The sequence below is a fragment of the Citrobacter sp. CK180 genome (assembly GCF_030333655.1).
Lineage (GTDB): Bacteria > Pseudomonadota > Gammaproteobacteria > Enterobacterales > Enterobacteriaceae > Citrobacter_B > Citrobacter_B koseri.
The window spans coordinates 153,235-210,905 of sequence record NZ_JAOWFM010000057.1 but is presented as its reverse complement, the minus strand read 5'-3'; the positions used below and the strand labels follow the sequence as shown (position 1 = coordinate 210,905).

Genomic DNA, 57,671 nt, shown 5'->3' with positions numbered 1-57,671 from the left:
TTTTTGCGCCCGCTCATAAAACGCATAGCGGTCGATGCGGACAATCTCCGGGCACGGCGTCTGCAATGAGAGCGCATCGCGATAACGCGCTTCAACCGTCGGGTCGAGCGAATCGCCCTCTACGGCGGCCATCATCACCAGCGGCGGCGCGTAGCTGTCCAGTTCAAACAGCGGGATAATCGCCCGGAGCAGATCGCTGACTTTCAGACCATCTGCGCGAATAACCTGCGGTCCCATGCTGTGCGCGGGGAAGTGGGCATCGGAAAAAATAATCTCATCCCCGTGCCCCATTTCAGCCAGCACTTTCAGTAACTCAGGGGATATCAATGGCGAAATAGTTTTTAGCATCTCACACTCCCTCAATAAATTCGGGTTCAGTTTGCGGCCAGAAATAGCGGTACTGATAGCGCACCAGGGCTCGGGCCTGTTCCGGGCTGGCAAATTCGCCTACGCCATACCAGCCGAACATGGCGGCCCCGGCGACAGTGGTTTCCGCGTCATCCAGCACCTTAATCGGTATATCAAGCAGATTGGCTTTGATTTGATTCCACAGCGCGTTGCGGCTTCCGCCGCCAACCAGCAGAAGCTCAGTTGCCTGGAAGTGACCAATCTTTTCCAGCGTTTGCAGATTACGTTGCAGTTGCGCCGTGAGCCCTTCCAGCGCGGCGCGGTAAAAATGACCACGCTTTGTGTTCAGCGTCACCCCCTGCCAGCCCGCGTTTTGACAGGTGAGGAGATCGCACTGCATCTTCACGCCTTCAGCACCCGGCGGAATGGCGTGCGCCTCGTCAATCAGCGTCTGCCACGGCGTTTCTGGCGTCCAGAGCAGTTTGCGCACCCATTCGAGTACGCCGGAAGCCAGCCACTGCATGCCTGGGTTATAAAGTCCGGCCTGGCTGTCCAGTTCACAGGTGGAACCGGCGTAATGGCTGAGCAGCGGCGTGTTCACCTGCGCGCTGCGTACCATCAGGATTTCCCACGTACCGGACGAGAGTACCGGTTCATCCTGTTCTGCGCCGGCGCCAAAAAGGGCAAACTGCGTGTCATGCCCGGCGGAGATCACCGGAATACCCGCCTCAAGCCCAAGCAGGTTTGCGGCGTCGTTTTGCAGCGTGCCAATCCGTTCGCCCGCTTCAACTAACCGTGGAAACAGACGGCGGGGTAAACCCGTGGCCTGTAAAATCTCCGGGCTGAAATCCCGCTGGTGGATATCCAGCATCTGGCTGGTGCCCGCCATGGTGATATCCGTGGTGAATTCACCGGTTAAACGGTGGTTGATCAGTGATGAAATAAACAGCCAGGCGTGCGCCTGTTCGAGCAACTGCGGGTGGTTCTCTTTCAGCCACACCAGTTTATGCAGCGTATTAAAGGCGAATGCGCCGACGCCGGAGATCGCCTGCAACTGCTGCGGCGGCATAAAGCGGCCGATGTTTTCCATGACGGCAAGGGTGCGGGGGCATTTCCAGCTGATCACCGGATAGAGCAACTGACCGTGTTCATCGACCAGCGCACCGTCCACGCCAAAGGTGGTGACCGTAATACCGCGAACCCGGCAGGCCGCCAGTTCCGTCTTCAGTTGCTGACAGCAGTCCGCGAAGCGTTGCAGAATGGCCGCCAGCGACCACTGATGCCAGGCGCTATTTTCCGTGGCGATGTCGCTGGCATTCGCTGTTGATGCGCGGGCGACAATGTTTCCCTGACGGTCAACGGCCATTGCCCGTACGTTGGTGGCGCCGCAGTCGAGAACCAGAATGACGTCTTGTTTCATAGTAGCTCCGAAACGTTGCCGGATGGCGCTTCGCTGATCCGGCCTACAAAATGCGAAATTGTAGGCCCGGTAAGCTTACGCCACCGGGCAAAGAAGTGACGCATTAACGTTTGTACAGCGGCCCGTAGTTCTGGCAGGCGCGATAATCCTGGCCTTCAATATCCATACCGTGCGCAGCCCAGGCGGAAGGACGGTAGATTTTCGCATCGTCCACGTTGTGCATGCAGACCGGAATACGCAGCATGGCGGCGAGCGTGATGAAGTCAGCGCCGACGTGGCCGATGGTCAGTACGCCGTGGTTAGCGCCCCAGTTCGCCATCACCGAGTAAACGTCGGTGAACGGGCCTTTACCGGTAAGACGCGGCGCAAACCAGGTGGTCGGCCAGGTCGAGTTGGTGCGGGCGTCGAGCTGATCGTGCATCTCCTTCGGCAGTTCCACGCTCCAGCCTTCAGCGATTTGCAGTACCGGCCCCAGACCCTTGATGATGTTCACGCGGGTCATGGTGAACGGCACGCCGCCTTCGGTCAGGAAGCGAGAGGAGTAGCCGCCGCCACGGAAGTATTCGTGGATCGCCGGGCACCATTCGGTGGCGGCCAGGCAGGCGTCCGCTTCCTGTTGGCTGATTTCCCAGTGCGGCTTCATGGTTGGTTTGCCTTCGCTATCGCGCTGTTTGCAGGAGCCGTCCAGCGCCGCAGAGCCGGAGTTGATCAGGTGAATGATGCCGTGCTCCGCAAGGCCGGTGAGCGGCTGGCCTGTGACGCGCTCTACCGCTTCCGGCGACCAGTAGGTTCGCACGTCGGCAAAGACCTGCGCGGTTCCGGTGAGTTGGTGGCCCAGCAGCATCGCTACGCCGTTGAGGCTGTCGTTTTCGGTAGCGACGACAAACGGTTCGCGCACGCCGTTCCAGTCAAAGGAGCTGTTCAGCAGCGCTTCGGCGGTGTCGCCGTTCGGGTATTGATCGGTCCAGTGGCGCTGGCCCTGGAAGCCTGCCGCAATAGCGTTATAACCCAGCGACTCTTCGACCAGCCCTTTTTCCGCCAGCTTGTTGTTGCCCTGCATCATGTCGCGAATGCACATCGCCATCAGCAGGCTCTCTTTCAGCACCGCGCGGCTTTGTTCTTCATTACGTTTGTACTGCTGCGCGTTCTGATCCTCGCCATAGCGGAAGTTTTTATCCGCCCACGCCAGCGCCATCTCCAGTTCGGCTTCGTCATAGATTTTCTGGTCGATGCGACGGCGCAGCTCGGTCATGTCCACCGCCTGCACTTTCATTCCCAGCCAGGACTCAAAGAAGTTGTGATCGACGATGGAACCGGCAATCCCCATTGAGACGCCGCCCACAGAGAGGTAGCTTTTGCCTTTCATGCTGGCGACCGCCAGACCAGCGCGCGCAAAGCGCAGCAGTTTTTCTTCAACGTCGGCAGGGATCGAGGTGTCGTCGGCATCCTGTACGTCATGACCATAAATAGAGAATGCCGGAATGCCTTTCTGGCTGTGCGCGGCCAACGCGGCGGCCAGATAAACGGCGCCGGGACGTTCCGTACCGTTGAAGCCCCAGATGGCTTTCGGGCGCATTGGGTCCATATCGATGGTTTCGCTGCCGTAGCACCAGCACGGCGTCACGGTAATGGTTACGCCAACATTCTGGCTGCTGAATTTCTCTTCACAGGCGGCGGATTCCGCCATTCCGGCAATGCAGGTATCCGCAATCACACATTCAATCTGCGCGCCGCAGGCATGGCGAAGTTTTTCGGTGATAAGCGCAGCGGTGGCTTTCGCCATATTCATGGTCTGTTCTTCCAGCGACTCGCGTACCCCCATGCGACGTCCATCAATAACCGGGCGAATGCCAATTTTCGGTAAGCTGATTTTTTTCATTACAGGTTCCTCACGTTATTCGGAAAAATGTTCAGTTAGTTGCCGCTTGTGAACGGAAACGGGCAAAGATGAAGATGACGGCAAAGCAGAGCGCCGGGACCAGCTCAGCCGTTGGGATGTTGCCAGCCGCATCGCTGACAAAACCCATGACCGGCGTGACGATGCCGCCGCCAATGATGGTCATGACGATGAACGACGAGCCGTATTTGGTGTCCTGTCCCAGATTTTTAATACCCAGCGAGAAGATAGTGGGGTACTGAATCGACATAAATGCGCTGCACAGCGTCAGGGCCAGCAGGCCGATATGGCCGCCGCTAAAGGCTGAAACCAGACACAGGATCATGGAGAGCAGGGCATAGGCCGCCAGCACTTTATGCGGCGCAAAGCGGCTGATAAGCCAGGTGCCGGAGAAGCGGCCGATAAAGAAGCACACCATCGTGCCGGTCAGGTAGTTGGCGGCAAAGCCAGGCGTCATGCCGGGGATCTCTTCGATAGCGTAACGGATCAGGTAGCTCCAGCAGGCGGTTTGCGCGCCAACGTAGCAGAACTGCGCCAGCACCGCCCAGCGCCAGTGGCGAATACGCACCAGGCGGGCAAGTGAAGCGGTGAATGAACTTTGTTGGGCGTCACTGTGATCGTCGCTCTGTAGCGCCGGGAATTTGGTCAGCATGATCAGCAGGGCAACCAGTAAAACGATAGCCACGATGATCATATAAGGCGTCTGTACCGACAAAACCAGGCTGTGTTTATATGTACTCAATTGCTCAGGCGTCATTTTATCGAGCACGTCCTGAGATTGATGTGGGACGTTAGACAAAATAAGACTTTGCCCGAACACCACGGCGATAATAGCGCCGAAAGAGTTAAATGTTTGCGCCAGATTGAGACGGAAATGGCCACCGCTTTCTGGCCCTAATACCGTAACAAAAGGGTTCGCGGCGGTTTCAAGACAACCAAGTCCTGCGGCAATAATAAAAAGACCAATCAAAAACAAGGTGTAATTCATCACTTCAGCAGCCGGCCAGAATAATGCCGCGCCAAAAGCATATAAGAATAGTCCGGTAATTATCCCCGCTTTATAACTCAGCTTTTTCATCAAAATACCCGCGGGGATGGGAATAACAAAATAGCCGAAATAAAAAGCAGACTGAATCAAACCTGCCTGAAAATTAGTTAACGTAAAGGCTTGCTGAAATTGTGGTAATAAAATGTCATTCAGGTTATTGGCAACCGCCCAAAGGAAAAACAGTGAGCAGAGTAAAGCAAACGGAATGATATAGCGTTTGCTTTGCCCTGTATCCACCGCACGAAAACTCTGCGTCTGTATTGTTGTGTTTCCCATAGCATCCTCATTGGCTCAGAAGCGTGTTCAACATTTTAGAAGTACGACTGGTGTTTCTCACCAGATCGACAAACCAGGCGAGTTCCTGTTATCTGCCAGAGAAAATTGGCTGTTGATAGTGAACTCATGAATTCATTTTCAAATAAAAAACGCTGTTTAATATGATGGTGGTCACATTTAGCACCTGGAGGGTGGCTTTATGTGATTATCATCACTTTAATTTCTGAAAAATGATGCCCGTTTGAGTAAATAAAATTAAAAACCCACAGCGTTGATGACCGATTTAATTTATTACTGCGAAAACGGGCATTTGTTACAAATATTATGAAAATGCCCGTTTGGATAAATAATATTAAGAGCGGTCATTTTGGAGAGAGTGAATCCAGAGAAAACGGTATTTAACTGACGTGATTAATTGATGCGTATCACAAAATAAAGTCATGTAAATTCCTTTATCGCTATTCAATATGATGATGGTTACCAAATGTTCAATTAATTCAGCAGAGCAACGTGCTGTTCTGTTGTCGCGTTTTGAATGACTGAGAGAGGTAACTAATGGAACGAAACACACTGGCCCGCCAGATTATCGACACCTGCCTGGAGATGACCCGGCTGGGGCTGAACCAGGGGACCGCAGGCAATGTGAGCGTGCGTTATCAGGGCGGGATGCTGATCACGCCAACGGGCATTCCGTATGACAAACTCACCGAATCACATATCGTCTTTATTGATGCAGAGGGCCAGCATGAGCAGGGAAAATTGCCTTCCAGCGAGTGGCGTTTTCATATGGCGGCCTACCAGACGCGCCCGGATGCTAATGCTGTCGTCCATAACCATGCCGTTCACTGCACGGCGGTGTCGATCCTCAATCGTCCTATCCCAGCCATTCATTACATGATTGCGGCGGCGGGGGGGAACTCCATTCCGTGTGCGCCTTACGCCACGTTCGGCACGCGTGAACTTTCTGAATACGTTGCCGTTGCGCTCAAAAATCGCAAAGCGACCCTGCTACAGCATCATGGGTTGATCGCCTGCGAAGAGAACCTGGAAAAAGCGCTGTGGCTGGCGCATGAAGTGGAAGTGCTGGCGCAGCTGTACCTCAGTACGCTGGCGATTACCGATCCGGTGCCTGTACTGGATGATGAGGCTATCGCCATTGTGCTGGAAAAATTCAAAACCTACGGATTACGTATCGAAGAGTAATTTCGCACAGCGAAGGAGACGGGCTATGGCGAACAGAATGATCCTGAACGAAACGGCATGGTTTGGCCGGGGGGCGGTGGCGGCGTTAACCGATGAGGTTCAACGCCGGGGCTATCGCAAGGCGCTAATTGTCAGTGACAAAACGCTGGTGCAGTGCGGTGTGGTCAGAAACGTCACGGATAAGATGGATGCCGCAGGGCTGGCATGGGCGATCTACGATGGCGTGATCCCAAATCCAACCATCGGCGTGGTGAAAGAGGGGCTGAACGTATTTCAACAAAGCGGGGCAGACTACCTGATTGCCATCGGCGGCGGCTCCCCGCAGGATACCTGTAAGGCGATCGGTATTATCAGCAATAACCCTGAGTTTGCTGACGTGCGCAGTCTGGAGGGGCTGTCGCCGACCCGTTATCCGAGCGTGCCGGTGATGGCGATCCCGACCACTGCGGGAACCGCAGCGGAAGTGACCATTAACTATGTGATCACCGATGAAGAAAAGCGGCGTAAATTTGTTTGTGTCGATCCGCATGATATCCCGCAGGTCGCGTTTATTGATGCCGACATGATGGATGGCATGCCGCCCGCGCTGAAGGCGGCAACCGGGGTGGATGCGTTAACCCACGCGATCGAAGGATACATCACCCGTGCCGCGTGGGCGTTGACGGATGCGCTGCATATTAAGGCCATTGAGATCATCGCCGGGGCATTGCGTGGTTCGGTTGCGGGCGAGCGTGAAGCGGGCGAAGCGATGGCGCTGGGGCAGTACGTTGCCGGGATGGGCTTTTCCAATGTGGGGCTTGGGCTGGTGCACGGGATGGCGCATCCGCTGGGCGCGTTTTATAACACTCCGCACGGCGTTGCTAATGCGATTCTTCTGCCGCATATCATGCGCTACAACGCGGAATATACCGGTGAGAAGTTCCGTGATATCGCGCGTGCGATGGGCGAGAAGGTCGAAGGGATAAGTTTGAGCGAGGCGCGTAATGCCGCCGTGGAAGCGGTATTTACCCTCAACCGGGACGTCGGTATTCCGTTGCATTTACGCGATGTCGGCGTGCGTAAAGAGGATGTTCCGGCGCTGGCGCAGGCGGCATTTGACGATGTTTGCACCGGTGGTAATCCGCGTGAAGCGAGTATTGCCGATATCGTCGAGTTGTATCATACCGCCTGGTAATTTTGCCGGATGGCTTTATCCGGCCTACAGGATTGCACGAAATGTAGGCCGGATAAGCGTAGCGCCACCCGGCAACACAGCTACCGCGTCAGCCGTAGCTGCTGCAAGTTTCCGTCGATATGGAGATCCGTTTGCAGGCGCGCGATATCGCGGCACAAAAATGCCATCTCTTTATGCGCTTCAAGCTTCTTGCGCCACTTTTCCGCCACCTCGTCGAGGTGTACATAAATCCCTTCCAGAGTCTGAAACTGAACCAACAATTGGGTCGCGCTTTTGGGGCCGATGCCCGCCACGCCGGGGACTTTTGAACTGCTGATCCCCGCCAGCCCCCAGTAGTCCGGCAACTGTTGGGGAAGGACGCCGAACTCTTTCTCAATGAATGGCGCATCCAGCCAGCGTTTCTGGAAATAATCGCGGATACGCAGCGTCGGGGAGAGCAACTGACAGTAGCCTTTGTCGGTAGAAACGATAGTGGCCTGATGCCCGGCCTGTGTGACTTTGACCGCCAGCGTGGCGGCTAAATCATCCGCCTCATTGCCGCTGGAAACCCAGCATTGCACGCCGCGCTGTTCGAAGGCGGCGCGTATTGCGGGCATTTCATTGTGCAACTCGTCAGGCATGGGAGGACGACCGGCTTTGTAGTCCGGGAGACGCTGATGACGCCAGCCGCTGTTGCGCGCTTCATCGTCGAATACGGCGACGGCGTGCGTCGGCTGACTGTGCACAATCAACTGCTCAAGCGCATGCAGGCAGGTCTCCGCGCAGGGCGAGCCTTGAACCGCATGAATACGGCGAATTAAATTCAGTGCATCGACGATAAGCAGATGGACGGCCACGGTGTTCTCCCTGACAAATTTGGGGACAGGGTAACATCCAGGGCGACAGGAGGCGAGTGTTGCGAAATAGCGCGATCCGTAGGCCTGATAAGCGAAGCGCCCTCAGGCAATAAATGCCGGATGGCGGCGAGCGCCTTATCCGGCCTACAGATCCTGAAACGTGGTAGGACTTAATCGCAGGCGACAATCTTCATCGCCAGGCCGCCGCGAGAGGTTTCACGGTACTTGGCGTTCATGTCTTTACCGGTTTCGTACATGGTCTCAATAACTTTATCAAGGCACACGCGCGGCTCGCTGGTACGACGCAGCGCCATACGCGCGGCGTTGACCGCTTTCACGGAGGCAATCGCGTTACGCTCAATGCACGGTACCTGTACCTGGCCCGCAACCGGGTCGCAGGTCAGACCCAGGTTGTGCTCCATGCCGATTTCAGCAGCGATGCACACCTGTGTCGGACTGCCGCCCAGCAGCTCTGCCAGACCCGCCGCCGCCATAGAGCAGGCCACGCCGACCTCACCCTGACAGCCCACTTCCGCACCGGAAATGGAGGCGTTCATCTTGTACAGAGAGCCGATCGCGCTGGCCACCAGCATGTAGCGAGCCAGTGAGTTGGCGTTAACTTCGCGGATAAACTTGTCGTAGTACGCCAGTACCGCCGGAACGATGCCGCATGCGCCGTTGGTTGGCGCAGTCACGACACGCCCGCCCGCCGCGTTCTCTTCGTTGACCGCCAGCGCGAACATGTTGATCCAGTCGACAACCGCCATCGGATCGGTCGTGGTTTTATCCTGGCTGACCAGCATACGACGCAGCGCTGCGGCACGACGTGGAACGCGCAGTTTCCCCGGCAGTACGCCTTCCGTCGTGATGCCGCGTTCAATACCGCCGCGCATCACTTCCCAGACGTTGGCAAAGTGCTGTTCCAGCTCTTCTTTGCTGTGCAGCGCCAGCTCGTTTTGCATCATCAGGCCGGAAAGCGACAGACCGGTTTCCTGGCAGTGTTTTTGCAGATCGGCTGCGGATTTGTACGGATACGGCACGTTGACCGGCGCACTGTTCGACAAACCGAAATGTTCTTCATCAACGATGAAACCACCGCCAATGGAGTAGTAAGTTTGGCTGTAGAGGACCTTATCGCCCGCCAGCGCGCTAATACGCATCCCGTTCTCATGCAGAGACAGGTTGTCGGCATGGAAATTCATGCACTTATCGACCGGAAACTCCACTTCATGCTGACCATTCGCCAGCAGTAAACGTCCGTGGGTGTTCACGTCCTGAATAAAGAACGGAATGGCGTCGATGTCGACGGTATCCGGCAGATTTCCCGCCAGACCCATAATAATGGCAATGTCAGTGTGGTGACCTTTACCGGTCAGCGACAGTGAACCATAGACATCCACCACGACGCGGGTGACATCGGTCAGGATATTGCGGGCAATCAGATCATCCGTGAATTGTTTGCCTGCTTTCATTGGCCCGACGGTGTGAGAGCTGGAAGGGCCAATGCCGATTTTGAAAATATCGAATACGCTAATCATAGGGCATCCATTGCTTAAATCTCAGGGAGGAAGCGCCGCCCGAAAGCGGCGCTACAAAACTTAGCTGAACAGGGAGTAGAAAATAGCGGAGATAGCGATCAGACCCATAACAACAACGAACACGTTGCTGATGTGGCCGCTGTACTTACGCATTGCCGGGACTTTCTGGATGGCATACATCGGCATCAGGAACAGAATCATCGCGATGATTGGGCCGCCCAGGGTTTCAATCATTCCCAGGATGCTTGGGTTCAGCGTGGCGACAATCCAGGTCGTAACCAGCATGAACAGCGCAGTGATTTTGTTCAGTTTGTTGATTTCGATGGATTTGCCTTTGCCGCGCAGAGACTTGATAACCATTCCGTTGAAACCTTCACGAGCGCCCAGGTAGTGGCCGAGGAAGGATTTCGTGATGGCGATAATCGCGATGATCGGCGCCATCCAGGCGATAACTGGCGCGTTAAAGTGGTTCGCCAGGTAAGACAGAATAGAGATGTTCTGCTCTTTCGCTGCCGCCAGGTCTGCTGGCGTCAGGCTCAGTACGCAACTGAAGACGAAGAACATAACGGTCAGCACCATCATGATGTGAGCGAATGCCAGGATCTTAGAGCATTTCTTCTCAGCCGCATCGCCGTACTCTTCACGCTTCGCGACCGCGAAGGAGGAGATGATCGGAGAGTGGTTGAAAGAGAACACCATTACCGGAATTGCCAGCCACAGCGTCATCCACAGACCATTGCCGGTAGAGGCAGCGGAATCAAAGGAGAGCGTTTCCAGCGCTGCGCCGCTCCACTGAGGGATCAGGTACAGGGCCAGCAGCATCAGGGCCGCAACAAACGGGAATACCAGAATACTCATCGCTTTAACGATCATCTGCTCACCGAAGCGCACGATGGTCATCATGCCGACAATCAGGATCAGAGACAGAATCGCGCGCGGCGGCGGAGTGATGGCCAACTGGTGGGTCATGAAGCTTTCCACGGTGTTGGTAATCGCCACACTGTAAACCAGCAGAATCGGGTAAATCGCGAAGAAGTAGAGCAGGGTGATCAGTTTACCCGCGCCAATACCGAAGTGCTCTTCAACCACTTCAGTGATGTCTTCGCCAGGGTTTTTACCGGACAGCACGAAGCGAGTCAGGCCACGGTGTGCGAAGAAGGTCATCGGGAAAGCGATAATCGCCATGATGATCAGCGGGATCATACCGCCGACGCCTGCGTTAATTGGCAGGAACAGTACGCCCGCGCCGATTGCCGTGCCGTAAAGGCCCAGCATCCACATGGTGTCCGTCTTGCGCCATCCGCTTCGAGAATCAATCGAAGCAATAGTGCTGGTTTGAGTGGTTTCCATCTGTTTCTCCTGGAGGAAGCTAAAAGTCAGGTTTGTGGTCTAATCCAATGAAAAAAGACCTGACCGTAAAATGAAATTCGTTTAATGACGATTTTTATATAATTTTTCGCCGTAATAATTTGCGGGCGGAAAGATACATTTAACTTATGAATGTATCAGTGATCGCGATCCCAAATGCAATAATCCACCTGTTATGTGGATAAATTTGGACCATTAATCTGTTAAAAAAACGTCAAAGCGAATTTACGGGCGCGAAGGCTACCATTAACGACATATGCCCTAAAAGATCGGGGCGCAATATACGGAGGTTTGGCTATAAAAAACAATGTTTTTGGAGGATTGTCGCGACTAATAAGAATTACGGCTGATAAATTACTATTGGTATTGTAAGGTAAACGTTTGCGCATTAATGCTTTTATTTTGAAATATAAGCGGCATTTATAAACTTAGCTTCACTATGTGACTGGTATCAATGAAAAAACCGGGCGGTGAAAACACCAGACCCGGTCTGAGAAAGCGGACGATCGTCTGACCCGGCGGATGTGCTCCACCGGGCGCTGCGCGTTATGCGCAGATTTCGTAGCAGGGAATGTAAGCCGAGCCGGGCAGTTTCATACGATGCTGCGCGACAAAGCCCTGGAGCAGGTCGTCCATGCGACGCATCATCTCGTGGTCGCCGTGGATTTTATAAGGCCCGAACTCCTCAATCGCACGGATGCCGACCTCCTTGACGTTACCCGCAACGATGCCGGAGAAGGCGCGCCGCAGATCCGCCGCCAGAATTTCAACCGGCTGATCGGGGTAAAGTTGCAGATTCGCCATATTCTCATGCGACGGTTCGAACGGAATTTGCAGGTCCGGCGCGATGCGAATCGACCAGTTGAAGCTGTAAGCGTCGCCAGTGTCGCGGCGATTCTCTTTCACCAGCGGCATCGCTTTTTTCATCAGCCGCGCCACTTCCGTGGCGTCATCAATGATGACGCGGTAGTAACGGCGGGCGTCTTCTCCCAGCGTATGCACGATAAATTCGTCCAGCACGCGGAAGTAATCCGCACTCTCTTTCGGCCCGGTGAGGATCAGCGGCAGCACCTGATCTTTATTCGCCGGGTTCATCAGAATCCCCAGCAGATAGAGAAGTTCTTCCGCCGTACCGACGCCGCCTGGGAAGATGATGATGCCGTGGGCGATACGCACGAAGGCTTCGAGGCGTTTTTCGATATCCGGCATGATGATCAATTCATTGACCAGCGGGTTAGGCGGTTCTGCCGCGATGATGGAAGGTTCCGTCATACCGATAAAGCGGCTGTCTTTGTAACGCTGCTGCGCGTGGCCTACCGCTGCGCCTTTCATTGGCGCTTCCATTGCGCCTGGCCCGCAGCCGGTGCAAATGTTCAGCTCACGCAGACCCAGCTGGGTGCCGACGCGGCGGGCATAGAGATATTCATTTTCGTTAATGGAGTGACCGCCCCAGCAGACGACCATGTTTGGCGCTTCGCCGACGTGCAGCGCCCGGGCGTTGCGCAGGATCGAGAACACCAGGTTGGTAATATGCACCGAGCTTTCGAGATCCAGATGCTGGAAACGGCCTGCATTGTGAATCTGACCGTTGACGAACAGGATGTCGCGCAACACGGCGAACAGGTTAGCCTGCAAGGCGCGGATGATGCGTCCGTCCACAAAGGCGTCTTCAGGCGGGTTAATCAGTTCGAGCTTCACGCCGCGTTCACGACGCAGCACGTTGATGTCGAAACTTTCAAAACGAGACAGCAATTCTTTGCTGTTATCAGTCAGACTGCCGGAGTTCAGTACGGCAAGCGAACAGTTACGAAACAGTTGATACAAGTCGCTGCTGGCCGTGCGTTTAAGCATATCGACTTCCAGCTGCGACAACATGTCCATTGAGCCAAGCGGGCTAATATGTGTAATCAAGTAAACTCCTTATGGGACGCAAGACGTCATTCCCTGTTGATTACAATAGCGCTGGCTTATGACCTTTCACAACCTTGCGCGCGGAATCCGGCGCGCAAAATTGAGAAAAAAGATTACTGACGCACCAGTCTGCCCGTCGCAGGCACAAAATCGGTGTTGCTGCGCCACGGGTTGATATCCAGACCGCCACGACGCGTATAGCGTGCGTACACGCTCAGTTTTTCCGGCTGGCAGAAACGCAGAATGTCGTTAAAAATGCGCTCTACGCACTGCTCGTGGAACTCGTTGTGATGACGGAACGAGATCAGATAACGCAGCAGCTTCTCGCGGTCGATTTTGCGCCCGCGATAACGAATTTGTATGGAGCCCCAGTCCGGCTGGTGGGTGATCAGGCAGTTTGACTTCAGCAAATGGCTGACCAGCGTCTCTTCCACGACTTTTTCGCCGCTGGCGGCATTCTCCAGGTAGTCGGTGCTGAACTGATAGTTATCGATGGTGATATCCTGGTCATCAATGCAGGTGCCGTGAAAATGGGCGACAGGTTGCCCTTCCAGCTCATCAAGACGGTACAGCGCGACGCTGACTTCGCCTTGCGCACAGGCGCGCAGGTCGTTTTCCAGCGTCTGGCGCACGGCGTCCCAGGAGTCAAAACGGGTCTGGTTAAAGCTGTTCAGGTACAGCTTAAAACTTTTCGACTCAATCAAATTGACGCTGGTGTAGTCCAGTTCCACATGACCAACGGCGACCTGCGGCACGCCTTTCGCGTTCAGCCATGACAGTTCATACAGCGTCCAGATATCGGCGCCGTGAAAAGGCAGATTGTCCGCTTTTAAATCCAGCGGATCGCGATTCAGGCTGCGCGGAACGCCCTGTAACAGGCTGGCGTCATAATTATCCCGGTAATCCGTTGATTTTCCGAGAGTCAGGCCATCAAGCGCCTGATGGTTTTCATAAGAAGACATGTTTCACCGTCATAAACCAGATACACTATGCGTCAAGTGTATCCTGGCTTTTATGAAGAGAGAAATCGGTGGACGAACTGACATCGCAAGCCCTGACGGCATTTACGACGCGTTATTGCGACGCATGGCATGAGAAACACAACAGCTGGCCGCTCAGCGAAGAGCTGTATGGCGTGCCTTCCCCGTGCATTATCTCTTCGACCAGCGATGCTGTTTACTGGCAGCCGCAGCCGTTTGAAGGCGAGGCGAATGTAAACGCGGTTGAACGCGCATTTGATATTGTGATACAACCTGCGGTTCATGCTTTTTACACCACGCAATTTGCCGGGGATATGTACGCGCAGTTCGCGGATGAAAAGCTGACGCTGCTGCAAACATGGGGCGCAGATGACTTCAGACGCGTTCAGGAAAACCTGATCGGCCATCTGGTCACGCAGAAGCGTCTCAAGTTACCGCCTACGCTTTTTATCGCCACGCTGGAAAATGAACTTGAGGTCATTTCGGTGTGTAATCTCTCTGGTGAAGTTTGCAAAGAGACGCTGGGAACGCGCAATCGTACCGTTCTGGCCGCCTCTCTTGCGGAATTCCTGACTCAGCTTAAGCCGCTTCTGTAATCCACTTTGCCAGACACTGTGTGAGAGATCTCTTACATACCCTGTGAGAGATCGCCAGATAATAAGCGAATACTTATCTCATAGTGTTAACTATAATTCCTTTAATATTAATGAGTTGAGTTAACAATCCTGCCTTTCATATGAAAATATCCTTAAGGCATTGTCTGTAAGTGTCTTGTAAGACAAGGCGAAACAGGCGATTCTATACCTGTCGACAAGGAGTCGCACAACGAAGCGAACGTCAGGATGATGGCGCTTCAGCAGGACACGCCAGGATGGTGTTACAAGGACAGGCTTCAGGATGAAGCAAAGTGGAAAACGCCGGATGCGTTAAGGGACACCTCCAGGACGGAGAACGAGAGCCGGGCAGGATGTTCGGTGGGTCAGGATGGCCAGGATACTTCAGGATGAAGTCGATTCACATCGGGGTGATGTGAGCAGGATGCAAATTGTTCAGGATGAGCAGGTCGCAAGACCACAGGAAAAGTTGTCACGGATGAGCAGGGAGCACCAAAAGTAGCCGGAATGCTGCGAAACGAACCGGGAGCACTGTTTTTACAGTGCTCCCTTTTTTTATTTCGTCTTCACTGATGCTATTCTTCGCGCCAGTTTTTCATCACTGAGGTTAATTTCATGACGACTCATGACCGTGTGCGCCAGCAACTCCACGCGCTGGAAGCCCTGCTGCGTGAACATCATCACTGGCGGATGGACGAGCCGCAGGCCCACCTGTTTACCAGCACGCAACCTTTTTGTATGGATACGATGGAACCGCTTGAATGGCTGCAATGGGTGCTGATCCCCCGTATGCACGCGTTGCTCGATAACGCGCAGCCGCTTCCGCAAGCCTTTGCTGTCGCGCCGTATTATGAAATGGCGCTGACGGCCGATCATCCTCAACGCGAGGTGATCCTGACGACATTGCAGGGTCTGGACGCGCTGTTTACGAGCGATAACGTCTGATGCTGGAAATCCTCTATCAGGATGAATGGCTGGTGGCGGTGAATAAACCGTCTGGCTGGCTGGTTCACCGCAGCTGGTTGGATCGCGACGAAAAAGTCGTGGTGATGCAAACCGTACGCGATCAGATTGGTCAGCACGTCTTTACCGCCCACCGGCTCGACAGGCCGACTTCCGGTGTCCTGTTGATGGGGCTTTCCAGCGAAGCGGGGCGCCTGCTGGCGCAGCAGTTTGAGCAGCATCAGATTCAGAAACGCTACCATGCGATTGTGCGCGGCTGGTTGATGGATGAGGCCGTTCTGGATTATCCGCTGGTGGAAGAACTGGATAAGATTGCCGATAAATTTGCCCGCGAGGATAAAGGCCCGCAGCCTGCCGTGACCCATTACCGGGGGCTGGCGACGGTCGAAATGCCGGTGGCGACCGGGCGTTATCCGACAACCCGCTACGGCCTGGTGGAACTGGAGCCGAAAACGGGCCGTAAACACCAGCTCAGACGTCATCTGGCGCATTTACGCCATCCGATTATCGGCGACAGCAAACACGGCGATTTACGTCAGAATCGCAGCGCCGCAGAGCATTTTGGTTGCCAGCGCTTAATGCTGCACGCCAGTCAACTGACGCTTACCCACCCCTTTACCGGTGAACCGCTGATCCTGCGCGCCGGTCTGGACGACGTCTGGATGCAGGCGTTATCACAGTTTGGCTGGCGCGGACTTCTCCCTGAGAATGAAAGGGTTGAGTTTAGTGCGTTGTCCCGGCAGGATGAAAATAATCAGGCTTAAATCAGGGAGAAAACGTTAATGGCGGAAATTGGTATTTTTGTCGGCACCATGTATGGAAACTCGCTGTTGGTTGCCGAAGAGGCTGAGGCGATCCTTACCGCGCAGGGGCATAAAGCAACCGTCTTTGAAGATCCGCAACTGAGCGACTGGCAGCCGTATCTGGATAAAGTTGTGCTGGTTGTGACATCGACGACGGGGCAGGGCGATCTCCCGGACAGCATTGTGCCGCTGTTCCAGGGAATAAAGGACAATCTCGGTTTTCAGCCAAATCTGCGTTACGGCGTGATTGCGCTGGGCGACAGCAGCTACGTTAATTTTTGCAATGGCGGCAAACAGTTCGATGCGCTGTTACAGGAGCAAAGCGCGCAGCGTGTTGGGGAGATGCTGTTGATTGACGCCAGCGAACACCCGGAGCCGGAGAGCGAATCCAACCCCTGGGTCGAAAACTGGGGAACATTGCTCTCCTGAGCAAAATCCAGCCGGATGGCGACGTCCGGTCTACATGCGCAGTCTGTTGGCCTGATAAGCGTAGCGCCATCAGGCATTTGCCCTAAAACCCTTTCATACGAAAGGGTTTTCAGAGGCATTTTCATAGGGTCAAGCGACCCGTTTCACACTCCTCTTCTTTTGCTTCTCGCACCCTGTCTGTTTACCTCTTCGTTTTTCATTTCCGTGAAGTGGCTTCCATTGCCCTGGGCTTTTGCCACAAACATACGTGATACGCTGCCGAAATACTGTGTTGTTGCACGGTGAGAGTGCGAGGTGTGCTTTTTATACTTCTCGTGCCAGTTATTAAAAATGCAGTACACAAGGCAAACGACCTCATAAAAAGCTGCAAAAAAACACGAAACGTCATCTCTGATTCCCTACCGGTTGTGCAGTTCAGAGTGAGCGTAGATAACGCGAAAATTCAGGAGTGCAACAATGAGTTCATTAAGTCACGCGGTGAGCGGCGCGGAAAAACGCACCAATGCCCGCTACTGGATAGTGGTGATGCTGTTTATCGTCACATCCTTCAACTATGGCGACCGCGCCACATTGTCCATTGCCGGATCGGAAATGGCCAAAGATATTGGTCTCGACCCGGTAGGCATGGGGTACGTGTTCTCCGCTTTCTCATGGGCCTACGTGATCGGGCAAATCCCCGGCGGTTGGCTGCTCGACCGTTTTGGTTCTAAACGTGTCTACTTCTGGTCCATCTTTATCTGGTCCATGTTTACCCTGTTACAGGGCTTTGTGGATATCTTCAGCGGTTTTGGCATCATCGTGGCGCTGTTTACCCTGCGATTCCTGGTCGGGTTGGCCGAAGCGCCATCTTTCCCCGGCAACAGCCGAATCGTCGCGGCCTGGTTCCCGGCGCAGGAGAGGGGAACGGCGGTGGCGATTTTCAACTCCGCGCAATACTTTGCCACCGTTATCTTTGCGCCAATCATGGGCTGGCTGACCCATGAAGTGGGTTGGTCGCATGTCTTCTTCTTTATGGGCGGTCTGGGGATCGTGATCAGCTTTATCTGGCTGAAAGTGATCCATGAACCAAACCAGCATCCCGGCGTTAACAAAAAAGAGCTGGAGTACATTGCTGAAGGTGGCGCGCTGATCAATATGGATCAGAAAGATACGAAGGTGAAAGTCCCGTTTAGCGTGAAATGGGGCCAAATCAAACAGCTGCTGGGTTCCCGCATGATGATCGGCGTCTATATCGGCCAGTACTGCATTAATGCGTTGACCTATTTCTTTATCACCTGGTTCCCGGTTTATCTGGTGCAGGCGCGTGGCATGTCGATTCTGAAAGCGGGGTTCGTCGCTTCCGTCCCGGCTATTTGCGGCTTCGTGGGCGGCGTGCTGGGCGGCATTATTTCCGACTGGCTGATGCGTCGTACCGGCTCGCTGAACATCGCCCGTAAGACGCCGATCGTGATGGGGATGCTGCTGTCGATGGTGATGGTGTTCTGTAATTACGTCAACGTCGAATGGATGATTATCGGCTTCATGGCGCTGGCCTTCTTCGGTAAAGGCATTGGCGCGCTGGGCTGGGCAGTCATGGCGGACACCGCGCCGAAAGAGATCAGCGGCTTGAGCGGCGGCTTATTCAACATGTTTGGCAATATTTCCGGCATCGTAACGCCAATTGCGATTGGCTACATCGTCGGCACGACCGGCTCGTTCAATGGCGCGCTGATTTACGTTGGCGTCCATGCGCTGGTGGCGGTACTGAGTTACCTCGTGCTGGTCGGGGATATTAAACGCATCGAACTGAAACCTGTAGCAGGACAATAAATATGACAACGCAATCAAGTCCCGTCATTACCGATATGAAAGTCATTCCGGTGGCCGGACATGACAGTATGTTACTCAACATCGGTGGGGCGCATAACGCGTATTTCACGCGCAATATCGTCGTCCTCACCGATAACGCCGGTAACACCGGCGTGGGTGAAGCGCCCGGCGGCGAGGTGATTTACCAGACGCTGGTGGATGCGATTCCGATGGTTTTAGGCCAGGAAGTGGCCCGCCTGAATAAAGTGGTGCAACAGGTGCATAAAGGTAATCAGGCTGCCGACTTTGATACCTTTGGTAAAGGCGCCTGGACTTTCGAACTGCGGGTGAATGCGGTAGCGGCTCTGGAAGCGGCGCTGCTGGATCTGCTGGGCAAAGCGCTGAATGTACCGGTGTGCGAACTGTTAGGGCCGGGCAAACAACGCGATGCGGTGACTGTGCTGGGCTACCTTTTCTACGTGGGCGATCGCACCAAAACGGATTTGCCTTATCTCGAAAAAACGCCGGGCAATCATGACTGGTATCACCTGCGCCATCAGGAAGCGCTCACCAGCGACGCGGTTGTGCATCTGGCGCAGGCGGCGCAGGATCGCTACGGCTTTAAAGATTTCAAACTGAAGGGCGGCGTGTTGCCCGGCGAGCAGGAGATCGACACGGCCCGCGCGCTGAAAAAACGCTTCCCGGATGCGCGAATCACGGTTGACCCAAACGGCGCCTGGCTGCTGGATGAAGCCATCGCGCTGTGTAAAGGGCTGAACGATGTGCTCACGTATGCTGAAGATCCGTGTGGCGCAGAACAAGGATTCTCCGGGCGTGAAGTGATGGCGGAGTTCCGTCGTGCGACGGGGCTGCCGGTCGCGACCAACATGATTGCCACCAACTGGCGTGAAATGGGCCATGCGGTGATGTTAAACGCGGTGGATATTCCGCTCGCCGACCCGCACTTCTGGACGCTCTCCGGCGCGGTGCGCGTGGCGCAATTATGCGATGACTGGGGGCTGACCTGGGGCTGCCATTCGAACAACCATTTCGATATTTCCCTGGCGATGTTCACTCACGTTGGCGCTGCCGCGCCGGGTAAACCGACGGCGATTGACACCCACTGGATCTGGCAGGAGGGCGATTGTCGCCTGACGAAGCAACCGCTGGAAATTAAAGACGGAAAAATTGCAGTGCCGGATGCGCCGGGTCTTGGCGTGGAGCTGGACTGGGAGCAGGTGCAGAAAGCGCATGACGCTTACAAAAAACTGCCCGGCGGCGCGCGCAATGACGCAGGCCCGATGCAATACCTGATCCCCGGCTGGACTTTTGATCGTAAACGCCCCGTTTTCGGCCGTCGCTAATTCATATAAGGACTGAATGATGAGTACACAATTTACGACCCCTGTTGTTACCGCGATGCAGGTTATCCCGGTTGCGGGGCATGACAGTATGCTGATGAACCTGAGCGGGGCGCATGCGCCGTTCTTCACCCGTAATATCATCATTATTAAAGACAATTCTGGTCACACCGGCGTAGGGGAAATCCCCGGCGGTGAGAAAATCCGCCAGACGCTGGAAGAGGCGATCCCGCTGGTGGTGGGTAAAACGCTGGGTGAGTACAAAAACGTGCTGAATGCCGTGCGTCATCAGTTCGCCGATCGTGATGCGGGCGGGCGCGGCTTACAAACCTTCGACTTACGTACCACCATTCATGTGGTCACCGGCATTGAAGCGGCGCTGCTTGATCTGTTAGGCCAGCATCTGGGGGTCAACGTGGCATCCCTGCTGGGTGAGGGGCAACAGCGTAGCGAAGTGGAAATGCTTGGCTATCTGTTCTTTGTCGGCAACCGTAAAGCGACGCCGCTGCCGTACCAGAGCCAGCCGGATGAGAAATGCGACTGGTATCGTCTGCGTCACGAAGAGGCGATGACTCCTGATGCGGTCGTCCGCCTGGCGGAAGCGGCATACGAGAAGTATGGCTTTAACGACTTTAAACTGAAGGGCGGCGTTCTGGCGGGAGATGAAGAGGCGGAATCCATTGTAGCGCTGGCAAAACGTTTCCCGAATGCCCGCGTGACGCTGGACCCGAACGGCGCCTGGTCGCTGAATGAAGCAATCCAAATCGGTAAGTACCTGAAAGGCTCGCTGGCCTATGCGGAAGATCCGTGCGGGGCGGAGCAGGGTTTCTCTGGTCGTGAAGTGATGGCGGAGTTCCGTCGCGCGACCGGTCTGCCGACGGCCACCAATATGATCGCCACTGACTGGCGTCAGATGGGGCATACGCTCTCCTTGCAGTCTGTGGATATTCCGCTGGCTGACCCACATTTCTGGACGATGCAGGGATCAGTTCGCGTCGCGCAGATGTGCCATGAGTTCGGCCTGACCTGGGGTTCGCATTCCAATAACCACTTTGATATTTCCCTGGCGATGTTCACGCATGTGGCGGCTGCCGCGCCAGGCAAGATCACCGCGATCGACACCCACTGGATCTGGCAGGAAGGTAATCAGCGTCTGACCAAAGAGCCGTTTGAAATCAAAGGCGGTATGGTGCAGGTGCCTGATAAACCAGGTCTTGGCGTTGAGATTGACATGGATCAGGTGATGAAGGCGCACGAGTTGTATCAGCAACACGGCCTGGGCGCGCGTGATGATGCGATGAGAATGCAGTATCTGATCCCGAACTGGACATTCGACAATAAGCGCCCGTGCATGGTGCGCTGACTGTATTGAACCGGTTTCGTCATGGGGTCGGTTCTTCTCCTGGTGTATGCTTAGTACAGTCAACATGCGTAAGGATGCTTTATGAAAATAGTGATCGCACCGGACTCTTATAAGGAAAGTTTGAGCGCTCTTGAGGTAGCGACCGCCATTGAGGAGGGGTTTCGTGAAATCTGGCCTGATGCGGATTACGTAAAACTCCCGGTTGCTGATGGTGGTGAGGGAACGGTTGAAGCGATGGTCGAGGCCACGGCAGGCCGGATTGTTGATGTTGACGTGACGGGCCCGCTCGGTGACAGCGTGCGGGCATTTTATGGGCTTTCTGGCGACGAGCGTTCGGCCTTTATCGAAATGGCCGCCGCCAGCGGGCTGGAGTTGGTTCCACCGCAATTACGCGATCCGCTAAAAACCACCTCGTGGGGAACCGGTGAGTTAATTCGCCACGCTCTCGATGCCGGGGTGGAACATATTATTATTGGCCTTGGCGGTAGCGCGACGAATGACGGCGGAGCCGGTATGGTGCAGGCGCTGGGGGCGAAATTGCTGGATGCGCAGCACCAGGAGATTACGCAAGGCGGCGCGGCGCTGGAAGCGCTCTCAAAGATTGATATCAGCGGTATTGATAAACGTCTTGCCGCGTGTCGTATCGAAGTCGCCTGCGATGTCACGAATCCGCTGACCGGGAAAGAGGGGGCATCTGCGGTATTTGGTCCGCAAAAAGGCGCCACGCCGGAGATGATTCAACGCTTAGATGACGCGCTGACGCACTATGCCCGGCTGATTTCCCGCGATCTGGATATTAACGTATTCGAACTGGCGGGCGGCGGCGCGGCGGGCGGTCTGGGGGCCGCATTATATGCGTTTTGCGGCGCGGAGTTACGGCGCGGCATTGAGATCGTGACCGATGCCTTGCATCTGGAAGAGTGCGTTGCTGATGCGGATCTGGTTGTTACCGGAGAAGGGCGCATCGACAGCCAAACGATTCACGGCAAAGTGCCTGTCGGCGTGGCAAAGGTCGCGAAACGACATAATAAGCCCGTGATTGGTATTGCAGGTAGCCTGACGGCGGATGTGGGTGTTGTACACCAACATGGGCTGGATGCTGTTTTCAGCGTGATTTATACCATCTGTACGCTGGATGAGGCGCTGGAGAATGCCGCAGAAAATGTGCGTATGGCTGCGCGCAATATCGCCGCCACCCTTAACGTGGGGCAACATTTACGTTAACTGCCTGATGGCGCTGCGCTTATCAGGCCTACGGTCACGCACCTGTAGGCCGGTCACGTTGCGCTTATCAGGCCTACGGTCACGCACCTGTAGGCCGGTCACGCTGCGCTTATCAGGCCTACGGCCACGCACCTGTAGGCCGGATAAGACGCGCTAGCGTCGCCATCCGGCATCCCCCTCATCCTAATATTTTCTTTGCTTCGCGCGCGACGTTGTCCATCTCATCAAGCAGCTCCAGAAACTCGGGTTCAAGCTCCTCTTCTTTGGTACCGCTGCGTAACTGCTGCTCAATTAACTGGCACAAGTTTTTCATGCGCGGCACCCCGCTGTAGCCGCAACTGCCGTGCAGCGTGTGGATGAGATCCACCAGCCCTTCGGGCGCCTCTCCCACCAGCTGTTCTTCAATTTTGTTACGCACTTCCGGCAGGAAGTCGATGAGCATTTGCAGCAGATCCCGCGCCAGATCGGATTTTCCGGCCGCCTGGCGCAGCGCCAGTTGCCAGTCGAGCGTTGCGTTCGGGTTGACGATAAACTCTGTCGATTCAGCGGCAGGTAATCGGGTCGCTACCACGGTCCCCGGCTTATAACGCAACAGCAGGCTGTGCAGCTTTTCTTCTTCTATTGGCTTGGCCAGATAGTCATTCATCCCCGCGCTCAGCAGCTTCTCTTTCTGACCCGCCATCGCATGTGCCGTCACGGCGATCACCGGCGTTTGCTGCTGATGCGGAAGCTGATGAATCAGCTCACAGGCGCGGATACCGTCCATATCCGGCATCTGAATGTCCATCAGGATCAAATCAAACTGCATCTGTTTGGCCCGCTCCACCGCCTGATGCCCGCTGTCGCAAAGCTCCACATGCTGGACTTTATCCTCCAGCAGCGCGCCGATCAGCTTCAGGTTGGCCGGGTTATCGTCGACCGCCATTACCGTCATGGCGATTTTATTTTCATCCGTCAGCAGCGGTTCAACATGCTGATTCAAATGGCAGTATTCCGTCAACGCAGGCAGTAAACGCGTTGAGGTGAGTGGTTTTAACAGACAGGCCGCCGCGCCGCCTTGCTTAAGTTTTTCGGCGTTAATCTGGGCATGGCAAGGCAGCGCCAGCAGCAGGAAGTCCGTCATGGCGGCGGCTTTTGCCAGCCGTTCTTGCTGCATGGTGAGCGGTTCGTTAAAGGTCACCGGAACGCTGATGAGCAGGATATCGTAGTGATCCAGCGGCAACGCTGAGAACGTCGGGCTGTAGATCACCTCCAGCGGCGTGTCGCTCAGCATATCCAGCGTGCATTGCGCGGCGGTGGCGTTCGGTTCGACGTAGGCCAGCCGTTTTCCGACCAGGCAGCGCGTTGGCGGCGCGTCGCTTATCACATTCGGGTTGAGATCGAGATTAATGTGGAACCAGAAAGTGGAACCGCGATTGGGCTGACTGTGGAACGAGATATCGCCGCCCATCTCATTGACCAGTTTTTGCGTAATCACCAGCCCCAGACCGGTTCCGCCATGACGGCGTGAAATGCTGGCGTCCGCCTGGCGGAAAGCCTGGAACAGACGCGACTGGTCGCGCTCGGGAATGCCGATGCCGGTATCGCGGATCTGGATTTCAATCTGTACTTTGGTATTACTGAGCGCGCGCTTTTCAACCAGAATGTCGATATTGCCGCTTTCGGTAAATTTAATGGCATTACCGACCAGATTGGTAATGACCTGCTGTAGGCGCAGTGGGTCGCCGATGACGTTATCCGGTACGTCATTTTTGATGTTTAGCGTGAGCTCCAGCCCTTTGTCATGGGATGAATGCGCCAGCAGCGTCACCACTTCATCCAGCGTGCTGCGTAGCGGGAAAGGAATGCTTTCCAGAATCAGCTTGCCCGCTTCCAGCTTGGAAAAATCGAGCACGTCATTGATGATCGCCAGCAGGTTGTTGGCCGAACGCTCGATAGTATTGAGGTGATCGCGCTGGGTTGTATTAAGTTCGGTTTTTAGCGTCAGACGGGTAAAGCCAATCACGCCGTTAAGCGGCGTGCGCAGTTCGTGCGACATGTTGGCCAAAAACTCAGACTTAATACGCGCCGCTTCCTGAGCGCGCTTCTTCGCCAGATCCAGCTCAACGTTCTGGATCTCCATCTGTTCCAGCGTTTCGCGCAGATCCGAAGTGGCCTGATCGATATTATGCTGCATCTCTTCATGGTAAGCGGCAAGCGACATCGCCATCGAGTTGATGCCGTTTTTCAGCATATCCAGCTCGCCCAGCATAAAGCCCTCGACGCGGCTGTCGAGCTGCCCACGACGAATGCGGTCAACGGTATTGACCATATTACGAATGGGGCCGGTGACGTCGCGCATCAGACGCCAGCCAAAAATTAAGGCAATGCCGATACAGAACAGCATCATCACGCTGGAGATGAAAATCTCTTTGTACTGTTGCAGGCGGACGGACTTGAGATCCAGTTCAAGCGCCACATATCCCAACATATTTCTCGGCGTTTTGGCGTCTGTTACGGGGGATTCGTCCGGCGAATACCTTTCGGAGATAATCGGCGTTCGCAGGATCATAATGTCCCCGTGGCGGGTCACGCTCAGCCTGCGGGGAAACGGCTCCCCGGTGGCGAGCTGCATTTCTGACGGATCGAGATGGAAATTGGATGTGACAAACAGCCGGTTATTCTCGTCATAAACGGAAATGGCGCGCACGATGTCGGAGTGGCGGCGATGGAGAACGCTGATGAGCTGCCCGATTGATTCGCGGTTTTGCAGGTTCATGCCATATTCGCTGGAGACCGCAAGAGGTTCGATAATGCTGGCGCCAGCATCTTCCAGTTGACGCTGCAAGTCGTTATAGCGATGCACAACGAAAAAGATACTGAGCAGTAAACCAATGAGGACGGTCGGGGCCAGGATCAGAATCATCATGCGTGCGCGCAGGCTGTAGTTGGTCATGGAGTTCCGTTATGGGACAATTAGGGTCACACTGTTAAATTGAGAAATATCTCGTCGATGGCGCAATTCTACTCTGCAAAACGACGCGTGACGACGCGTCAGATCATAACCGTTACGGTCAATGACCTCGATCCTTTTGGTCAGGGCGTGGCTCGCCATAATGGAAAGGCGCTGTTTATACCGGGATTACTGCCCCAGGAAAAGGGCGACGTCGTCATTACCGAAGATAAAAAACAGTTCGCTCGCGCGCAAGTTAAGCGTCGCCTGAATGATAGCCCGGAACGGGAAACGCCGCGCTGCCCACACTTTGGCGTCTGTGGCGGCTGCCAGCAGCAGCATGCCAGCGTCGCGCTGCAACAACGCAGCAAAAGCGCCGCGCTGTCGCGCTTAATGAAATGCGATGTCGCCGAGGTGATCGCCGATACGCCGTGGGGCTATCGACGTCGCGCGCGTTTAAGCCTGAATTATCTGCCTAAAACTCAGCAATTGCAGATGGGATTTCGCAAGGCGGGCTCCAGCGATATCGTGGATGTCAGGCAGTGCCCCATTCTGGTGCCCCAGCTTGAGGCGCTGCTGCCTCGCGTCAGGGCGTGTCTGGAAAGTTTGCAAGGAAACCGCCACTTTGGCCATGTCGAGCTGGTACAGGCGGGGAATGGCACCCTGATGGTGCTGCGTCATACGGCGCCCTTGAGCGCGGCGGACAGAGAAAAACTGGAACGCTTTTCGCATTCTGAGGGACTGTCTCTGTTTCTGGCCCCTCAAAGCGACATACTTGAACCGCTTACCGGGGAGACGCCCTGGTATGATTCAAACGGGCTACGCTTAACCTTCAGCCCGCGCGACTTTATTCAGGTCAACGAAGGGGTGAACCAGAAAATGGTCGCCCGGGCGCTGGAATGGCTGGATATTCAACCTGGCGACCGCGTTCTGGATCTGTTCTGCGGCATGGGGAATTTTACTCTGCCGCTGGCGACGCGCGCCGTCAGCGTTGTGGGCGTTGAAGGCGTTCCGGCGCTGGTGGAAAAAGGCCGGGAAAACGCGCGGCGTAACGGATTACAGAATGTGACATTCTTTCACGAAAATCTCGAGGAAGATGTCACGAAGCAGCAATGGGCGAAAAACGGTTTTGACAAAATTTTGCTCGATCCCGCTCGTGCCGGGGCGGCAGGCGTGATGAAACACATTATAAAGTTAAAACCAATTCGTATTGTTTATGTATCCTGTAATCCTGCTACGCTGGCACGGGATAGCGACGCCTTGTTGAATGCCGGATACCAAATTCAGCGGCTGGCGATGCTCGACATGTTCCCACACACTGGGCATCTGGAATCAATGGTGTTGTTTGAGCGTTTGTAATGAGTCATGGCTTGCTGACTTCGGTAGGCCTGGTCCCTTAAGGAGAGGACAATGGTTGCGGTAAGAAGTGCACATCTTAATAAAGCTGGTGAGTTTGATCCGAAAAAATGGATCGCGAGTCTGAGTATCTCCAGCCAGCAGTCGTGTGAACGCTTAGCCGAAACCTGGGCGTATTGCCTGCAACAGACACAAGGACATCCCGATGCGGAACTGTTGCTGTGGCGTGGCGTGGAGATGGTGGAAATCCTCTCTACGTTAAGTATGGATATCGACACGCTGCGGGCGGCGCTGCTCTTCCCCCTGGCTGACGCCAATGTTGTCAGCGAAGATATCCTGCGCGAGAGCGTGGGGACATCGATCGTCAATCTGATTCACGGTGTGCGCGATATGGCGGCGATTCGTCAGCTGAAAGCGACGCATAACGATTCCGTCTCCTCCGAGCAGGTGGATAACGTTCGTCGGATGCTGCTGGCGATGGTGGACGACTTCCGCTGCGTGGTCATCAAGCTGGCGGAACGCATCGCCCATCTGCGCGAGGTTAAAGACGCGCCGGAAGATGAACGCGTACTGGCGGCGAAAGAGTGCACCAATATCTATGCTCCGCTGGCTAACCGGCTGGGCATCGGGCAACTGAAGTGGGAGCTGGAAGATTACTGCTTCCGCTATCTGCACCCGGCGGAATACAAGCGGATCGCCAAACTGCTGCACGAACGCCGCATTGACCGCGAGCATTACATTGAAGAGTTTGTCGGGCATCTGCGTTCTGAAATGAAAACCGAAGGCGTGAAGGCGGAGGTCTATGGCCGCCCGAAACACATCTACAGCATCTGGCGCAAAATGCAGAAAAAGCATCTGGCGTTTGACGAGCTGTTTGACGTGCGCGCCGTGCGTATTGTGGCTGAACGTTTGCAGGACTGCTATGCCGCGCTGGGGATTGTGCATACGCACTATCGCCATCTGCCGGACGAGTTCGATGATTACGTCGCCAATCCGAAACCTAATGGCTACCAGTCAATCCATACGGTGGTGCTTGGCCCTGGCGGTAAAACCGTTGAGATCCAGATTCGTACCAAACAGATGCATGAAGATGCCGAACTGGGCGTCGCGGCGCACTGGAAGTACAAAGAGGGAGCGGTCTCCGGGGGGGCGCGCACGGGCCATGAAGACAGAATTGCGTGGCTGCGTAAGCTGATCGCCTGGCAGGAAGAGATGGCGGATTCTGGCGAAATGCTGGATGAAGTGCGCAGCCAGGTCTTTGACGACCGGGTGTATGTCTTTACGCCAAAAGGCGATGTGGTGGATCTGCCCGCAGGCTCCACGCCGCTTGACTTTGCCTACCATATCCACAGCGATGTGGGGCATCGCTGCATCGGGGCGAAAATCGGCGGGCGTATCGTGCCGTTTACCTATCAGTTGCAGATGGGCGATCAGATTGAAATCATCACCCAGAAGCAGCCAAACCCTAGCCGGGACTGGCTCAACCCGAACCTGGGCTATGTGACGACCAGCCGTGGCCGTTCCAAAATTCACGCCTGGTTCCGCAAGCAGGATCGGGACAAGAACATTCTCGCCGGGCGGCAAATCCTCGACGATGAACTGGCGCATTTGGGCATCAGCCTGAAAGAGGCGGAAAAACACCTGCTGCCGCGCTACAACTTCAATGAGCTGGAGGAACTGCTGGCGGCGATTGGCGGCGGGGATATTCGCCTTAACCAGATGGTGAATTTCCTGCAATCGCAGTTTAATAAGCCGAGCGCCGCCGAACAGGATGCCGCCGCGCTGAAACAGCTTCAGCAGAAAACATATGCTCCTCAGAATCGCCGTAAAGACGATGGCCGCGTGGTGGTGGAAGGGGTCGGCAACCTGATGCACCACATTGCGCGCTGCTGCCAGCCGATTCCAGGAGATGAGATTGTCGGGTTTATCACCCAGGGGCGCGGTATTTCCGTACACCGGGCGGACTGCGAACAGCTTGTGGAACTGCGTTCTCATGCACCGGAACGTATCGTGGATGCGGTGTGGGGCGAGAGCTACTCTGCGGGATATTCGCTGGTGGTACGCGTTCAGGCCAACGATCGCAGCGGCTTGTTGCGGGATATCACCACCATTCTGGCTAACGAGAAGGTGAACGTGCTGGGGGTGGCCAGCCGCAGCGACACCCGGCAGCAGCTCGCCACCATCGATATGACCATCGAAATTTACAACCTGCAAGTGCTGGGGCGCGTTCTCAGTAAACTCAACCAGGTGCCGGATGTGATCGACGCGCGTCGTTTGCACGGCAATTAATTTTTCCCGGCCGGATAAGTTTTATAGGCCTGATAAGACGCGTCAGCGTTGCCATCAGGCATTGCCAGCTGCCGGATAGCAGCTGTCGCCTTATCCGGCCTACGTTGGTGACAATTTTCAGGATATTCCAATGAATCAAATCGATCGCCTGCTTGGCATCATGCAACGCTTGCGCGACCCGGAAAACGGCTGCCCGTGGGACAAAGAGCAGACGTTTGCCACCATTGCGCCGTATACCCTTGAAGAAACCTATGAAGTGCTCGACGCCATTGCCCGTGAGGACTTTGACGACCTGCGCGGAGAGCTGGGCGATCTGCTGTTTCAGGTCGTGTTTTATGCGCAGATGGCGCAGGAAGAAGGGCGCTTTGACTTTAATGATATTTGCGCCGCCATCAGCGATAAACTGGAACGTCGCCACCCGCACGTCTTTGCGGACGTAGCCGCTCACAACAGTACCGAGGTATTAGCCCGCTGGGAGCAAATCAAAACCGAAGAGCGCGCGCAGAAAGCGCAGCATTCGGCGTTGGATGATATTCCCCGCAGCTTACCGGCGTTAATGCGCGCGCAAAAAATCCAGAAGCGCTGTTCGAACGTCGGCTTTGACTGGACGACGTTAGGGCCGGTTGTCGATAAGGTGTATGAAGAGATCGACGAGGTCATGTTCGAGGCGCGGCAGGCTGTCGTAGACCAGGCTAAACTGGAGGAGGAAATGGGCGACCTGCTCTTTGCCACCGTCAATATGGCGCGTCATTTAGGGACAAAAGCAGAGACCGCGTTACAAAAAGCCAATGAAAAGTTCGAACGGCGTTTTCGTGAAGTTGAGCGGATTGTTGCGGCGCGAGGCCTGGAAATGACGGGGGTTGATCTGGAAACAATGGAAGAAGTCTGGCAGCAGGTAAAACGCCAGGAAATTGATCTCTAACGAATTTAGGCAGTCAAGGGCGTTTTGTGTGATTTTTTAAATAACAAGCTCTTGATTTACGTCAAAAACATTTACCCCAAAGGGGCTATTTTCTCTTCCCGTTATGTTGATGAAACACCTTGTATACTGCCTCTTCGAGTTATTCGAGTCGCAACAAGGCGGCGACTGAAAGAATCCCCAGGAACATAGAAATGCGATGTGACTGGGGGGAGTGAAGGAAGCTAACACTGGTGCGGCTTGAAGAACGAAGGAGAGGGGATAATGAAAGTTTGTGGCGTACGCCATGTTCGGGTATACTGCTTTCCCGTCCTGGTTATTCCATCGTCTTTTAAACCTAACTTCTCAGGTTCAGCATGACAACGAACTATATTTTTGTGACCGGCGGGGTCGTATCCTCTCTGGGTAAAGGCATTGCCGCAGCCTCCCTCGCAGCCATTCTTGAAGCCCGTGGCCTCAACGTGACCATCATGAAACTGGATCCGTACATCAACGTCGATCCTGGTACTATGAGTCCAATCCAACACGGGGAAGTGTTCGTTACTGAAGACGGCGCCGAAACCGATCTGGACCTGGGTCACTATGAGCGCTTCATTCGCACCAAGATGAGCCGCCGCAACAACTTCACCACGGGTCGTATTTACTCTGACGTTCTGCGTAAAGAACGCCGTGGCGATTATCTGGGCGCAACCGTACAGGTTATCCCGCACATCACCAACGCGATTAAAGAGCGCATCATCGAAGGCGGCGAAGGCCACGACGTGGTGCTGGTCGAAATCGGCGGTACTGTCGGTGATATCGAGTCCCTGCCGTTCCTGGAAGCGATTCGTCAACTGGCGGTTGATATCGGTCGTGAGCACGCGCTGTTTATGCACCTGACGCTGGTGCCGTACATGGCCGCGGCAGGCGAAGTCAAAACGAAACCGACGCAGCACTCCGTTAAAGAACTGCTCTCCATCGGTATCCAGCCGGATATTCTGATCTGCCGTTCCGATCGCGCCGTTCCGGCCAATGAACGTGCGAAGATTGCATTGTTCTGTAACGTTGCTGAAAAGGCCGTTATTTCTCTGAAAGACGTCGATTCTATTTATAAAATTCCGGGCATGTTGAAATCTCAGGGTCTGGACGATTATATTTGTAAACGATTCAGCTTAGACTGCCCGGAAGCGAACCTGGCCGAATGGGAACAGGTTATCTACGAAGAAGCGAACCCGGCGGGCGAAGTGACTATCGGTATGGTCGGCAAGTACATTGAACTGCCGGATGCCTATAAGTCGGTGATTGAAGCGCTGAAACACGGTGGCCTGAAGAACCGTGTCACCGTCAACATCAAGCTGATCGATTCGCAGGATGTTGAAACGCGCGGCGTCGAAATTCTGAAAGATTTGGACGCTATCCTGATCCCTGGCGGCTTCGGCTACCGTGGTGTTGAAGGTAAGGTCGCGACGGCGCGTTATGCGCGTGAAAACAATATTCCTTATCTGGGTATTTGCCTGGGTATGCAGGTTGCGCTGATTGAATTTGCGCGCAACGTAGCGGGTATGGAAAACGCCAACTCAACGGAATTTGTGCCAGACTGTAAGTACCCTGTTGTGGCGCTGATTACCGAGTGGCGTGACGAGAACGGCAACGTTGAAGTCCGTACGGAGAAGAGCGATCTGGGTGGCACCATGCGTCTTGGCGCGCAGATGTGTCAGCTTTCCGATGAGAGCCTGGTTCGCCAGATGTACGGTACGCCGACAATCACTGAGCGCCATCGTCACCGCTATGAAGTCAACAACATGTTGTTGAACCAAATTGAAGCTGCGGGTCTGCGCATTGCGGGCCGTTCCGGGGATGATCAGTTGGTCGAGATCATCGAAGTGCCGAACCATCCGTGGTTCGTTGCCTGTCAATTCCACCCGGAATTTACTTCAACGCCGCGTGACGGGCATCCGCTGTTTGCAGGCTTTGTGAAAGCCGCCAGCGACTATCAGAAGCGTCAGGCGAAGTAAGAAGTAAAAAAGTTAGAACGGCAACGCGTACCAAAGGTACGCGTTGTTTGTCTGGAGTTTTAGTTTAACTTGTACTGAGGAAAACCTAATGTCCAAAATCGTTAAAGTCATCGGTCGTGAAATCATCGACTCCCGTGGTAACCCGACTGTTGAAGCCGAAGTACACCTGGAAGGTGGTTTCGTTGGTATGGCAGCCGCTCCGTCAGGTGCTTCTACGGGTTCCCGCGAAGCGCTGGAACTGCGCGATGGCGACAAATCCCGTTTCCTGGGTAAAGGCGTAACCAAAGCTGTTGCAGCGGTTAACGGCCCGATCGCTCAGGCAATCCTTGGCAAAGACGCCAAAGATCAGGCTGGCATTGATAAAATCATGATCGACCTGGACGGTACTGAAAACAAATCTAACTTCGGTGCGAACGCGATCCTGGCTGTGTCTCTGGCTAACGCCAAAGCCGCTGCGGCCTCTAAAGGTCAGCCGCTGTACGAGCACATCGCTGAACTGAACGGCACCCCGGGCAAATACTCCATGCCGGTTCCGATGATGAACATCATCAACGGCGGCGAGCACGCTGACAACAACGTTGATATCCAGGAATTCATGATTCAGCCGGTTGGCGCTAAAACCCTGAAAGAAGCAGTGCGTATGGGTTCTGAAGTGTTCCACAACCTGGCTAAAGTTCTGAAAGCTAAAGGTATGAACACTGCTGTTGGTGACGAAGGCGGCTATGCGCCGAACCTGGGCTCCAACGCTGAAGCACTGGCTGTTATCGCTGAAGCGGTTAAAGCTGCTGGCTACGAGCTGGGCAAAGACATCACTCTGGCGATGGACTGCGCAGCATCTGAATTCTACAAAGACGGCAAATACGTTCTGGCTGGCGAAGGCAACAAAGCGTTCACCTCTGAAGAATTCACTCACTTCCTGGAAGACCTGACCAAACAGTACCCGATCGTTTCCATCGAAGACGGTCTGGACGAGTCTGACTGGGACGGTTTCGCATACCAGACCAAAGTGCTGGGCGACAAAATCCAGCTGGTTGGTGACGACCTGTTCGTAACCAACACCAAGATCCTGAAAGAAGGTATCGACAAAGGCATCGTTAACTCCATCCTGATCAAATTCAACCAGATCGGTTCTCTGACCGAAACGCTGGCTGCTATCAAGATGGCGAAAGACGCTGGCTACACTGCCGTTATCTCTCACCGTTCTGGCGAAACTGAAGACGCGACCATCGCTGACCTGGCTGTTGGTACCGCAGCAGGCCAGATCAAAACCGGTTCTATGAGCCGTTCTGACCGTGTTGCTAAATACAACCAGCTGATTCGTATCGAAGAAGCGCTGGGCGAAAAAGCTCCGTACAACGGTCGTAAAGAGATCAAAGGTCAGGCGTAATCCTGCTCTTCACTCTTAACGTAAAAAACCCGCTCCGGCGGGTTTTTTTATGGCGTGCGTTTGGCGCAGCTGCTGTGCATGACCTTAGCGAGGCTTTCTGCGATAATCACTGATTATCCCCTTAACAGAGAATGCTATGCAGTACCCGATTAACGAGATGTTCCAGACCTTGCAAGGTGAGGGTTACTTTACCGGCGTCCCCGCCATTTTTATCCGTTTACAGGGATGCCCGGTTGGCTGTGCCTGGTGCGATACCAAACACACCTGGGATAAGCTTGAAGATCGGGAAGTGTCGTTGTACAGCATCCTGGCGAAGACCAAAGAGAGCGATAAGTGGGGCGCGGCAAGTAGTGAAGACCTGTTGGCGGTGATAAGCCGACAGGGGTATACCGCGCGTCATGTCGTGATCACCGGCGGTGAGCCCTGTATCCATGACCTGATGCCATTGACCGATTTACTTGAGAAGAATGGATTCAGCTGTCAGATTGAAACCAGCGGTACCCACGAGGTGCGCTGTACGCCCAATACCTGGGTGACGGTCTCGCCGAAGGTGAATATGCGCGGTGGCTATGACGTCCTGTCACAGGCGCTGGAGCGTGCGAATGAAATCAAGCACCCTGTTGGTCGCGTCCGTGATATTGAAGCGCTGGATGAGCTATTGGCGACGCTGAGCGACGATAAGCCGCGAATCATTGCCTTGCAGCCAATCAGCCAGAAAGAAGACGCGACGCGTCTATGCATTGAAACCTGTATCGCGCGTAACTGGCGCTTATCAATGCAGACGCACAAATATCTGAATATTGCGTGATAAAAAATCGTTAGCGTGCTCGCCGGGGGCGCTTCGCTTGCCCGGCCTACGGTCATGCTCATTTGTAGGCCGGATAAGACGCAACGCGTCGCCATCCGGCACGTTCGCCCGTTCATTTACCGGCCGGATAAGACGCGAGATAAGGAATACTACGCGTTCGACCAGCTTTGAATCGAATCGACGTTATCCAGATTGCCATGCAGCACTTCATACGACTTTTTCAAAATCACATCGGTGTATTGCGTTAAGTCGCGGAAAATCCCTTTATTCAGTGCGTCATAGCGTCTGGCATTGCTCTCTATCGGCATAAACACATCTTTTACCCGCACCATTTTTTCAACCGCGGTCTCATAGTTCGGGTACAGACCAAGCCCTATGGCCGTGTTAATTGCCGCTCCCAGACTCGCGCAGCCATTTATCACATTGCGTCTGGCGGGGAGATTGAACACATCGGCAAAGATTTGCATAAACAGGTCGCTATTCGAACCACCCCCGGTGATGATCACATGTTTAGCAAAGTGGTTCATTTCATTGCACATATTGTCGTAGTTGTTTTTCAGCGTCAGCGCAACGCTCTCCAGAATAGAACGGTAAATCCATGCGTAATCCATGCTGGAATCAAAGCCGATCATGATTCCTCGCTTGAACGGTTCCCAGGGGTTGGTCAGCCAGTCGAGAACCGTCATTAAACCGTTACAGCCAGGCGGTACGCCGGCCGCTTTCTTATTGAGTAAATCTTCCGGCGACAGCCCCTGTGCTTTGGCGTCCTGAATCAGTGATTCGCCCAACATATCCCGCAGCCAGCTGACCGTCCACATGCCTTTACGAATACCGTAGCCTTCATAGAGCAGGGTTTCGGGAATAGAAGACATAATCGGCCAGTAAGCGACCGGATCTTTGGGGAGCGCTTTGCCGTTCATCATCAGGGCGATATAGGTGCCTAATGAGACAACTGCGGTTTCATCGTCCAGCAATCCTGCGCCCAGTGCTTCCACTGGTTTGTCGCTGGTGGTGCAGACCACGGGCAAGCCGACAGGGAAACCCGTTGCCAGGGCGGCGGCTTCAGTCAGATGACCGAGCACGCTTCCCGGCATCTGGACGTCAAACAGCATCCTGCGCGGAATGTTGAACTTCTTCATCACCTCATCGTCATCGCTCCACGCCCAGGTGTTGTAATCCACCGGCCACTGCCCAAAGTAGTTGGCGATATTGTCTTTAAACTCACCGGTTAAGCGATGCGACAGATAACCTGAAAATGAGGTGACATAAGCCACATCGGGGTTGGTATGCTCGTAGGGACGGGTTACGCGCGCGTCCTGCCAGCTAATCAGCGGAGCTGCGGGCGTGCCGTCTGCTTTTAATAATGCGCGACAGCAACGGATGGAACCCAGACCGATTCCAGCAATGTCTTTTCTGTCACCCGAAAACTGACTCATCAGGTCTTGCCCTGCGGAGCATAAAGACGTCCATAAATCATCATCAGGATGTTCTGCCGTATTGGCATCGGGTGTATACATGGGCTGTAACAATCCTTTCCCTTCGCACACCACATTCCCTTCGAGATCGTACATCACGACCTTCGTACTCTGACTTCCGCCATCAATTCCAATGATGTATTTCTTCGACATTGTCATTCTCCTTAATTTTCTCTCTTCACTCGCCGGAGGCTTCTGCGGCCAGCGATGTCATCTTTTCCGGTGTGGCGTTAGCGGTACGAATTTTGCGAAAGAGCAAAAAGGTAAACAGAATCACCATACACAGCGCCGCCAGTCCCATCAGCCACATGTTGCGATAGGCTTCCGCTGCCGGGAGCGTGTCCTGCCAGTGGCCTACGATCGGATAAACAAAAACGTCGGGTAGAAAACCGATAACCGAGCAGATACCTACCGTCGTTCCCATGATGTAAGACGGCGTTCTGGCTTCACCAGGGCAGGCCCAGTAAAGCCCGCGTGAGGCGTAGCAGGTGAAGCCCAACAGCAGAATCAGGCCGATCCCCATCACGACAGACTGTGGATTTGAGTTGGTGACCAGCAGCGCAATAAGCGCGACGGCTCCGACAATGGAGAGAAGCTGAATGACGCGCGTCGGCGATTTAATTTTGCTGTAAGTGGTAATGATGCCGCCCAGCGGGCCACAGATAGCGCGGAAAATTTTGTTGATCACAATGCCCATGTAACTCGCGGCGACCAGCGACATGCCATACATTTCGGTCAGGTAGTTGGTGGAGTAGCTGAGGATGGCATAGATCGTAAAGACACCGAAGATGACCATGCTGCAATACCAGGTGGTGCTGATGCGTAACACGGCCAGAATATCGCTGAGCTGGAATGATTTTTTCTCTTCTTTTGCCGCGCTGCTGTGATGATGACCATCGCTGACGAAGAACCAGCACAGGATACCCAGCAGGATATAGACCACGCTGTAAATCAGAATCACCGTTTTCAGGCTGTTGCTGTCATCCGGCGCGAAGCGAGAAAAGACCCACATGGTAAACACTGCCAGCGACATCACGCCGACGCCGCGCAGCCCTTCCATCCAGCCCATAATTTTGCCTTGTTCACTGTGATCGCCAAGCAGCGACGCGGCTTTAATGGATACGGACCACAGCATCAGGATTGTCGTAATCGCGAACGCGACCTGAATGCACAGCATGACCCATAGCGGTGGATACGTCGCCATGACCAGACCGAGGAGTCCGGTAATAATCATTGCGGAGGTAATCATTTTGCGATGGGAAAACTTATCGGCGATGATTCCGCTGGGCGCATAAAGAATAATAGCAGCAACACCAAAGGTACTCATTATTAGCCCTATTTCGGTATTGCTAAATCCCATAAATTTTGCCATGGGAATTTGATATATATAGCGTAAATAAGCCAGATCAAAACTGACGCCACCGCTAAAACTAATAATGGCGAGGGTTATCCAGCGGCGATATGAGTTGTGTTGCATATCGAATTCCCATTTGTAATGGACAAAAAAAAGAGAAAAGTAAGCCGCCTTTTCAGGAGGATTACTTTTCTCAGGTCTCTAGTAATTGCGTTAGAAATAGCATGGAAGGGCAGCTTATAGTGTGAGAATAATCACGCTTCTTGTTTTTTACCATAATTACAAAGCGAACGGTTCATCTGTGATTACGATCACATTAGATGTCTGGAGGTTGTGCTAAAAATTTACGCCAGTTACCAGAGATAATGAGAAAGGTAACTTCCCTCTCGCGGGGGAAGTTACCTTTCTTTTTTTTTGCCTGAAGGAATTTGGAGCCAACTATGTCGATCGAATCTCTCAATGCATTCTCAATGGATTTTTTCTCCCTGAAAGGGAAAACGGCAATTGTAACGGGCGGGAACAGTGGTCTGGGTCAGGCTTTCGCGATGGCGCTGGCGAAAGCCGGAGCCAACCTTTTTATTCCCAGCTTCGTAAAGGATAACGGTGAAACGAAAGAACTCATTGAAGCACAAGGTGTTGAAGTGGCGTTCATGCAAGTGGACATCACCGAGAAAGGCGCGCCGCAGAAGATTATTGCCGCCTGCTGCGAGCGTTTTGGCACGGTAGATATTCTGGTGAACAACGCCGGGATCTGTAAGCTGAATAAGGTTCTGGACTTTGGCCGCGCGGACTGGGACCCGATGATTGATGTTAACCTGACCGCGGCGTTTGAGCTGAGCTATGAAGCGGCAAAAATTATGATCCCACAAAATAGCGGGAAAATTATTAATATCTGCTCTTTGTTCTCTTATCTTGGCGGGCAGTGGTCTCCGGCTTATTCAGCAACCAAGCATGCGCTTGCTGGTTTTACCAAAGCATATTGCGATGAACTTGGGCAATATAATATTCAGGTTAACGGTATTGCGCCGGGTTATTATGCCACTGATATTACGCTGGCAACCCGCAGTAACCCGGAAACTAATCAGCGTGTACTGGATCATATTCCGGCCAATCGTTGGGGTGATACTCAGGATCTTATGGGGGCGGCGATATTCCTCGCCAGTCAGGCATCAAATTATGTTAATGGTCATCTTTTGGTTGTCGATGGCGGTTATCTGGTGCGTTAATTTTAATATCGGTGGTTTCTGGTTTTTATTTTATTCTGCATTGACTATCAGGAAGGATTTATTATGTCATTATCCCGTGAAGCGATTGTTGACCAGTTAAAAGAAATTGTGGGTTCCGGGCGTGTTATTACGGATGAAACCGTATTAAAGAAAAACAGTATTGACCGTTTTCGCAAATATGCGGATATTCACGGCGTTTACACGTTGCCCATTCCGGCGGCCGTGGTTAAGCTCGGTTCGACGGAGCAGGTCTCTCGCGTTCTGGCATTCATGAACCAGCATAAAATCAATGGCGTGCCGCGTACCGGCGCGTCTGCGACGGAAGGCGGTCTGGAAACTGTCGTCAAAGATTCTGTGGTGCTGGACGGCGCAGGGATGAATCAAATCCTGAGTATTGATATCGAAAACATGCAGGCAACCGCGCAATGTGGCGTACCGCTTGAGATTCTGGAAAACGCGCTGCGTGAAAAAGGCTATACCACCGGGCACTCGCCGCAGTCTAAGCCGCTGGCGCAGATGGGCGGTCTGGTCGCCACTCGCAGTATCGGCCAGTTCTCCACGCTGTACGGCGCGATTGAAGATATGGTGGTGGGGCTGGAAGCCGTACTGGCGGACGGAACCATTACCCGCATCAAAAACGTGCCTCGCCGGGCGGCCGGGCCGGATATCCGCCACATCATCATTGGGAACGAAGGTGCGCTGTGCTACATCACTGAAGTCACAGTGAAAATCTTTAAGTTCACGCCCGAAAACAACCTCTACTACGGCTATGTGCTGGACGACATGAAAACCGGTTTCGACATCCTGCGTGAAGTCATGGTGGAAGGCTATCGCCCCTCCATTGCGCGCCTGTACGACGCCGAAGATGGAACCCAGCACTTCACGCATTTTGCCGACGGCAAATGTGTGCTGATTTTTATGGCTGAAGGCAATCCGCGACTGGCGCAAGCCACCGGCGAAGGGATTGCGGAGATCGTGGCGCGCTACCCGCAGTGCCAGCGGGTGGACAGCAAACTTATCGAAAACTGGTTCAACCATCTGAACTGGGGGCCGGAAAAAGTGGCTGCCGAACGCGTACAGATCCTGAAAACCGGCAATATGGGCTTTACGACGGAAGTATCTGGTTGCTGGAGCTGCATCCATCAAATCTACGAAAGCGTGATCAACCGTATCCGTACCGAGTTCCCGCATGCGGACGATATCACCATGCTGGGCGGCCACTCTTCTCACAGCTATATCAACGGCACCAACATGTATTTTGTGTACGACTACAACGTGGTGGACTGCAAGCCGGAAGAGGAGATTGATAAGTACCATAACCCGCTCAACAAGATCATCTGCGAAGAGACGATCCGTCTTGGCGGCTCAATGGTGCATCACCACGGCATTGGTAAGCACCGCGTTCACTGGAGCAAGCTGGAACACGGTAGCGCCTGGCCGCTGCTGGAAGGTCTCAAGCGCCAGTTTGATCCAAACGGTATTATGAATACAGGCACGATCTACCCGATTGAAAAATAGAGAGTTATACGCAAAATCCTTTAAGCTGCATCAGGCAGCTTAAAGGGCGAAGCGTATAAACGGCTTCTCAACCGGGAAGCCGCGACTTTACCGGACAATGAAGGGGCTACGATGAACACTTCACCGGTGCGAATGGATGATTTACCGCTGAATGGTTTTCATTGCCGCATTGCTGCGCTGACATTCGGCGCGCATTTGACCGATGGCTATGTATTAGGCGTCGTCGGCTATGCCATGATCCAACTGACCCCCGCCATGCAACTGACGCCTTTTATGGAAGGGATGATTGGCGGCTCGGCGCTGGTTGGACTTTTTCTCGGTAGCCTGATCCTGGGATGGGTATCTGATTATATCGGGCGTCAGAAAATTTTTACCTTCAGCTTTATGCTGATAACCATCGCCTCTTTCCTACAGTTTTTTGCCACAACGCCGGAACAGCTTATTGGCTTGCGCATTCTGATTGGTATCGGCCTTGGCGGTGACTACTCGGTTGGTCATACATTGCTGGCTGAATTTGCGCCGCGTCGCCATCGGGGAATATTACTGGGCGCATTCAGTGTGGTGTGGACTATTGGCTATGTTCTGGCGAGCCTGGTGGGGCATCATTTTATTCAGGAAACGCCGGATGCCTGGCGCTGGCTGCTGGCATCGGCATCATTACCCGCGCTGTGCATTACGTTCTTACGCTGGGGAACGCCGGAGTCGCCTCGCTGGCTGATGCGTCAGGGGCGGATAACAGAAGCGTATGCGATTGTGCACCGCTATTTTGGCACGCATGTGCTGCTCGGCGATGAGGTGGCGGCGCCGACGAGCAGACATATCAAAACGCTATTTTCAACGCATTACTGGCGAAGAACCGCGTTTAACAGCGTGTTCTTTGTCTGCCTGGTGATCCCGTGGTTTGTGATTTACACCTGGCTTCCCACCATTGCACAAACGATCGGTCTTGAAAATGCGCTAACCGCCAGCCTGATGCTTAACGCGCTGCTGATTGTTGGCGCGCTGCTGGGGCTGCTGTTAACACACCTGTTGGCGCACCGCCAATTTCTGCTCGGCAGTTTTATGCTGCTCGCCGCGACGCTTGTCGTCATGGCTTGTTTACCGGCGGGAAGCAGCCTGACGCTGTTGCTGTTTGTGTTGTTCAGTACCACCATTTCTGCCGTCAGCAATCTGGTGGGGGTTCTGCCTGCGGAAAGCTTCCCGACGGATATTCGTTCCCTGGGCGTCGGGTTTGCCACGGCAATGAGCCGATTAGGGGCGGCGATCAGCACCAGTTTGTTGCCCTGGACGCTGGCGCAGTGGGGAATGCAGGTCACGCTATTACTGCTGGCTGGGATATTAGTCATCGGATTTGTGGTGACCTGGCTGTGGGCGCCGGAAACCAAGGCGCTGCCGCTGGTGGCTGCCGGGAGTGTGGACAAAAGACAGGGAGGTGTGAATGAACATTCTGTTAGCGTTTAAGGCAGAGCCCGATCCCGGCATGCTGGCGGAGAAAGACTGGCAGGCGGCGGATACCCACGGCCCGGATGTTTCCTTGCTGCGTTGCTCCCTAGGTGCGGATGAACAGGCGGCGGCAGCGTTGCTGCTGGCTCAGCGCAATGGGGGCTGTGAGATGACGTTGACTGCGTTAAGCATCGGCGACGAGCGGGCGCTCCACTGGTTACGCTATTTTGTCGCGCTGGGTTTTGAGACGCCGGTGTTGCTGGAGACGACGGCAGACCTGCGGTTTGCTCCCGAATTTGTCGCCAGGAACATTGCCGACTGGCAGCGTAATCACGGTGCGGATCTGATTATAACGGGCTGTCAGAGTAGCGAGGGTCAGAACAGTCAGACGCCATTTCTGGTTGCTGAAATGCTGGCGTGGCCCTGTTTTACCCAGGTGGAGCGTTTTACGCTTGAGCCTCCTTTTATTGTGGTTGAGCAGCGAACGATGACCGGGCTTCGGCGTTGTCGGGTACGGTTCCCGGCCGTCATCGCCGTCAGGCAGTGTGGTGAAGTGGCGCTTCCCGTACCGGGGATGCGCCAGCGTCTGGCGGCGGCGAAAGCAGACGTCGAGCGTCGGAACGTTGTGGTTGAGACAACACCAGCGGTTCAGTGCCTGCGTCTGGAGAGGCCGGAGCAGCGGCGGCATGCAACGATTATCAGCGGCGCGACGGCGCAGGAAAAAGCCCGGAGGCTATGGGCGGATTATTTGCGCCAGAGGATGCCGTCATGAAAATTGCTATCATTACTGACTCGCATGAGTGTGCGGCGATGGCGAGCTGGATCGCAGAGAATGCGCTTTGCACCGCAGAACTGGAGCGCTGGATTATCGATCCCGTGCCGGATGTTGCAGAGCAGGTACTGGATGCGCTGGCGGCGCAATGGCTGCGGACACCTGTTGATATGCTGATCTTTCCGGCAGGTAGTCCGGGCGATGAACTGGCGACGCGACTCGCCTGGCGCCTGCATGGCGGCAGCCTCTGTCAGGTTCTGGCTGTGGATGTGCGACAAGGCCTGGTGAAAAAATCCCACTGGGGGAATGCGCTGACGGCAACGTTGCAAATTACCGCACGCCCTTTGTGCCTGTCGCTGGCGCGACAGCCGGAGGTGAGCGCTTCTGGTCATTCCTTGCCTGTGATGACGGAATATCTGATTACCCCCACGGCGCCCCCCGACTGGCTGGATAAGGTGGAAAGCGTAAATAGCGTCGCTACCCATCCTTTGTTACGTGCCGGGCGCGTACTGGTGGTTGGGCAAGGGGGAAGTGAAGCGGATGCAGATAAGATTACCGCGCTTGGTCAGGCGCTTGATGCTGAGGTAGGGTACAGCCGTGCGCGGGTGATGAACGGCGGTTTTGATGCCGATCGCGTGACTGGAATATCGGGGCATCTGCTGTCGCCGGATGTCTGTATCGTGGCTGGCGCGTCAGGAGCGGCGGCGTTGATGGCCGGAGTACGCCAGAGCCGTTTTGTTGTGGCGATAAACCACGATGCCAGCGCGCCGGTTTTTGCGCAGGCGGATGTCGGGATTGTCGATGACTGGCTACCGGTGCTGGAAGAGTTGGTCCGCTGCAAAAATGCCTGATGGCGCTACGCTTATCAGGCCTACGTGTAGGCCGGATAAGACGATTTATCGTCGCCATCCGGCGTTGCCCGGCTTAATTAAGGTGTTTCGCTAACGTCCAGACGTCGGTATTGGTGGTGGAAAGCGCCGCCACACCGGCTTTCATCGCATTGCGGGCGTCTTCTTCATCGCATACCAGCCCCCCGGCAATCAGCGGCTGGCGTATCTTCTCTGTCACCCAGCCCAACACTTTCGGCATACAGCCCGGCAGGATCTCAATACAGTCCGGGTTTGACTGCGCGACCTGCTTATCAATATTGTGAAATGAAATGGAATCAACGATAAACAGACGGTGAATACAGAAAAAACCTTCCGCTCTGGCGGCTTTCAGCATTGCCGCTTTCGTGCTGATGATGCCATCCGCTTCGGTGACCAATTTTAAAAACTGGATCACGACCTCTTTATTTGACGCCCCCTCCAGCAGATCAACGTGGATAAACGCATATTTACCCGCATTTTTTATTTTCTTCACAATCGCGCTGATGGTGCAAATGTTCCCGTACAGCACGGAGATGAACTGACATTCGGAATCAATGGCTAACTGTAGGCTGGCGTTATCTTTAACGGCGGCAATCACCGGATTCTGGCGGAGCAGGTGTAACAGGGGCATAGATTATCCTTATATACTCGTCATACTTCAATTTGCTGGTGCGTTGGCTTTCCTCGCAACTCGAATTATTTAGAGTATCAAATTAGCCAAATCGGTAAGTGATGCCAAACCCAGATGCCGGGTAGCGCCACTGTTGCAGCGTTTTTTCATCACACAGTAGTCGACAGGCGCCGCACTCCAGGCAGCCGCGAAAGTCGACTTGCAGGCCCCCTTCCGGTGTGCGGGAAAAGAGTCCGGCGGGGCAGGACGTGATCAGCCGTTCTGCCGTTTTGCTGTCGACAGCGGTAGCCGTAACGATATGGGAAATATCGGCGGGGCGCCAGATGTTGCGGGCTACAGACATCGTAAGCTCCTGATAATATCGCCTGCCAGATGGCGCAGGCCGTGACGGCGAAAATGACGCCAGACGATCTGGCGCAGCGGCGGCACGGGATGATGCCCCTGATGCCAGAGCTCGTGAGAAATATCCTGCATTAATGCAGGCCATTGACGATACCATCCCGGGCGCTGCAACAGCGCGGGAACGTCCCGATAGCGTTGCAAAACCTCCCACAGCAGACTGTGCCGGATGTCCTGATGATAGGCCGGGAACAGATTTTGCGGCGCATGTTTCTGGCAGGCGTTAATCAGGGTTTGCGCGGCCGCCTGAGCGCCGATGAGCGCCATATCCATACCGCGTACGGAGAAGCCGGTATTGACGCAGCTGCGCAACGCATCGCCTGTCAGCAGCCAGCCTTCGCCTGCGTACTGGACGGGCATGCTGTGTAAGCCGCCTTCCGGCACCAGATGCGCGCCGTACTCCAGCGTTTCGCTGCCTCTGAGCAAAGGACGCAGCGCTGGATGCGCTTTGAGTCGTTCCAGCAGTTCGACTGTCGGAATGTCGCTCTGCGCAACAGAAGAGAGTGGACACACTACACCTAAAGAGAGCGTCTCCTGGTTGGTATAAAGAAACGCGCCGCCGGGGAGATCGCCGCAAATTTCTCCGCTAAACAACATGGCGGCACCTTCCTCCCCGGACAATCGGAAGCGCTCTTCAAGCGTCTGTTTATCCAGCGCCAGCACCTCCTTGATCCCCAGCGCCATTGATGTCGCGGCGGGGCGAGGCAGGAATCCATACCGTTCCGCCAGCACGCTGTTTGCTCCTTCTGCCAGTACGACATAACGGGCGCGCAGCGTTTCATCTTCGCACATGACGCCGCAGACTCGGCCATCTTCAATATGGAGCGCTTCAACCGTAACGCCGTTAACGCACTGTACCCCTGCGGCCTCGGCCTGAGCGACAAACCAGGGATCAAAGCGGGCGCGCAGCAGACTCCATGAGTCACCGTCTGGTTGCAGGCTGGACCAGGTTGTCGCGCCATCACGGGTTAATAGCGTGAGGTTTTCCTGAGTGATACGGCGTTCAAGGGGGGCGGACTGGTGAACGTCGGGAAGAAGTTCGGCGAGCGCATGACAATATAAACGACCGCCGGAAAGATTTTTGCTGCCGGGAAACTCACCGCGTTCAATCAGCAGGACTGAGAGTCCAGCCCGCGCACAGCGTAAAGCACAAGCAGTGCCCGCTATCCCTGCACCGATGATGATGATATCGAAATCGTCAGCCATGTTGTGCTCCAGAAATCCTGAGAACACAACCCTAACATAACGTTATTTAAGGAAAATTGACCCGCGACACAAACGAAAAAATCACTCGCCGCGATACACGCAGCCTGCTGTGCAGGTCTCTTTCACCATTACCGCGCTCAGCAGCGGTACGGCAGGTTTAACCTGATCCCAAATCCATTTTGCCAGCACTTCGCTGGTTGGATTTTCCAGACCTGGAATATCGTTCAGATAATAATGATCCAGACGATCGTACGTCGGTTTGAACGCGGCTTTCAGTTCGGCGAAATCCATGATCCAACCGGTATGCGGATCGACGTCACCGGTAATTTCAAGGCGCACCATAAATGAATGACCATGCAGGCGGCCACATTTATGCCCTTCCGGTACGTGGGGCAGGCGGTGAGCGGCTTCAAAGGTGAAATCTTTAAACAAGGTGGTGGACATGGATGATTAACTCTCAAGAATACAAAAACCGCCGTAGGGTACCGGAAAGCACATTTTTTATCATTAACTAAAACGGCGTTGACGCGCGGATAATGAGATTTACACAAGAATTGTGAATTATTTCTTTCTATTTCAATAGGTTGTTTAATCGCTTTTGTTGTTAATAACTATAACTAAAACAGGTTAGTCCATTTGGTTATTTGTTATTTCCATCCCTTCTTTAATTGTTATTATCCCCGCCGTTAACCTTATCGCTAGTTTGGTCTTTTTGCATAAATTCCGCTTTGCTACTGGAACATAACGACGCATGACAACACAGGCCCCACCATCCGCTTTGCTTCCGCTAAACCCGGAGCAACTGGCACGCCTTCAGGCGGCCACAACCGATCTTTCCCCCACCCAGCTTGCCTGGGTTTCCGGCTATTTCTGGGGAATGCTGAACCAGCAGCCGGGCACGCTCGCCGCCACGCCAGCGCCTGTCGCTGAAATGCCGGGTATTACGCTTATTTCTGCATCGCAAACCGGCAATGCGCGGCGCGTGGCGGAAGCCCTGCGCGATGACCTGCTGGCGGCGAAACTGAACGTCACGCTGGTTAATGCGGGTGACTACAAATTCAAACAGATCGCCAATGAGAAGCTGCTGGTTGTGGTCGCGTCCACGCAGGGCGAAGGCGAACCGCCGGAAGAAGCCGTTGCGCTGCGTAAGTTTCTGTTCTCTAAAAAAGCGCCGAAGCTCGACAACACCGCCTTCGCCGTCTTTGGCCTCGGTGATACCTCCTATGAATTTTTCTGCCAGGCGGGTAAAGATTTCGACAGCAAGCTGGCGGAACTGGGGGGTGAGCGTCTGCTCGATCGCGTCGATGCGGATGTGGAATACCAGGCGGCGGCACAAGAATGGCGGGCTCGCGTTGTTGACGTACTGAAAGCGCGTGCGCCGAGCGCATCGGCAGCGCAGGTCGCTGTCGCGACAACAGGGGCCGTGAATGACGTGCATTCCAGCCCTTATACCAAAGAAGCGCCGCTGAGCGCCTCGCTCGCCGTCAATCAGAAAATCACCGGCCGCGACTCGGAAAAAGATGTGCGCCATATCGAAATCGATCTGGGCGATTCCGGCCTGCGTTATCAGCCGGGCGATGCCCTGGGCGTCTGGTATCAGAACGATCCTGAACTGGTCAAAGAGATCGTCGAACTGGTCTGGCTGAAAGGCACGGAGCCGGTCACCGTTAACGGTAAGGTGCTGCCGCTTGCCGAAGCCTTGCAGTGGCATTTTGAGCTGACGGTGAACACCACCAATATCGTGGAAAACTACGCCACGCTGACCCGCAGCGAATCGCTGTTGCCGCTGGTGGGTGATAAAGCCCAGTTGCAGCATTACGCCGCGACGACGCCTGTCGTTGATATGCTGCGTTTCTCTCCGGCTCAGCTGGATGCTGACGCGCTGGTGGGGCTGCTGCGCCCGCTGACGCCGCGTCTTTACTCGATAGCCTCTTCCCAGGCGGAAGTCGAGAGCGAAGTGCATATCACCGTAGGCGCCGTGCGTTATGAAATAGAAGGCCGGGCGCGGGCGGGCGGGGCATCAAGCTTCCTGGCCGACCGCGTGGAAGAAGAGGGTGAAGTGCGCGTATTTATCGAACACAACGATAATTTCCGTCTGCCGGCCAACCCGGAAACACCGGTAATCATGATTGGTCCAGGCACCGGGATCGCCCCTTTCCGCGCCTTTATGCAGCAGCGTGCGGCAGATGAAGCGCCGGGTAAAAACTGGTTGTTCTTTGGCAACCCGCACTTTACCGAAGATTTCCTCTACCAGGTGGAATGGCAGCGCTATGTCAAAGAGGGCGTCCTGAGCCGCATCGATCTGGCCTGGTCCCGCGATCAAAAAGAAAAAATATACGTACAAGACAAACTGCGCGAACAGGGCGCAGAGCTGTGGCGCTGGATTAATGACGGCGCGCACATTTATGTCTGCGGCGACGCCAATCGCATGGCGAAAGACGTTGAGCAGGCACTGCTGGAAGTGATTGCCGAATTCGGCGGTATGGATGCCGAAGCGGCGGATGAATTTTTAAGTGAGCTGCGCGTTGAGCGCCGTTATCAGCGAGATGTCTACTAATGAGCGAAAAACATCCAGGCCCACTGGTGGTCGAAGGTAAACTGGCAGATGCCGAGCGCATGAAGCTTGAGAGCAACTACCTGCGCGGCACCATTGCTGAAGATTTGAATGACGGCCTGACCGGCGGTTTTAAAGGCGACAACTTTCTGCTGATCCGTTTTCACGGTATGTACCAGCAGGATGACCGCGACATTCGCGCCGAGCGCGCCGAGCAGAAGCTGGAGCCGCGTCATGCGATGCTGCTGCGTTGCCGTCTGCCGGGTGGGGTTATCACCACCAGACAGTGGCAGGCGATCGATAAATTCGCCGCGGAAAATACGATTTACGGCAGCATTCGCCTGACTAACCGTCAGACCTTCCAGTTCCACGGCATTCTGAAAAAGAACGTGAAGCCGGTACATCAGATGCTGCACTCCGTTGGGCTGGACGCGCTGGCGACCGCCAACGACATGAACCGTAACGTGCTGTGCACCTCTAACCCGTATGAGTCTGAGCTGCATGCCGAAGCCTATGAGTGGGCGAAAAAGATCTCCGAGCATTTGCTGCCGCGTACCCGCGCCTATGCGGAGATCTGGCTTGATCAGGAAAAGGTCGCCACAACAGATGAGGAGCCGATCCTCGGCCAGACCTATCTGCCGCGTAAGTTCAAAACGACCGTGGTGATCCCGCCGCAGAACGACATCGATCTGCACGCCAACGACATGAACTTTGTCGCTGTGGCGGAAAACGGCAAGCTGGTGGGCTTTAACCTGCTGGTCGGCGGCGGGCTTTCTATTGAGCACGGGAACAAGAAAACGTATGCCCGCACCGCGAGCGAGTTCGGCTATCTGCCGCTGGAGCATACCCTGGCGGTGGCGGAAGCGGTGGTGACGACTCAGCGCGACTGGGGTAATCGCACCGATCGTAAAAATGCCAAAACCAAATACACTCTGGAGCGTGTTGGGGTCGAGACGTTCAAGGCGGAAGTCGAGCGTCGTGCAGGCATCAAATTTGAACCGATCCGCCCGTATGAATTTACCGGGCGCGGCGATCGCATCGGTTGGGTGAAAGGCATCGACAACAAATGGCACCTGACGCTGTTTATTGAGAATGGCCGTATTCTGGATTATCCGGGGCGCCCGCTGAAAACCGGTCTGCTGGAGATCGCGAAGATCCATAAGGGTGAATTCCGTATTACCGCCAACCAGAACCTGATCATTGCCGGCGTGCCGGAAAGCCAGAAAGCGAAGATTGAAAAACTGGCGCGCAACCACGGCCTGATGAATGCGGTCACGTCGCAGCGTGAAAACTCGATGGCCTGCGTATCGTTCCCGACCTGCCCGCTGGCGATGGCGGAAGCGGAGCGTTTCCTGCCGACCTTCGTCGATAAAGTGGACGCGTTGATGACCCACCACGGCGTGAGCGATGAGCACATCGTGCTGCGCGTGACGGGTTGCCCAAATGGCTGCGGACGCGCCATGCTGGCGGAAGTCGGCCTGGTGGGGAAAGCGCCGGGCCGTTATAACCTGCATCTGGGCGGCAATCGCATCGGAACGCGTATCCCGCGTATGTTCAAAGAGAATATTACCGAGCCGGAAATTCTGGCGTCGCTGGATGAATTGATTGGGCGCTGGGTGAAAGAGCGCGAAGCGGGTGAAGGCTTCGGCGACTTTACGGTGCGTGCGGGCATCATTCGCCCGGTGCTCGATCCCGCCCGGGATTTCTGGGAATAACGTGCATCGCCGGATGGCGGCATAAATGCCTTATCCGGCCTACGTAGACGGTAGGCCGGATAAGCGCAGCGCCATCAGGCAAGGCAAACAGTGAGGAACTTATGTCCGTACTCGATCTAAACGCCCTGAATGAATTGCCAAAAGTTGAGCGCGTCATGGCGCTGGCTGAAACCAACGCGCAGCTGGAAAAGTTGGATGCTGAAGGACGCGTGGCGTGGGCGCTGGAGAATCTACCCGGTGAATACGTGCTCTCGTCGAGCTTTGGTATTCAGGCGGCGGTCAGCCTGCATCTGGTTAACCAGATTCGCCCGGATATTCCGGTTATCCTGACCGATACCGGCTATCTGTTCCCGGAAACCTACCAGTTTATTGATGAGCTGACGGAAAAGCTGAACCTGAACCTGAAAGTCTACCGTGCGACGGAAAGCGCGGCCTGGCAGGAAGCCCGCTACGGTAAACTGTGGGAGCAAGGCGTTGAGGGCATTGAGAAATACAATGACATCAACAAAGTCGAGCCGATGAACCGGGCGTTAAAAGAGCTTAACGCGCAAACGTGGTTTGCTGGCCTGCGCCGCGAACAATCCGGGAGCCGGGCGCATCTGCCTGTGCTGGCGATTCAGCGCGGCGTTTTTAAAGTGCTGCCCATCATCGACTGGGATAACCGGACGGTGTACCAGTATCTGCAAAAACACGGTCTGAAATATCATCCGCTATGGGATCAGGGCTATCTGTCGGTTGGCGATACCCACACCACCCGTAAATGGGAGCCCGGCATGGCGGAAGAAGAGACGCGATTCTTCGGGCTGAAGCGCGAGTGCGGGCTGCACGAAGGGTGATTGTTTGCCTGATGGCGCTGCGCTTATCAGGCCTACAGACACTGTCTGGTAGGCCGGATAAGGCATTTATGCCGCCATCCGGCAAGTGCAGCTCTGTAGGCCCGGTAAGGCGTAGCCGCCACCGGGCGACACATCAGGCTTTACCGGCTTTCGCCAGTTCTTTTACCAGCGGCAACATGATGCGCACGACATCGCGACTGCGGTGTTCAATTCTTCCTGGTAGCGCCTTGTCGATGTGCTGTTGGTTATCCAGACGCACATCGTGCCAACTGTTTCCGGCCGGAAATGAAGGCGTTTTCGCACGCTGCTGATAGCCGTCTTTTTTCCCCAGATTCCAGTTGGTGGCCTCAACCGACAGCACGGAAATACCGGCTTTATCGAAGACTTCGGCGTCGTTACAGCAGCCTGTGCCTTTCGGGTAATCCTTGTTCAGACCCGGATTGGTCGCGGCGGCGATACCGTGGCTGCGCGCAATCGCCAGCGCCCGGTCGCGCGTCAGTTTGCGTACGGCTTCCGGCGTTTGCTGCCCGCTGTTGAAGTAGAGTTTGTCGCCGACAATCAGGTTATCAAGGTTAATGACCAGCAGCGTATTTTTCTTCTCAGCGGCGCTCATCCGCTTAAGCAGGTTTTCTGCGCCCAGTTTTCCCTCTTCTTCACCGCTGGTGGCGATAAAGCGGATGCCGTACTGCGTCGGGATGTCTTTCAGGCGTTCAGCCAGTTCCAGCATCACGCCCAGCCCGGCGGCGTTATCGTCAATGCCCTGCAAGGTTAAACCGCCGAGATTGGCGTCGGTATCGGCATCGCTCAGCGGCGCATAGGTATCCAGGTGCGCCATAATAATAATTTGTTGCGGCGCTTTCCCTTCGTGCGCCGCAATAACGGTACTGCCCGTCACGTTATGCCAGTTCTTGCGATTATTCCTGGCGGTATAAATATAGCGGCTATTAAATGTTCGGATATCGCTGCGATATCCCATCAGCTCAAATTGCTGACGTAAATAATCGGCAGAGAGCATCTCCGCCGGTGTTCCGGTCATTCTGCCGGGAAAGAATGTTGCAATGTGTCGTGCCTGAATATTGGCGATATCGCCAGGCTTCGGTGACGTTGCCTGCGCGGGAAGGATAAAGCATACGCCGAGCGCCAGGAGCGCTGCACGGAGGCGCGATGCGGAAAACATAGTGAGTCCTTAAATACAGAGCAGAAATTTTTACCCGCTTAGTATGAAACCGTGATTGCCGTAAAACAATTTCATTTGCTCTGAAATGCCCTAAATCCGGTGGGTTAAGCACTTTTTGATATTTGCTTTCTCAAATCGTTATTCCTTTGAGGAACTACTCATTCCAATTCGTAATTTCATTCGTTCTCCTGCGCTCCCTATAGTCGTGTTATCTGAATGTTTAGCAAAATAGCGGTATTGCAAAGGAACGGTTATGGACCAAAAACGACTCACCCACCTGCGGCAGCTGGAAGCGGAAAGCATCCATATCATTCGCGAGGTGGCCGCCGAATTTTCTAATCCGGTGATGATGTATTCCATCGGTAAAGATTCCAGCGTCATGCTGCATCTGGCGCGTAAAGCGTTTTATCCAGGTACGTTGCCGTTTCCGCTGCTGCACGTTGATACCGGCTGGAAGTTTCGTGAGATGTACGAATTCCGCGATCGCACCGCAAAGGCCTACGGTTGTGAACTGCTGGTGCATAAAAACCCGGAAGGGGTGGCGATGGGGATTAACCCGTTCGTTCACGGCAGCGCTAAACACACCGATATTATGAAAACCGAAGGGTTGAAACAGGCGTTGGATAAATATGGCTTTGACGCCGCGTTCGGCGGCGCGCGCCGCGACGAAGAGAAGTCGCGCGCCAAAGAGCGTATTTACTCCTTCCGCGACCGCTTTCACCGCTGGGACCCGAAAAACCAGCGCCCGGAGCTATGGCACAACTACAACGGGCAGATTAACAAAGGCGAAAGCATCCGCGTTTTCCCGCTCTCTAACTGGACCGAGCAGGATATCTGGCAGTACATCTGGCTGGAAAATATCGAGATCGTGCCGCTGTACCTGGCCGCTGAGCGCCCGGTGCTGGAGCGCGACGGCATGCTGATGATGATCGATGACGATCGTATTGACCTGCAACCCGGCGAGGTGATCAAAAAACGCATGGTACGTTTCCGTACCCTCGGCTGCTGGCCGCTCACGGGAGCGGTGGAATCCAGCGCGCAGACGCTGCCGGAAATTATTGAAGAGATGCTGGTCTCGACCACCAGTGAACGTCAGGGGCGCGTGATTGACCGCGACCAGGCGGGCTCAATGGAGCTGAAGAAACGTCAGGGGTATTTCTAAGGAGCCGCCATGAACACCACACTTGCACAACAAATCGCTAATGAAGGCGGCGTCGAAGCCTGGATGGTTGCCCAGCAACACAAAAGCCTGCTGCGTTTCTTGACCTGCGGCAGCGTCGACGACGGTAAAAGCACGCTGATTGGCAGACTGCTGCACGATACGCGTCAGATTTATGAAGATCAGCTCTCGTCGCTGCATAACGACAGTAAGCGTCATGGCACCCAGGGTGAAAAACTCGATCTGGCGCTGCTGGTCGACGGGTTGCAGGCTGAGCGCGAGCAGGGAATTACCATTGATGTGGCATACCGCTATTTCTCGACCGAGAAACGCAAATTTATTATTGCCGACACGCCAGGGCACGAGCAGTACACGCGTAACATGGCGACCGGCGCATCGACCTGCGATCTGGCGATCCTGCTGATCGACGCCCGCAAAGGCGTGCTGGATCAGACCCGCCGCCACAGTTTCATCTCTACGCTGCTGGGCATCAAGCACCTGGTGGTGGCGATCAACAAGATGGATCTGGTGGGGTTCAGCGAGGAGACGTTCGCCTGTATTCGCGAAGATTACCTGACGTTTGCCGGGCAGCTGCCGGGGAACCTGGACATCCGCTTTGTGCCGCTTTCTGCGCTGGAAGGGGATAACGTCGCGACCCAGAGCGCCAGTATGCCGTGGTACAACGGCCCGACGCTGCTGGAAGTGCTGGAGACGGTTGAGATCCAGCGGGTTGTCGACACCCAGCCGATGCGCTTCCCGGTACAGTATGTGAACCGTCCGAACCTCGATTTCCGTGGTTATGCCGGAACGCTGGCCTCCGGCAGCGTGAAGGTCGGGCAGCGTGTCAAAGTTCTGCCGTCCGGCGTTGAATCCAACGTGGCGCGCATCGTCACCTTTGATGGCGATCTGCAAGAGGCGCACGCCGGTGAAGCGATTACGCTGGTGCTGAAAGATGAAATCGACATCAGCCGTGGCGATTTGTTGCTGGATGCAGGCGAAAACCTGCCAGCTGTACAGAGCGCCGCCGTTGATGTGGTATGGATGGCGGAACAACCGCTGTCGGCCGGGCAGAGTTATGACATCAAGATTGCCGGTAAAAAGACCCGTGCGCGCGTCGATGCCATTCGCCATCAGGTTGATATCAACAACCTGACCCAGCGCGAGGTGGAAAGCCTGCCGTTGAACGGTATCGGTCTGGTCGAACTGACTTTTGACGAACCGTTAGTGCTGGATACATACCAGCAGAACCCGGTCACTGGCGGGTTAATCATCATCGACCGGCTGTCCAACGTGACCGTTGGCGCGGGGCTGGTGCGTGAGCCTATTGAGCGCACCGCCGCGATGCCTTCCGGGTTCAGCGCCTTTGAGCTGGAACTGAACGCGCTGATCCGTCGCCACTTCCCGCACTGGGGCGCGCGTGATTTGCTGGGAGGCAAGTAATGGCGCTGCATGACGAAAATGTCGTCTGGCATGCCCATGCGGTAACGCGCGAAGATCGTGAAGCGCTGCATGGGCATAAAGGGGCAGTGGTCTGGTTTACGGGACTTTCCGGTTCAGGGAAATCAACGATTGCAGGCGCGCTGGAAGAGGCCCTGCATAAGCTGGGCGTCAGCACCTGGCTGCTGGATGGCGATAATGTCCGTCACGGCCTGTGCAGCGATCTTGGCTTTAGCGACGCAGACCGTAAAGAGAATATCCGTCGGGTGGGGGAGGTTGCGAACCTGATGGTGGATGCCGGGCTGGTGGTGCTGACGGCGTTTATTTCGCCGCATCGCGCGGAGCGGCAGATGGTGCGCGAGCGCATCGGGGAGGGGCGGTTTATCGAGGTTTTTGTCGATACGCCGCTGGCAACCTGTGAAGCGCGTGATCCTAAAGGGCTGTACAAGAAGGCCAGGGCGGGTGAACTGCGTAATTTCACCGGCATTGATTCGGTATATGAAACGCCTGAATCGCCTGAAGTTCATCTGGATGGTGAACAATTAGTAACAAATTTGGTTGCCCAATTATTAGATCTACTGAGACAGGGCGATATTATCAGATCCTGAGACACCGCCGGGCTTGTATGCCCGGTGAGTCAAGGTTACAGGATTCGATATGCGTAATAGCCATAACATTACTATCACAAGGTCAGATGCCCTCACGACCGACGACGACACAACCTGGTCACTGCCGGGCGCCGTGGTCGGTTTTGCCTCGTGGCTGCTGGCGTTGGGAATTCCCTTTCTCATCTATGGCCCTAACACGCTGTTTTTCTTCCTCTATACCTGGCCCTTTTTCCTGGCGCTCATGCCCGTTGCGGTTGTGGTCGGCGTGGCCCTGCATTCAATCATGAGCGGCAAACTGTTCTACAGCATTACGGCTACGCTATTAACGGTAGGCGCGATGTTTGGCGCGCTCTTCATGTGGCTGTTGGGGTAGGTCAGCCCTCCCTTTTCATGACGGGCGAGAGTGGCCATAATTCAAACCGTAACCAACAATAAGATTATGTTCTCCCTGCACGAGATATGCGGATCGGCGGATAAATGTGGTACATTTGCCCGCGTTGTCGCGGCATTCCCGCCTCAGAGTAGAGTCTCTGGGAAAGTTATGGGATGATGGTGCCGTTTTTCAGGGGGCAGGATGGGTAAACTAACGCTGCTGCTGCTGACTTTACTGGTCTGGTTGCAGTATTCGCTGTGGTTCGGTAAGAACGGCATACATGACTACAGCCGCGTCAACGATGATGTGGCTGCGCAGCAAGCTACGAATGCGAAACTTAAAGCGCGTAACGATCAGCTTTTCGCCGAAATTGACGATCTCAATGGCGGCCAGGAAGCGATCGAGGAGCGCGCGCGTAATGAACTCAGCATGACCAAACCGGGCGAAACTTTTTACCGTCTGGTGCCTGACGCGTCTAAACGTGCTCAGGCTGCGGGGCAAACTAATCGATAAATCAGCCCAGGAAATGACATGGCAGCCACTTTATTGGACGTTTGCGCTGTGGTACCGGCTGCCGGATTTGGCCGCCGAATGCAAACGGAATGTCCTAAGCAATATCTCTCTATTGGCAATAAAACCATTCTTGAACACTCGGTGCATGCGCTGCTGGCGCATCCCCGGGTGACGCGCGTCGTTATCGCAATCAGCCCTGGCGACAGCCGCTTCGCCGAACTTCCTCTGGCGCAACATCCGCAGGTCACCGTCGTGGACGGGGGCGACGAGCGCGCCGATTCCGTACTGGCAGGCTTACGGGCGGCCGGTGACGCGCAGTGGGTGCTGGTGCATGACGCCGCCCGGCCTTGTCTGCATCAGGATGACCTGGCGCGCCTGCTCTCGCTTAGCGAAACCAGCCGCACGGGTGGAATCCTCGCCGCTCCGGTACGCGACACCATGAAACGCGCCGAGCCGGGTAAAGCCGCCATTGCGCATACCGTAGAGCGTACCGACCTGTGGCACGCGTTAACGCCGCAATTCTTCCCACGCGAGCTGCTGCACGATTGCCTGAGCCGTGCGCTGAACGAAGGCGCGATCATTACCGATGAGGCGTCCGCGCTGGAGTATTGCGGTTTTCATCCCCAACTGGTTGAAGGCCGGGCTGATAATATAAAAGTCACCCGCCCGGAAGATCTGGCGCTTGCGGAATTTTATCTGACCCGAACAATCTAGACACAAAATCATTCAGGCTGCATCGAGGCGGCAACTGAGTGCATCCCCAGGAGCTTACATAAGTAAGTGACTGGGGTGAACAAAGGCAGCCAACAAAGAGGCAGCTTGAAGGATGATGTGTATATCAGGAGAATGCATGATGCGAATCGGACACGGTTTTGACGTACACGCTTTTGGCGGAGAAGGCCCAATTATCATTGGTGGCGTGCGCATCCCGTATGACAAAGGGCTGCTGGCGCATTCTGATGGCGACGTGGCGCTGCATGCGCTGACCGATGCGCTGCTCGGCGCGGCGGCGCTTGGCGATATCGGCAAACTTTTCCCGGATACCGATCCGGCCTTTAAAGGCGCGGACAGCCGCGAATTGCTGCGGGAAGCATGGCGACGCATTCAGGCCAAAGGCTATACCCTTGGTAACGTGGACGTGACCATTATCGCCCAGGCGCCGAAGATGCTGCCGCATATCCCGCAAATGCGCGTGTTTATCGCGGAAGATCTTGGTTGTCATATGGATGATGTCAACGTCAAGGCGACCACCACGGAGAAACTCGGGTTCACCGGGCGTGGGGAAGGGATTGCCTGCGAAGCGGTGGCGCTACTGATTAAGGCCGCGAAATGACCGAGTTTGAAAACCTGACGTACCTCCACGGAAAGCCGCAGGGCACCGGGCTGCTTAAAGCGAACCCGGAAGATTTTGTGGTGGTTGAAGATTTAGGTTTTGAGCCAGATGGCGAAGGCGAACATATTCTGGTTCGCATTCTGAAAAACGGTTGTAACACCCGTTTTGTGGCCGATGCGCTGGCGAAATTCCTTAAAATTCATGCCCGTGAAGTGAGCTTTGCCGGGCAGAAAGACAAGCATGCCGTCACTGAACAGTGGCTGTGCGCGCGCGTGCCGGGCAAAGAGATGCCAGACCTGAGCGCATTCCAGATTGAAGGCTGTAAAGTGCTGGAGTACGCGCGTCACAAACGTAAGCTGCGTTTAGGCGCGCTGAAGGGCAACGCGTTTACGCTGGTGCTGCGTGAAGTCAGCCATCGTGATGATGTCGAAGCCCGGCTACAGGCCATCAATACGCGCGGCGTACCAAACTATTTTGGCGCGCAGCGATTCGGTATTGGCGGCAGCAACCTGCAAGGCGCGCTGCGCTGGGCGCAAAGCAATGCGCCGGTGCGCGATCGCAATAAACGCAGTTTTTGGTTGTCGGCGGCCCGCAGTGCGTTGTTTAATCAGATCGTCAACGAACGCGTGAAAAAACCAGACTTTAATCAAGTTGTTGATGGCGATGCGCTACAATTAGCGGGGCGCGGGAGCTGGTTTGTGGCCACGCAGGAAGAACAGGCGGAATTGCAGCGTCGCGTTGACGAAAAAGAACTGATGATTACGGCGGCGCTTCCCGGTAGCGGCGAGTGGGGAACCCTGCGCGACGCGCTGGCGTTTGAAGAGGCTGCCATTGCGGATGAGGG

49 protein-coding genes (2 of these 49 only partly in view) are annotated in these 57,671 nt (G+C 54.8%); 32 read left to right on the top strand and 17 right to left on the bottom strand.

The features are described from left to right. The 4 genes from fucU to fucP all read right to left on the bottom strand — a co-directional run. Positions 1-348 carry the 5' portion of an L-fucose mutarotase gene (gene fucU, locus OGV50_RS23290; RefSeq protein WP_012134919.1) on the bottom strand. Its footprint begins 75 nt before the window's first position, so only the first 348 of its 423 coding nucleotides appear in the window; the start codon lies at positions 346-348; the stop codon falls past the left edge of the window. Between the two features lies 1 nt (position 349). Continuing rightward, positions 350-1,768: an L-fuculokinase gene (gene fucK / locus OGV50_RS23285; protein WP_200092722.1), complete on the bottom strand. Its 1,419-nt coding sequence runs from the start codon at positions 1,766-1,768 to the stop codon at positions 350-352. A 103-nt stretch (positions 1,769-1,871) separates the two neighbouring features. After that, positions 1,872-3,647, bottom strand: coding sequence for an L-fucose isomerase (gene fucI / locus OGV50_RS23280; protein ID WP_012134915.1), 1,776 nt, complete (start codon positions 3,645-3,647; stop codon positions 1,872-1,874). 31 nt (positions 3,648-3,678) lie between these two features. Further along, a complete protein-coding gene (gene fucP, locus OGV50_RS23275; protein ID WP_012134914.1) occupies positions 3,679-4,989 on the bottom strand; it encodes an L-fucose:H+ symporter permease in 1,311 nt (436 codons plus the stop codon). Positions 4,990-5,544: 555 nt separating this feature from the next. Between fucP and fucA the strand changes: the two genes are divergently transcribed. Together fucA and fucO are read left to right on the top strand one after the other, a co-directional pair. After that, positions 5,545-6,192, top strand: coding sequence for an L-fuculose-phosphate aldolase (fucA, locus tag OGV50_RS23270; RefSeq protein WP_012134912.1), 648 nt, complete (start codon positions 5,545-5,547; stop codon positions 6,190-6,192). 25 nt (positions 6,193-6,217) lie between these two features. Continuing rightward, positions 6,218-7,366 carry a lactaldehyde reductase gene (gene fucO, locus OGV50_RS23265; protein ID WP_200092723.1) on the top strand — a complete coding sequence of 383 codons (1,149 nt, stop codon included), beginning with the start codon at positions 6,218-6,220 and terminating at the stop codon, positions 7,364-7,366. 80 nt (positions 7,367-7,446) lie between these two features. Here the strand turns inward: fucO and xni are convergent, their stop codons facing one another. From xni to queF, 5 genes are all read right to left on the bottom strand, one after another. Continuing rightward, positions 7,447-8,202 carry a flap endonuclease Xni gene (gene xni, locus OGV50_RS23260; protein ID WP_200092725.1) on the bottom strand — a complete coding sequence of 252 codons (756 nt, stop codon included), beginning with the start codon at positions 8,200-8,202 and terminating at the stop codon, positions 7,447-7,449. A gap of 170 nt (positions 8,203-8,372) precedes the next feature. Continuing rightward, entirely contained in the window at positions 8,373-9,740 is a 1,368-nt protein-coding gene (gene sdaB, locus OGV50_RS23255; RefSeq protein ID WP_012134908.1) for an L-serine ammonia-lyase II, read from the bottom strand. A 60-nt stretch (positions 9,741-9,800) separates the two neighbouring features. Then, positions 9,801-11,090, bottom strand: a complete 1,290-nt coding sequence (gene sdaC, locus OGV50_RS23250) for an HAAAP family serine/threonine permease SdaC (protein WP_049009488.1) — start codon at positions 11,088-11,090, stop codon at positions 9,801-9,803. Between the two features lie 564 nt (positions 11,091-11,654). Next, on the bottom strand, positions 11,655-13,019 hold the full coding sequence (ppnN, locus tag OGV50_RS23245; RefSeq protein WP_153257815.1) for a nucleotide 5'-monophosphate nucleosidase PpnN: 1,365 nt from the start codon (positions 13,017-13,019) through the stop codon (positions 11,655-11,657). Between the two features lie 113 nt (positions 13,020-13,132). Then, complete coding sequence (gene queF, locus OGV50_RS23240) at positions 13,133-13,981, bottom strand: NADPH-dependent 7-cyano-7-deazaguanine reductase QueF (protein ID WP_110493878.1); 849 nt, start codon at positions 13,979-13,981, stop codon at positions 13,133-13,135. 68 nt (positions 13,982-14,049) lie between these two features. Here queF and syd point away from each other — a divergent pair, with 68 nt between their 5' ends. The 8 genes from syd (at position 14,050) to OGV50_RS23200 (ending at position 22,544) form a co-directional block, all read left to right on the top strand. Beyond that, a complete protein-coding gene (syd, locus tag OGV50_RS23235; RefSeq protein ID WP_286488803.1) occupies positions 14,050-14,595 on the top strand; it encodes a SecY-interacting protein in 546 nt (181 codons plus the stop codon). Between the two features lie 633 nt (positions 14,596-15,228). After that, entirely contained in the window at positions 15,229-15,558 is a 330-nt protein-coding gene (locus OGV50_RS23230; protein WP_104868252.1) for a YqcC family protein, read from the top strand. Further along, the gene (truC, locus tag OGV50_RS23225) at positions 15,558-16,340 is read left to right on the top strand and encodes a tRNA pseudouridine(65) synthase TruC (RefSeq protein WP_047461581.1); all 783 of its coding nucleotides are present in this window, start codon (positions 15,558-15,560) and stop codon (positions 16,338-16,340) included. Before OGV50_RS23230 ends, truC begins: the two co-directional genes overlap by 1 nt. Positions 16,341-16,358: 18 nt before the next feature. Continuing rightward, a complete protein-coding gene (locus OGV50_RS23220) occupies positions 16,359-16,808 on the top strand; it encodes a flavodoxin (RefSeq protein ID WP_012134900.1) in 450 nt (149 codons plus the stop codon). A 456-nt stretch (positions 16,809-17,264) separates the two neighbouring features. Beyond that, the gene (gene gudP, locus OGV50_RS23215) at positions 17,265-18,617 is read left to right on the top strand and encodes a galactarate/glucarate/glycerate transporter GudP (protein ID WP_012134898.1); all 1,353 of its coding nucleotides are present in this window, start codon (positions 17,265-17,267) and stop codon (positions 18,615-18,617) included. A gap of 2 nt (positions 18,618-18,619) precedes the next feature. Next, complete coding sequence (locus OGV50_RS23210) at positions 18,620-19,960, top strand: enolase C-terminal domain-like protein (RefSeq protein ID WP_012134897.1); 1,341 nt, start codon at positions 18,620-18,622, stop codon at positions 19,958-19,960. A gap of 19 nt (positions 19,961-19,979) precedes the next feature. Next, entirely contained in the window at positions 19,980-21,320 is a 1,341-nt protein-coding gene (gene gudD, locus OGV50_RS23205; protein ID WP_286488802.1) for a glucarate dehydratase, read from the top strand. An 81-nt stretch (positions 21,321-21,401) separates the two neighbouring features. Then, positions 21,402-22,544 carry a glycerate kinase gene (locus OGV50_RS23200; protein ID WP_047461590.1) on the top strand — a complete coding sequence of 381 codons (1,143 nt, stop codon included), beginning with the start codon at positions 21,402-21,404 and terminating at the stop codon, positions 22,542-22,544. A gap of 178 nt (positions 22,545-22,722) precedes the next feature. Here OGV50_RS23200 and barA read toward each other — a convergent pair whose 3' ends face one another. Beyond that, complete coding sequence (gene barA, locus OGV50_RS23195; protein WP_286488801.1) at positions 22,723-25,479, bottom strand: two-component sensor histidine kinase BarA; 2,757 nt, start codon at positions 25,477-25,479, stop codon at positions 22,723-22,725. Positions 25,480-25,536: 57 nt separating this feature from the next. Here barA and rlmD point away from each other — a divergent pair, with 57 nt between their 5' ends. From rlmD to queE, 6 genes are all read left to right on the top strand, one after another. After that, the gene (rlmD, locus tag OGV50_RS23190; RefSeq protein ID WP_058668028.1) at positions 25,537-26,835 is read left to right on the top strand and encodes a 23S rRNA (uracil(1939)-C(5))-methyltransferase RlmD; all 1,299 of its coding nucleotides are present in this window, start codon (positions 25,537-25,539) and stop codon (positions 26,833-26,835) included. Positions 26,836-26,886: 51 nt separating this feature from the next. Next, positions 26,887-29,121: a GTP diphosphokinase gene (relA, locus tag OGV50_RS23185; protein WP_047461598.1), complete on the top strand. Its 2,235-nt coding sequence runs from the start codon at positions 26,887-26,889 to the stop codon at positions 29,119-29,121. A 130-nt stretch (positions 29,122-29,251) separates the two neighbouring features. Next, positions 29,252-30,043, top strand: a complete 792-nt coding sequence (gene mazG / locus OGV50_RS23180) for a nucleoside triphosphate pyrophosphohydrolase (protein WP_012134891.1) — start codon at positions 29,252-29,254, stop codon at positions 30,041-30,043. Positions 30,044-30,396: 353 nt separating this feature from the next. Further along, positions 30,397-32,034, top strand: coding sequence for a glutamine hydrolyzing CTP synthase (pyrG, locus tag OGV50_RS23175; protein WP_047461602.1), 1,638 nt, complete (start codon positions 30,397-30,399; stop codon positions 32,032-32,034). Between the two features lie 88 nt (positions 32,035-32,122). Continuing rightward, complete coding sequence (gene eno / locus OGV50_RS23170; RefSeq protein WP_012134889.1) at positions 32,123-33,421, top strand: phosphopyruvate hydratase; 1,299 nt, start codon at positions 32,123-32,125, stop codon at positions 33,419-33,421. Positions 33,422-33,557: 136 nt separating this feature from the next. Next, a complete protein-coding gene (queE, locus tag OGV50_RS23165; RefSeq protein WP_047461605.1) occupies positions 33,558-34,229 on the top strand; it encodes a 7-carboxy-7-deazaguanine synthase QueE in 672 nt (223 codons plus the stop codon). A gap of 149 nt (positions 34,230-34,378) precedes the next feature. Here the strand turns inward: queE and OGV50_RS23160 are convergent, their stop codons facing one another. Both OGV50_RS23160 and OGV50_RS23155 read right to left on the bottom strand, forming a co-directional pair. After that, complete coding sequence (locus OGV50_RS23160) at positions 34,379-35,857, bottom strand: FGGY-family carbohydrate kinase (protein ID WP_286488800.1); 1,479 nt, start codon at positions 35,855-35,857, stop codon at positions 34,379-34,381. Positions 35,858-35,882: 25 nt separating this feature from the next. Further along, positions 35,883-37,181, bottom strand: a complete 1,299-nt coding sequence (locus OGV50_RS23155) for an MFS transporter (RefSeq protein ID WP_058668025.1) — start codon at positions 37,179-37,181, stop codon at positions 35,883-35,885. Between the two features lie 317 nt (positions 37,182-37,498). On the opposite strand from OGV50_RS23155, the gene OGV50_RS23150 reads away from it, so the two are divergent. From OGV50_RS23150 to OGV50_RS23130, 5 genes are all read left to right on the top strand, one after another. Continuing rightward, positions 37,499-38,284, top strand: a complete 786-nt coding sequence (locus OGV50_RS23150; protein ID WP_012134885.1) for an SDR family oxidoreductase — start codon at positions 37,499-37,501, stop codon at positions 38,282-38,284. 63 nt (positions 38,285-38,347) lie between these two features. Further along, on the top strand, positions 38,348-39,802 hold the full coding sequence (locus tag OGV50_RS23145) for an FAD-binding oxidoreductase (RefSeq protein WP_012134883.1): 1,455 nt from the start codon (positions 38,348-38,350) through the stop codon (positions 39,800-39,802). Between the two features lie 111 nt (positions 39,803-39,913). Next, entirely contained in the window at positions 39,914-41,263 is a 1,350-nt protein-coding gene (locus OGV50_RS23140; RefSeq protein WP_232103851.1) for an MFS transporter, read from the top strand. Next, positions 41,241-42,017, top strand: a complete 777-nt coding sequence (locus OGV50_RS23135) for an adenine nucleotide alpha hydrolase family protein (protein ID WP_200092733.1) — start codon at positions 41,241-41,243, stop codon at positions 42,015-42,017. The genes OGV50_RS23140 and OGV50_RS23135 overlap by 23 nt, the downstream gene beginning before the upstream one ends. Then, complete coding sequence (locus tag OGV50_RS23130) at positions 42,014-42,868, top strand: electron transfer flavoprotein subunit alpha/FixB family protein (protein ID WP_286488799.1); 855 nt, start codon at positions 42,014-42,016, stop codon at positions 42,866-42,868. The genes OGV50_RS23135 and OGV50_RS23130 overlap by 4 nt, the downstream gene beginning before the upstream one ends. A 73-nt stretch (positions 42,869-42,941) precedes the next feature. Here the strand turns inward: OGV50_RS23130 and OGV50_RS23125 are convergent, their stop codons facing one another. From OGV50_RS23125 to queD, 4 genes are all read right to left on the bottom strand, one after another. Beyond that, entirely contained in the window at positions 42,942-43,517 is a 576-nt protein-coding gene (locus OGV50_RS23125) for a glycerol-3-phosphate responsive antiterminator (RefSeq protein WP_012134878.1), read from the bottom strand. Between the two features lie 82 nt (positions 43,518-43,599). After that, positions 43,600-43,860, bottom strand: coding sequence for a ferredoxin family protein (locus OGV50_RS23120; RefSeq protein WP_286488798.1), 261 nt, complete (start codon positions 43,858-43,860; stop codon positions 43,600-43,602). Further along, positions 43,851-45,122, bottom strand: a complete 1,272-nt coding sequence (locus OGV50_RS23115; RefSeq protein ID WP_200092735.1) for an FAD-dependent oxidoreductase — start codon at positions 45,120-45,122, stop codon at positions 43,851-43,853. The genes OGV50_RS23120 and OGV50_RS23115 overlap by 10 nt, the downstream gene beginning before the upstream one ends. An 81-nt stretch (positions 45,123-45,203) precedes the next feature. Continuing rightward, positions 45,204-45,566 carry a 6-carboxytetrahydropterin synthase QueD gene (queD, locus tag OGV50_RS23110; RefSeq protein ID WP_012134875.1) on the bottom strand — a complete coding sequence of 121 codons (363 nt, stop codon included), beginning with the start codon at positions 45,564-45,566 and terminating at the stop codon, positions 45,204-45,206. 307 nt (positions 45,567-45,873) lie between these two features. On the opposite strand from queD, the gene cysJ reads away from it, so the two are divergent. The 3 genes from cysJ to cysH all read left to right on the top strand — a co-directional run bounded on the left by cysJ (position 45,874) and on the right by cysH (position 50,227). Next, positions 45,874-47,679, top strand: coding sequence for an NADPH-dependent assimilatory sulfite reductase flavoprotein subunit (gene cysJ, locus OGV50_RS23105; RefSeq protein WP_200092736.1), 1,806 nt, complete (start codon positions 45,874-45,876; stop codon positions 47,677-47,679). Beyond that, positions 47,679-49,391 carry an assimilatory sulfite reductase (NADPH) hemoprotein subunit gene (cysI, locus tag OGV50_RS23100; RefSeq protein ID WP_012134872.1) on the top strand — a complete coding sequence of 571 codons (1,713 nt, stop codon included), beginning with the start codon at positions 47,679-47,681 and terminating at the stop codon, positions 49,389-49,391. Before cysJ ends, cysI begins: the two co-directional genes overlap by 1 nt. A gap of 101 nt (positions 49,392-49,492) precedes the next feature. After that, positions 49,493-50,227, top strand: a complete 735-nt coding sequence (cysH, locus tag OGV50_RS23095; protein ID WP_058668019.1) for a phosphoadenosine phosphosulfate reductase — start codon at positions 49,493-49,495, stop codon at positions 50,225-50,227. 133 nt (positions 50,228-50,360) lie between these two features. Here the strand turns inward: cysH and OGV50_RS23090 are convergent, their stop codons facing one another. Beyond that, entirely contained in the window at positions 50,361-51,404 is a 1,044-nt protein-coding gene (locus OGV50_RS23090; RefSeq protein ID WP_115614477.1) for an aminopeptidase, read from the bottom strand. A 253-nt stretch (positions 51,405-51,657) separates the two neighbouring features. Between OGV50_RS23090 and cysD the strand changes: the two genes are divergently transcribed. The 8 genes from cysD to truD all read left to right on the top strand — a co-directional run. Further along, entirely contained in the window at positions 51,658-52,566 is a 909-nt protein-coding gene (cysD, locus tag OGV50_RS23085; protein WP_012134868.1) for a sulfate adenylyltransferase subunit CysD, read from the top strand. Positions 52,567-52,575: 9 nt separating this feature from the next. Further along, complete coding sequence (gene cysN / locus OGV50_RS23080; RefSeq protein WP_200092737.1) at positions 52,576-54,003, top strand: sulfate adenylyltransferase subunit CysN; 1,428 nt, start codon at positions 52,576-52,578, stop codon at positions 54,001-54,003. Further along, positions 54,003-54,608, top strand: coding sequence for an adenylyl-sulfate kinase (cysC, locus tag OGV50_RS23075; RefSeq protein WP_058668017.1), 606 nt, complete (start codon positions 54,003-54,005; stop codon positions 54,606-54,608). Before cysN ends, cysC begins: the two co-directional genes overlap by 1 nt. 49 nt (positions 54,609-54,657) lie before the next feature. After that, a complete protein-coding gene (locus OGV50_RS23070; protein WP_012134865.1) occupies positions 54,658-54,981 on the top strand; it encodes a DUF3561 family protein in 324 nt (107 codons plus the stop codon). Between the two features lie 201 nt (positions 54,982-55,182). After that, positions 55,183-55,494 (top strand): cell division protein FtsB, encoded by a 312-nt coding sequence (gene ftsB / locus OGV50_RS23065; protein WP_012134864.1) that lies wholly within the window; start codon positions 55,183-55,185, stop codon positions 55,492-55,494. An 18-nt stretch (positions 55,495-55,512) separates the two neighbouring features. Then, entirely contained in the window at positions 55,513-56,208 is a 696-nt protein-coding gene (gene ispD, locus OGV50_RS23060; RefSeq protein ID WP_200092740.1) for a 2-C-methyl-D-erythritol 4-phosphate cytidylyltransferase, read from the top strand. A gap of 139 nt (positions 56,209-56,347) precedes the next feature. Beyond that, positions 56,348-56,827 carry a 2-C-methyl-D-erythritol 2,4-cyclodiphosphate synthase gene (gene ispF, locus OGV50_RS23055; protein ID WP_012134862.1) on the top strand — a complete coding sequence of 160 codons (480 nt, stop codon included), beginning with the start codon at positions 56,348-56,350 and terminating at the stop codon, positions 56,825-56,827. After that, positions 56,824-57,671 carry the 5' portion of a tRNA pseudouridine(13) synthase TruD gene (truD, locus tag OGV50_RS23050; RefSeq protein WP_115608917.1) on the top strand. The gene runs 202 nt beyond the window's last position, so only the first 848 of its 1,050 coding nucleotides appear in the window; its start codon is at positions 56,824-56,826; the stop codon falls past the right edge of the window. Before ispF ends, truD begins: the two co-directional genes overlap by 4 nt.

What these genes read in the sequence shown, in the direction of transcription:
- fucK (WP_200092722.1), bottom strand. Translation starts at nt 1,768, where the DNA reads ATGAAACAAGACGTCATTCTGGTTCTCGACTGCGGCGCCACCAACGTA.
- fucI (WP_012134915.1), bottom strand. Translation starts at nt 3,647, where the DNA reads ATGAAAAAAATCAGCTTACCGAAAATTGGCATTCGCCCGGTTATTGAT.
- fucP (WP_012134914.1), bottom strand. Translation starts at nt 4,989, where the DNA reads ATGGGAAACACAACAATACAGACGCAGAGTTTTCGTGCGGTGGATACA.
- fucA (WP_012134912.1), top strand. Translation starts at nt 5,545, where the DNA reads ATGGAACGAAACACACTGGCCCGCCAGATTATCGACACCTGCCTGGAG.
- fucO (WP_200092723.1), top strand. Translation starts at nt 6,218, where the DNA reads ATGGCGAACAGAATGATCCTGAACGAAACGGCATGGTTTGGCCGGGGG.
- sdaB (WP_012134908.1), bottom strand. Translation starts at nt 9,740, where the DNA reads ATGATTAGCGTATTCGATATTTTCAAAATCGGCATTGGCCCTTCCAGC.
- sdaC (WP_049009488.1), bottom strand. Translation starts at nt 11,090, where the DNA reads ATGGAAACCACTCAAACCAGCACTATTGCTTCGATTGATTCTCGAAGC.
- queF (WP_110493878.1), bottom strand. Translation starts at nt 13,981, where the DNA reads ATGTCTTCTTATGAAAACCATCAGGCGCTTGATGGCCTGACTCTCGGA.
- OGV50_RS23230 (WP_104868252.1), top strand. Translation starts at nt 15,229, where the DNA reads ATGACGACTCATGACCGTGTGCGCCAGCAACTCCACGCGCTGGAAGCC.
- truC (WP_047461581.1), top strand. Translation starts at nt 15,558, where the DNA reads ATGCTGGAAATCCTCTATCAGGATGAATGGCTGGTGGCGGTGAATAAA.
- OGV50_RS23220 (WP_012134900.1), top strand. Translation starts at nt 16,359, where the DNA reads ATGGCGGAAATTGGTATTTTTGTCGGCACCATGTATGGAAACTCGCTG.
- gudP (WP_012134898.1), top strand. Translation starts at nt 17,265, where the DNA reads ATGAGTTCATTAAGTCACGCGGTGAGCGGCGCGGAAAAACGCACCAAT.
- OGV50_RS23210 (WP_012134897.1), top strand. Translation starts at nt 18,620, where the DNA reads ATGACAACGCAATCAAGTCCCGTCATTACCGATATGAAAGTCATTCCG.
- gudD (WP_286488802.1), top strand. Translation starts at nt 19,980, where the DNA reads ATGAGTACACAATTTACGACCCCTGTTGTTACCGCGATGCAGGTTATC.
- OGV50_RS23200 (WP_047461590.1), top strand. Translation starts at nt 21,402, where the DNA reads ATGAAAATAGTGATCGCACCGGACTCTTATAAGGAAAGTTTGAGCGCT.
- barA (WP_286488801.1), bottom strand. Translation starts at nt 25,479, where the DNA reads ATGACCAACTACAGCCTGCGCGCACGCATGATGATTCTGATCCTGGCC.
- rlmD (WP_058668028.1), top strand. Translation starts at nt 25,537, where the DNA reads ATGGCGCAATTCTACTCTGCAAAACGACGCGTGACGACGCGTCAGATC.
- relA (WP_047461598.1), top strand. Translation starts at nt 26,887, where the DNA reads ATGGTTGCGGTAAGAAGTGCACATCTTAATAAAGCTGGTGAGTTTGAT.
- mazG (WP_012134891.1), top strand. Translation starts at nt 29,252, where the DNA reads ATGAATCAAATCGATCGCCTGCTTGGCATCATGCAACGCTTGCGCGAC.
- pyrG (WP_047461602.1), top strand. Translation starts at nt 30,397, where the DNA reads ATGACAACGAACTATATTTTTGTGACCGGCGGGGTCGTATCCTCTCTG.
- eno (WP_012134889.1), top strand. Translation starts at nt 32,123, where the DNA reads ATGTCCAAAATCGTTAAAGTCATCGGTCGTGAAATCATCGACTCCCGT.
- queE (WP_047461605.1), top strand. Translation starts at nt 33,558, where the DNA reads ATGCAGTACCCGATTAACGAGATGTTCCAGACCTTGCAAGGTGAGGGT.
- OGV50_RS23160 (WP_286488800.1), bottom strand. Translation starts at nt 35,857, where the DNA reads ATGTCGAAGAAATACATCATTGGAATTGATGGCGGAAGTCAGAGTACG.
- OGV50_RS23155 (WP_058668025.1), bottom strand. Translation starts at nt 37,181, where the DNA reads ATGCAACACAACTCATATCGCCGCTGGATAACCCTCGCCATTATTAGT.
- OGV50_RS23150 (WP_012134885.1), top strand. Translation starts at nt 37,499, where the DNA reads ATGTCGATCGAATCTCTCAATGCATTCTCAATGGATTTTTTCTCCCTG.
- OGV50_RS23145 (WP_012134883.1), top strand. Translation starts at nt 38,348, where the DNA reads ATGTCATTATCCCGTGAAGCGATTGTTGACCAGTTAAAAGAAATTGTG.
- OGV50_RS23140 (WP_232103851.1), top strand. Translation starts at nt 39,914, where the DNA reads ATGAACACTTCACCGGTGCGAATGGATGATTTACCGCTGAATGGTTTT.
- OGV50_RS23135 (WP_200092733.1), top strand. Translation starts at nt 41,241, where the DNA reads ATGAACATTCTGTTAGCGTTTAAGGCAGAGCCCGATCCCGGCATGCTG.
- OGV50_RS23130 (WP_286488799.1), top strand. Translation starts at nt 42,014, where the DNA reads ATGAAAATTGCTATCATTACTGACTCGCATGAGTGTGCGGCGATGGCG.
- OGV50_RS23125 (WP_012134878.1), bottom strand. Translation starts at nt 43,517, where the DNA reads ATGCCCCTGTTACACCTGCTCCGCCAGAATCCGGTGATTGCCGCCGTT.
- OGV50_RS23120 (WP_286488798.1), bottom strand. Translation starts at nt 43,860, where the DNA reads ATGTCTGTAGCCCGCAACATCTGGCGCCCCGCCGATATTTCCCATATC.
- OGV50_RS23115 (WP_200092735.1), bottom strand. Translation starts at nt 45,122, where the DNA reads ATGGCTGACGATTTCGATATCATCATCATCGGTGCAGGGATAGCGGGC.
- queD (WP_012134875.1), bottom strand. Translation starts at nt 45,566, where the DNA reads ATGTCCACCACCTTGTTTAAAGATTTCACCTTTGAAGCCGCTCACCGC.
- cysJ (WP_200092736.1), top strand. Translation starts at nt 45,874, where the DNA reads ATGACAACACAGGCCCCACCATCCGCTTTGCTTCCGCTAAACCCGGAG.
- cysI (WP_012134872.1), top strand. Translation starts at nt 47,679, where the DNA reads ATGAGCGAAAAACATCCAGGCCCACTGGTGGTCGAAGGTAAACTGGCA.
- cysH (WP_058668019.1), top strand. Translation starts at nt 49,493, where the DNA reads ATGTCCGTACTCGATCTAAACGCCCTGAATGAATTGCCAAAAGTTGAG.
- OGV50_RS23090 (WP_115614477.1), bottom strand. Translation starts at nt 51,404, where the DNA reads ATGTTTTCCGCATCGCGCCTCCGTGCAGCGCTCCTGGCGCTCGGCGTA.
- cysD (WP_012134868.1), top strand. Translation starts at nt 51,658, where the DNA reads ATGGACCAAAAACGACTCACCCACCTGCGGCAGCTGGAAGCGGAAAGC.
- cysN (WP_200092737.1), top strand. Translation starts at nt 52,576, where the DNA reads ATGAACACCACACTTGCACAACAAATCGCTAATGAAGGCGGCGTCGAA.
- cysC (WP_058668017.1), top strand. Translation starts at nt 54,003, where the DNA reads ATGGCGCTGCATGACGAAAATGTCGTCTGGCATGCCCATGCGGTAACG.
- OGV50_RS23070 (WP_012134865.1), top strand. Translation starts at nt 54,658, where the DNA reads ATGCGTAATAGCCATAACATTACTATCACAAGGTCAGATGCCCTCACG.
- ftsB (WP_012134864.1), top strand. Translation starts at nt 55,183, where the DNA reads ATGGGTAAACTAACGCTGCTGCTGCTGACTTTACTGGTCTGGTTGCAG.
- ispD (WP_200092740.1), top strand. Translation starts at nt 55,513, where the DNA reads ATGGCAGCCACTTTATTGGACGTTTGCGCTGTGGTACCGGCTGCCGGA.
- ispF (WP_012134862.1), top strand. Translation starts at nt 56,348, where the DNA reads ATGCGAATCGGACACGGTTTTGACGTACACGCTTTTGGCGGAGAAGGC.